Origin of the sequence: Veillonella sp. 27098_8_77, from assembly GCF_041431535.1 — a bacterium.
Lineage (GTDB): Bacteria > Bacillota > Negativicutes > Veillonellales > Veillonellaceae > Veillonella.
Genome location: NZ_JAPVXW010000009.1, coordinates 1 through 57,671 on the forward strand (window position 1 = coordinate 1; position 57,671 = coordinate 57,671).

The window sequence follows — 57,671 nt, forward strand, 5'->3', positions numbered from 1 at the left end:
GAAATGTGCAATAAATATATATAACCTTCTATGTGGTTTTCAGAGTACAAACTCTGACAGATTCAGTGGCGATAGCTACGAGGGTCCACCTGTTCCCATCTCGAACACAGTAGTTAAGCTCGTAAACGCCGAAAGTACTTGGCTGGAGACGGCCTGGGAGGATAGGAAGTCGCTGATTAAGCTAAAAGACACACCTAAGGGTGTGTCTTTTTTTTGTGTGTAACCTCTCATAGGTTATTTATATGAATTTAGAATGACCCATGAGGGGTTTTTCATTGAATCTAAAGAGCGGTTATGTTATCCTCAAATAGTATGAGTTATAATTTTATATTGTAAGAAGGTTCTTAATTATGTTATTAACAATAGGAAAACGCATAGTATGTGCCATCATTATTTGTGTTGCATTACTATTTATAGCGTTAGGAAGTATGTGGTGTTTATCATCACATTATAAGCTTTATGGTGTTCCCGTTTTAAATTATCATCAGGTTAACGATAAGTATCATTCTGCACTGACCCTTGATGTGGCACAGTTTAAGAAACAGATGGAGTACTTACATAACGAAGGGTATCATACGATTAGCCTTGATGATTTATATGCGTATGTGACAGAAGGCAAGGAACTCCCAGATAAACCGATTGTTCTTACCTTCGATGATGGTTATATCGACAACTATGAGGATGTTTTGCCTATTTTAGAGTCCTATGATATGCAAGCAACCATATTTATGATTAGCGATGCTGTTAATACAAAACGTTTTATGTCTATCAATGAATTAAAAACTATGGACGCTCATAAGTTTATTGTAGAAGGTCATACTAATCATCATAGTATTTTAACGCGCATTGATCCTTCTAAACTTGATAATGAAATCAAAGGTGGTAAGGATACATTACAGGCTTTCATGGGAAAACCCATCGATTACTTAGCGTATCCTGGTGGTTTCAATAATGCTGAAATTCAGCGCATTACTAGTGAAAGCGGGTATAAGATGGCTTTCACAGTCACACCAGGAACTGTGAAACCAGGCCAAAATTTATATGCGTTGCCAAGATTGGCTATATTCCAAGGTGATACACCGTATTTATCATTCTGGATGCGTTTGCGCTGCGCGCCATTTATTACTTATACATGGCAATTACGAGATACATTACGGGATAATGGATTTACAAAATTAGCTGGTTTGATACCATTGTTTTAGGAGGATATATGTCTCAAGAAGTTTTACATCGACCTATCAATGTGGCTGTCTTAACAGTTTCTGATACACGGACTATGGAAACTGATAAGGGCGGAAACAAGGTTCAAGAATTATTAGAAGCTGCTAATCATAATGTAGTAGCTCGAAAGATTGTCATCGATGATTACGATGAAATCCGTAATGCCATTATTCCTTGGTGTAATGATGCATCAATAGATGTGGTCATTTCTACAGGTGGCACCGGTATTGCCATGCGTGATGTAACTATTGAAGCCGTGGATTCTATTATTGAAAAGGCTATACCTGGATTTGGTGAAATTTTTAGATATCTTTCCTTTACGGAGGATATTGGTACCAAAGCTATTGCATCTCGTGCTGAGGCAGGTGTAAATTCGAATACATTAATTTTTTCCATTCCTGGTTCGGTGGGAGCCGTTACTCTTGGCATGAGTAAATTAATTATTCCAGAAATGCCTCATTTGGTGCGAGAAATCAATAAATAGATAGGCACGCACTGATTTACTATGCTATAATTGTATTGTAATTATAGAAGCTAACAGTACTGTATCAGGAGGATCTCCATGGCTTTTAAATTAAAAGGAAAAGAAGAAAAGTTTTTTAGTATTTTAGAAAATCATGCTGAACTTACCTATGAAAGTGCGGAAATGATGGAACGCGTTTTCAAAGGCGAAGTTTCTAAAGAAGAAGCATTCTTGGAAATTGATACAAAGGAAAAAGCTGCGGATGAATTAGTTAATGAAACAGTTGATCGCTTGCGTAAAACATTCATTACACCGATGGACCGTGAAGATATCCAATTGTTGATTGATCAATTAGATACAACACTTGATAATATCAAAGAAATCATGGATAAAATGGTTATGTATCATGTAGGTAAACCTAGTGATGGTGCCATTCGCATGAGTGAAATCGTCGTAAAATGTGTTAAACATATCAATAAATCTATCGGTTACATGGGCAGCCTTAAAAAGGACCATGTAAAGGTAGAAGGTCGTGTACATCAAGTGTTGAAACTTGAATCTGAAGCAGATAATATTTACCATGAAGAAATGGCGAAATTATTTACAGAATGTACAGATCCAATTGAAATTATCAAATGGAAGGAAATCTTAAGCTCCATGGAGGATGTAATCGATGGTTGCGAAGATTTGGTTGGTACATTCCGCCGGGTAGTATTGAAGTATGCTTGAGTCACATTACTTAGTTTGGCTGGTTGTATTTCTAGCCCTAGCATTCGACTATATCAATGGCTTCCACGATACGGCTAATGCGATTGCCACATCTGTTTCAACCCGTGCTATTGAACCTAAAAAAGCAATCATGATGACTGCAGCACTTAATTTTTTGGGTGCTATGGTGAGTACAGGGGTTGCAAAGACAATCGGTGGTGATATTGTTATGTCTCCATCGCTTATCAATAGTGGTATCATTTCAGCAGCCCTTATCGGGGCCATCGTATGGAATTTACTGACTTGGTACTGGGGGATTCCTAGTTCATCATCCCATGCACTAATTGGTGGTATCATTGGTGCCGTAGGCTGGTCAGTAGGTTTTGATGCTTTAAATGAATCAGGGATTTTAAAGATTTTCTTTTCTCTCATCTTATCACCATTAGTAGCAATGGTTGGTGGCTATATTATCATGAAATTGTTGCTACTCATCTTTGGTAGATTTTCGCCTATTGTTTTAAATGATAGATTTAGATCCATGCAAATCGTATCGGCCGTTATGATGGCTTTTTCACATGGTTCTAATGACGCACAAAAGGCGATGGGGATTATTACATTGACCTTACTTAGCGGTGGTTATATTGATACCTTAGATGTTCCATTGTGGGTTAAGTTGTGCTGTGCGACCGCGATGGCTTGTGGTACGGCTGTTGGTGGTTGGAAAATTATTTCCACCATGGGTACAAAAATCTTCAAATTAGAAACCATTAATGGTTTTGCAGCCGATTTAAACTCTGCTATTACTATTTTTACTGCTACATTCTTGCATTTACCTGTAAGTACCACACATGTTGTGAGTGGTTCTTTGTTGGGGGTAGGTGCTTCTAAGCGTATTAAAGCAGTAAACTGGGGCGTAGCGCGTTCTATGGTCATGGCGTGGTTTGTAACAATTCCACTATCGGGTATAGTAGCTGCCATTGCTTATGAAGTAGGACATCTTCTATTTGGCTAATTCTTTTAGAACTACATATAATAAATGAGAAGGACTATTAGTATCTTACTAATAGTCCTTTTTTGTGATATTAATTACAGTTTTATAAAACAATACCATTGCAGTATTGTTTTATATCGTTTATACTAAATGTAGTAATACGTAGACGTTGTTATTGGAAAAGGAGTGCTTATGAAATTAAATCAAGCCACGGACTATGCGTTTCGCATGATTTTGCACATGGCGATGTTACCATCTGGTCAGAAGGTAACAGGAGGTGTATTGGCTGAGCAAGAAATGATTCCAGAACGTTTTTTGCTTAAGATAATGCGCAGCCTTATTGCAGCAGGAATCATGAAATCCTTCCGCGGGGTGGATGGTGGATTTGCATTAAATCGTGAGCCCAAAGATATTTCCATGCTCGATGTGATTAGAGCCGTTGAGGGGGATACGTATTTACAGCGTTGTTTGTATGATGTCGGTTCTTGCTCAAAAGCATGTATGGGCCAATGTGCAGTTAATGAAGCTATGTCTGTTGTACAAGCTGAACTTGTAAGACAGATGGAAAGTGTGACTTTCGATAAATTAGCTGTGCGCGAAAAAGAGATTTTAGAGACCATGAATCCTTGTGTATCTCATGCGTAACGATGTAAGACATTCATCAAGTGTGTATTTTTGAGTCAATTCTAAGGAGGAAAAGACATGTTTGAAGCACTGGATTTAGCACGTTTACAGTTCGCGCTAACATCTATCTATCACTGGCTATTTGTACCGTTCACATTGGGAATGACGGTTATCGTAGCCATTTTAGAATGGACCTTTGTAAGCACCGCTAAAGAAGTTTACCAAAAAATGGCAAAATTCTGGGGTAAATTATTCTTAATTAACTTTGCCATGGGTGTTGTAACAGGTATCGTTCAAGAGTTCCATTTCGGTATGAACTGGGCTGAATATTCTCGTTTTATGGGTGATATTTTTGGTGCCCCACTTGCCCTTGAAGCATTAATGGCATTTTTCTTGGAATCTACATTTATGGGCGTTTGGATCTTTGGTTGGGGTCGCTTATCTAATAAAGCGCATGCTGCTGTGGCAACATTAGTTGCATTAGGTACCAATTTATCCGCATTCTGGATCCTTGTAGCAAACTCTTTTATGCAACATCCTGTAGGCTATGTAATTCGCAATGGTCGTGCGGAAATGGAAAACTTCGCAACCATCGTATCTAATGGTTATGTACCTGGCCAATTTGCTCATATTGTATTAAATGGTTCCATGACAGCAGGTGTCATCATTATGGCTATCAGCGCATGGCACTTGATTCGTAAGAGCCATGTTGATTTCTATAAAACCTCTGTAAAATGGGGTATGGTAATTACCTTAATTGCTGGTACATTAGGTGCTTTTGCAGGTCATCATCAAGGCCAATATATTACTAAAGAACAGCCTATGAAAATGGCAGCTATGGAAGCTCTTTGGGAAACTCAAGATCCAGCTCCATTCTCTTTGGTAGCCAATATCGATACAAAAGCACAACAAAATACAGGTGCCATTGAAATCCCTGGCGGCTTATCCTTCTTAACACAAAACTCCTTTACATCTGGTAAGGTAGAAGGTATTAAAGATTTACAAGCTAAATCTGAAGCTCAATATGGCCCTGGTAATTACATTCCAGATGTGCCTGGTATTTTCTGGACATTCCGCATCATGGTAGCTGCTGGCTCCATTATGTTGTTAGTTGCTTTCATCGGCTTGGTATTAAATGCTAAAGGTAAACTCGTAGAGAATAAAACATTCTTGAAAATCATTTTCTGGATGTTACCATTACCTTACATCGCTCAATCCACTGGTTGGTTTGTTGCAGAAGCAGGTCGTCAACCATGGCTTGTATATGGCCTTCAATTGACTGCGAATGGTGCTTCTAAATCCGTTACAGCTCCTGAAATCATGACTACTATCATTGGTTTTACAGTGATTTACATCTTGGCTGCTATTGCTGCATTGTATTTAGCTGTAGAGCACATTAAAAAAGGTCCTGATGGACAAACAATTTACCATGTAGAAGAAAAAGAGGAGGCAAGATTATGGAACTAATTATGAATAACCTTAATGTGATCTGGTTCATCTTGCTTTGTGTATTGTTTGCAGGTTTCTTCTTCTTAGAAGGCTTCGACTATGGCACAGGTATTCTTCTACCAGTCATTGGTAAAACTGACGTTGAACGTCGTCAAATGATTAATGCATTAGGTCCTATTTGGGATGGTAATGAAGTATGGATGATCACTGCTGGTGGCGCATTATTCGCATCCTTCCCTCATGTATATGCTACATTGTTTAGTGGTTTCTACATGGCATTGTTCTTAATGCTTGCTGTACTCATCATGCGTGGCGTTGCTTTTGAATTCCGTTCTAAAAGTCCAAATCGCACATGGCGTAAAGTGTTTGACTATTGTATTTTCATCGGTTCTATCGTTCCTGCATTATTGTGGGGCGTAACAGTAGGTAACTTAATCCAAGGTACACCTATTGATGAAACGATGACATATGTTGGTACATTCTGGGATTTACTTAGCCCTTACACTGTATTATGTGGTGTTGCTTTCGTTTTAGTGTTTACATACCATGGTGGTTTGTTTACATCTATTAAAACAGCAGGTCCTATCTCTGAACGTGCACGTGCAGCATCTCTCGTTACAGGTGTACCTACTGCAATCGGTGTAATCGCGTTGATTATTGCATCCTATGTATGCACTGATTTGTACAGCTCTATCTTAGCTACTATTTTCTGTGCCTTAGCTGTTGTTTGCTTCCTTATTTCTTGGGCTGCAGCACGTACGCGCAATACAAAATGGGGCTTTGTATTTAGCTCCCTTTCCGTTATTTTGATTACGGCTACATATTTTGCAGGTCTATTCCCTCGTATTATGGTATCTTCTTTGAACCCAGCGTGGAGCTTGACCATTACAAATGCATCTTCCTCTGAATATACCTTGGCATTGATGACTGCTGTTGCAGTGGTATTTGTACCAATCGTATTAGCATATCAAATTTGGGTATATTGGACATTCCGTCATCGTGTAACAGAAAAAGATTTACATTATTAATATAGGATCTTTTACTAATTGTGAAAGTTTGAGCCCTTTTGTGAGGCGTGCTGTAGCGGCACGCCTCATTTTTATGGTAAGATGAATGTAATATTGATAAAATTAGATTTAAAGGGGGTTAGATATGATACAGAAAACGGCACTTCGCGTTATTAAAAGTAAAAAGCTCATATTATTAGCACTGATTGTTTCTAGTATCTTACAAAGCCTTGCCATAGTAGGACAAGCCTGGTTTTTTGCCATATTAATTAACAATTTGATCTTTTTAGAACATACCTTAGTCGATGAAATGAATACCGTTGTATGGTTATCGGTATTTGTAAATTTACGGCTATTATTTTCCTATGTGCAGGAAGTGTTAGCGTCGAATCTAGGACATACGGTAAAATCGGCGTTACGTAAGGAGGCTCTTGCCCATGTGTTCAAGTTAGGCGTGCAGCGTGGTGAATCACAGGGCGATACAATTCATCTCATTACAGATGGATTAGAACAAGTGGATGCCTATGTATCCAAGTATATACCGCAGATGATATATGCTATTGTCATTCCTCTCGTTATGGGCATTGCTATTATTGATACTATGCCCATCATCGGTGCCATATTGATTGGTACGGTTCCATTGATTCCTCTGTTCATGATCCTAATTGGTAAACAAGCGGAAAAGATGAATCAAGAACAATGGGAACGGATGAGTTTATTATCAGGCCACTTTTTAGATGTATTGCGTGGTATTACAACATTAAAGGTATTTGGTCGCGCAAAAGAGCAGATACAAGTTATTAGTCGTTTATCAAATGAATTTAAGGATTCCACATTACGCGTGCTACGCGTGGCATTCTTATCTGCTCTAGTGTTGGAGTTGGTCAGTACCATCAGCACTGCTATTATCGCTGTATATTTAGGTCTCACTCTGTTAGAGGGCAGTTTGGAGTTTCTATATGCCTTCTTTATTTTGTTGTTAGCGCCAGAATTTTATACTCCATTTAGACAATTAGGCGCTGCGTTTCACACTGGTATGTCTGGTAAAACAGCACTGGCTAAATTTGATGCCTTTATGAACATGCCTATTGCATTACCGCAAGGTGGTTCATATATATTACAAGATTCTATTGAGTCTATACAGCTAGAGAATTTAACCTATACATATCCTGAAACAAGCAATGGCATTCGTAATATTAGTTTACAGGTATATCGCAATGAGCCTATTATGCTCGTTGGTGAAAGCGGAGCCGGTAAATCGACGATTGCACGAATCATAGGCGCATTTTTAGAAGCGCCACCTCAGAGTGTGTATGTCAATGATGTGGATCTTTCTACATGCTCTATGGAATGGTGGCGTACGCAAGTAACCTATGTGTCTCAAAAACCGCATGTTATAAATGGCACATTGAGAGATAATATTGCTTTTGGAAAAACTGTAAGTGATGATGAGATTCTAGAGGCCGCAAAACAGGCAGAATTACAAGATGTAATCGATGATAAGGGATTGGATTTTCTTATCGGTGAATCTGGTATGGGTCTTAGTGGCGGCGAGTTACAACGTATTGCGTTGGCACGTGCGTTTTTATATGGCGGACAAGTTCTAGTATTAGACGAAGTGACGGCCCATTTAGATGTGAATACAGAGGCTAAAATTAGCTGTGCATTGCAGCGTTTGATGAAGGATAAATTAGTTATTCTTGTAGGACATCGCATTCAAACTATGCAATGGGCTTCTAGATTGTATGTATTGCGCCAAGGTGAAATTGTAGAGAGTGGAACCTATGAATCTTTATTGGCACACAATGGATATTTTAAAGCCCTTGTGGATGCAGGCACAGGTTCATTTGTCATGAATGACGATATAGATGAATCTGATGTGTTACATCTTACGAAATCAACACCAGAAAAACAACGTGAGTATAAGATGCATCAGCCACAATGTGAATCCAACCTCGCAAGATATAGTGATTTTGAGGGATGGAAGCTATTATTCTCTGTATTGAAGCCCGCTCGATGGTCATTGGTTCTTGCCTTGATATTTACCTTTTTGACGGTATTTATGAATGTAGGGCTATTAGGTGTATCCTCTTGGTTACTCGCATCTGCCGCATTACAACCTGGGATTACTTATTTGAGCCTCGCTATCGTAGGAGTGCGATTCTTTGGGATTAGTCGCGCTGTATGCCGCTATTTTGAACGGTATACATCACATAGAATGGCGTTTCAAGGGCTGTATGGATTACGTGTTTGGTTTTATACCTATTTAGAGCCATTAGCACCGGCCATATTTAAACGATGGGGGGCTGGAGATATGCTGGGCCGGATTATGGCAGACATAGAGGTGCTTCAGTTCTTCTATTTGCGCACCTTAATTCCACCCTTGGCAGCTATTATACTGACATTGTTGGTCTCCTATGGGGTAGGAACCGTAGATGGTAGACTATCGGTACTTGTATGGTCTGCCGCATTAATAACTGGTGTAGTTGTGCCTTATATGGTATATCGGTATCATCGGATATCATTAGAGACGATTAGTGAGGTACAAAGCCGTTTTAAATCTACCTTAAGTGATACATTGGAAAGCATCGAAGATATCATTAGCTATCATAACGAAACCTTGGTTATGGACCGCATGATGCGGGCCGTAGATGATGTAGAATATCATAAGAATCGTATTTCTAAGGGGATGAACTTAGGAAACATCATATTCATTGGTATTGTACAAATTGCGGTTATTCTATCGGCTATTTTAGCAAGTAGTGTGTTAACAGGGCCTTGGGCGAGCGTCATGGTCGTAGTATGTGCCATCGGTATTCAAGCATGGTTTGAAGCATTACAACCTTTGATTGTATCCTTTCATCATGGATATGAGAGTTTAGTTGCCATTCGTCGGTTATTACAAATTAAGCATGCTCCATTACCTGTTGACGATAAAGGTCATATAGTGCTGACATCTATGGACACCATATCGTTAAAACATGTAAATTTTGCTTATGAAAGTGCGCCCCCTATATATGAAGACCTATCCGTACAGATAGAGAAAGGTCAAAATATTGCTATAGTTGGTGCTAGTGGTTCTGGTAAGACTACATTATTTTCATTACTAGAACGTTTATATGACTATGATGGATACATTATGGTCGGTGGTAATGAGTTAAAGTCGATTGATACTGCATCATGGCGGAATATGTTAGGGTCAATTACCCAAGATACCTATATTTTCCATGCTACGCTAGAGGATAATATTCGTCTTGCGAATCCACAAGCCGGAGCGAATGAGGTGAACGCTGCTGTAGAGCATGCTATGTTGTCAGATGTGGTTCAGAGGTTGCCTAAGGGGTTACGAACCATTGTGGGCAGTGGCGGTGTGGGCCTTAGTGGCGGTGAACGTCAGCGCGTTGCTTTAGCACGGTTATTTTTAAAAAATCCTGAACTTATATTGCTCGATGAACCTTTGGAAGGACTCGATCAGGTAACACGGCGAAAACTGCATGAAGATATTCTTGCTTTCACAAGAGAAAAGACCGTTTTGTATATTACACACCAATTAGAAGGTTTAGAGCTAATGGATCGGATTCTTTTTATGGAAAAAGGCCATATTGTAGAGGATGGAACATTTAGTGAGTTAATTGCGAAGAAAGGCCGTTTCTATGCATACTGCCGACTTACAATGGCTAGTGTGTAGCTGCTATGAATATAACATATGGTCTGTTATCTACGCGTAAATCTCGAAAAAACACGTGAATTATGATATAATTACACTGTTTGAGATATATAAATATTGTGAGTGTGCATATATTGGAGCGACTATGACAAAAATCTTCACCAAGTTACGCGCTATGGTGGATGACGCATTAAATGAACGTTCTCCTATTATTGAACAGGATACGACACTTATGACTGCACCTGTGGAACGAGAACTTTTTGATCATAGAATTCTCTATATTGAAGAGGACATGGTCAATCGGATGCTCCGCGCTGCATTTCGAAACCATTGGTTAATTTACTCTGTAACCTTTGAGTTTGAACCAAACAATCAAGTGTTTCTCTCCATTATCACTAAATGGGGGAATGTGATTAATGTGGAATTTACCATCGAGGATGTATGGTTTGATGACTATTCATCTTCCTTTGCTATTAAGTTAGATACAGCTAATATAGATACGGGTGGATTTATATTAAATTCGATTCTCCATCTGTTAGGCAATTGGTGCCTTAGTTTGTTTGGCATATTCTTTAATCCTATTGCCATCGGACACTTAGGGTCGACGGTGCGATTTGAGAAAAAAGGGATTATTCAATTTGACTTGGTTCCCAATTCTAGAATTAAGAAATTTATCCCCTTACCTGAACGTCATGTAGGTAGTACAGGACCTGTTTTGCTGGGGAATCCAAAGACTGGTCAGTCTGTATTGCAGTTAGACTATTATGCATTCCATGATCCGGTAGATACGTTTACAGTTCCTGATGTGCCAACGCGAACCAGTTGGGTTAGATCTATTGATATTGCAGCTGTATTATTATTGCCAATCGGTGTATGGATTACATTTATAATTCTTCATCACTATTTGCCAACTGAAACATTAGAGTTTTCGTTTTCTACATATTTCTTAATTTCTTTAGGGATTTTTATTATATCCTTCTTGGTAATGAATATCCCAAGATATGTATATATGTATGTAGATTCTAGAAAACAATGGCAAAGCGCCTTTGTCCATAATAATATTAAAATTCAGTTGCGTAAGTTACATCGTCGAATTTTCATGCAACAAGCTTCGCTGTCTTCAGATTGCGATGAATGTGTAGCCTGTCAAAGTCAAGAGCGTATAAAACAATTGTTGTTACAAATTCGTGATAAACGATTCCTTGCTAATCGTTTAAAAATTGCTGATGATGATCGTGCTAGAAAACAAAAGGTTAAGTTTATCATCGCCTATATTGGTTGTACATTAATAGAATTAATGTTGTTGATGAACTAGCTAGAGATTGAAAAAGGCTGAGCCTCGTGGCTCAGCCTTTTGTATTATCGTTTTTTACGTCGTTTCCGCACTTTTTTTCGAACTTCTTGTTCGTCTTGTCTAGACGGTACTGTTATTGGTTGTGTCTTTGCAGGTTCTTGACTCATAAATGGAGGATAGCCATATTTATTGGGTTCCGGTTGCCCTGGTAATACCCAAAATAGAAAGCCAATAATCCATACAAATAAATCTAATAAATAATTTAGAGGCGTTACTGCGGAATAGGTATTGATAAAGATAATAATAGCGGCCCATAGAATGCCGGCCCAACCATTAAATCCAATATCGTGTATACGCCGTGTAAATAATGCACAGGCAAGTGGAAATAACATAGCTTGTAATGCACCTACAAAGATGCGCGTAGCCCAATATGCAGGTAATGTAACGATGTAGTCTATTAATCGTTCTTCGATGATATCTACTGCGTAGAAGAGTATCATCAATGCTATGAACAATATGAAAAATTGCAGCCTATTAAAACGCCCAGAAAGGTTAAATATGGTATAGCCCTTTCGTCGTCCCTGATATGCTATACCAAAACCTACCAAGCAGATTAGTACAGTTCGTAGAACCGGATATAATAAATCCATGAAATCCCCTTTATAAAAATAAACATAACGTATATTTTCTATGTGTTTAAGTATATCATGAACGGGCTAATTGGACAATTTCAACGCATTATTTGGATAGAATAGTTAATTCCGGTAATACGAGTTCAAAAGCAATGCCATATTTCATGGATTTTACATTATCGACCGTTGCTTGGATTGATTTTGTTGTAAAGTTCATGGCTAGTTGGGCTGCTTCGTGGGCTGTATAGCCGCGCATGATAGCCCCAGATAATACAGATGTAAAAATATCCCCAGTGCCTGTTGCTTTCACAGGAATGAGTGGTGTTGAATAGGTCGCTAAGGTATCGGTTGTGCCCTCGTATACAGCAATGGTTGCATGTGTATCAGAAGGAACGCTAGTCATAATGACGAGCTCAGGGCCTAACTGATGAAGCTTTTGGCACATATCGTGTAATTCATTATCTGAAATAGGGTTTGTAGAGAATGGTTTATCTAATAAAAAACAGGCTTCTGTAAAATTAGGTTTGACGATATGCGCTCTAGAAATAAGATGTCGCATAGCTTTTACCATATCTGATGTATATATAGAATAGAGGCGTCCATCATCCGCCATGGCAGGGTCGACAATGACCATTTTATTTTTACCGAAGCGATTAATTGCTTCCTCTACGAGATGGATTTGCTCTGGTGATGCCAAGAATCCACTGACGATGGCATTAAAATCAATTTCATTCTTTTCCCAACAATCCATAAATGCCGTTAAATGATCAGATAAATCAACGATTTCAAAATAGGGATATTCTAAATGGTTACTCAATACGGCTGTTGCTAATGGCACTGCCTGGCACCCAAGGGCACTGATAATTGGTAGCATAACCGTTAGAGAGCAACGTCCGATGGAACTCATATCTTGTATAGTTAGTATTCTTGGTACTGTAGTCATAGAGACCTCCTCAATATAGTATACTTGTATTGTACTGTATTCGTTAAAACCTGTAAAACGATTGGAATAATAGAAAGCCCATGTAATGCATGATATAATATGAAGAATAGATGAGTTTTTAATAGATGTAATTTAAAAGAAATAAATAAAAAATAAAATATTTATTACAATATTAAATCTATACCTTTAAATTTATAGTCATAATATAGTATAATAATATAGAAATTTTATTGTATGGAGGAGATTAGAATGGCAAGGTATGTTTTACGGCGCATAGGTAGCGCACTTGTTATACTATGGGTAATTATTAGTATTACCTTCGTTTTAATGCATGCTATACCTGGTGGACCTTTTACGAGTGAGAAAAAATTACCGCCTCAGGTTAAAGCGAGTATAGAAGCAAAATATCATTTAGATGATCCATTGTGGAAACAATATACTGATTATATAGGTGGTGTTGTTACAGGAGATTTGGGGCCTTCTTACAAATATGAAGGTCGCTCCGTTAATGATATCATCGGCGAATCATTCCCTATATCAGCCCAATTAGGACTTTTAGCTCTTTGCGTTGCCATCGTTGGCGGCATTGCAGCAGGATCTATTAGCGCAATGCGACCTAACGGTATTGTGGATTATGCAATTACATTTGTGTCCACATTAGGCATTTCGGTTCCTACATTTATTATTGGTGCTGTTCTTGTCTATGTGGTCGGTTTTGAATTAGGTTGGTTGCCAGTCGCATTATGGCGTGGACCATCATATATGATCTTACCTGTACTCACATTGGCGGCACAGCCTATGGCATTTATTGCGCGTTTAACGCGTAGTGGATTGCTTGATGTATACCAACAGGAATATATTCGTACCGCACGTGCGAAAGGTCTTGGGGCGTGGACTATTTTATTTCGACATGCCTTAGGAAATGCGATTTTACCTGTTATTACGTATATTGGCCCATTGGCGGCTAGCCTCCTAACAGGTAGTTTTATCGTAGAAACAATCTTTGCCATCCCTGGTTTAGGTCAGTATTTTGTAACCTCCATTTATAATCGTGATTATACGGTTATTCTTGGTGTAACTGTATTTTATAGTACATTAATTGTAGTCTTGAATATTATTGTTGATATGATTTATCCGATTATTGATCCTCGGGTAACAACAGAGAAGGAGCGTGCGTAATGGATAGAAATGATTTTTTACCTATTGAACGCGATACGAATATTCGAGAATCAACATTTATCGTGCGTCCAAATTGGTGGCAACGATTTAAGGTAAATCGATTGGCCGTAGTTGGCGCTGGAATTATAGCGGTTATGATTGTACTCGCAATCTTTGGCCCTTTGATTTCGCCGTATACCTATGCGGATCAATCCTTGATCGATGCGAACCAAAGCCCTAGTTTAGCCCATTGGTTCGGTACCGATACATTGGGACGTGATATCTACACTCGCGTTATGTATGGGGCCCGTATTTCCTTGACGATTGGTATCGTGGCCGCTTTATTAAATCTTGTAATCGGTGTTATTTACGGCGGTATTGCAGGTTACTTTGGTGGTAAAACAGATAGAATTATGATGGCTGTTGTCGATGTATTATACGGCATTCCATTATTGTTATATGTTATTTTATTGATGGTTGTCATTGGACCAGGTCTTACATCAATCTTTATTGCATTAGGTATTGCTTATTGGCTTAATATGGCCCGTATTGTGCGCAGTCAAATTGTGAAAGTTCGAGAAGAGGAATATATTATCGCTGCCGAAACAATGGGGATTCCTAAATGGCGTATTTTATGGCGTCATATTTTACCAAACTGTGTAGGCCCTATTATTATTACCTTAACATTAGCGATTCCAGATGCTATCTTTACGGAAGCTTTTTTGAGCTTTATTGGCCTTGGCGTTAATGCACCGATGGCAAGTTGGGGCGTATTAGCCTCTGATGGGATTAGTAGTATGAGATCTTATCCATTTCAGTTAATTTTTCCTGCATTGGCCATCAGCATTACCATGCTTGGATTTGTATTCTTAGGCGATGGATTGCGCAATGTATTTGATCCAAAGGAAGGGGATAGATGATGAGTGATATGTTAGTCGATGTACGAAACCTATCCATTACCATTGATACCTTTAGAGGACCGTTGCGCATCATACGCAATCAAGACATTACGCTTCGTCGTGGTGAAATCCTTGGCATAGTAGGTGAGTCCGGCTGTGGTAAATCGGTTATGGTTAATTCTCTTATGGGATTATTGCCAGAAGGTCGTACTAAAATAAAATCTGAAAAATTTGAAATTGATGGCGAAGATTGTCAAGACTATGTAGAAGAAGATTGGAATGAATTGCGTGGCACAACAGTAGCCATGGTATTTCAAGATCCTATGACTGCTTTGAATCCTATCTTGACGATTGGAGAACAAATTTATGAGGTCATCCATCGTAGCAATGCTTATGGTGATGATTATGATGAAAAGGCGATAGCTCTAGATCTATTGAAGAAGATGGGCCTATCTACACCAGAAAAGCGTTTGACTCAATATCCGCATGAGTTGAGTGGCGGTATGCGTCAACGGGTATGCATTGCCATGGCTGTTGCAGGACGTCCTAAAATTTTGATCTGTGATGAACCGACGACCGCATTAGATACAACAACAGAGGCTCAAATTTTACGCCTCATGCAAACCTTGGCCGTAGAAGCAGGGATAGGGATTATATTTATTTCTCACAATTTGCGCGTCATTGCCCAATTATGTGATCGTGTAATGGTTATGTATGCCGGTAAATGCGTAGAATCTGCAATGGTAGAGGACTTATTTAACGATCCACGTCATCCTTATACAATCGGCTTATTGATGTCATTACCTCAAGGGAAATGGCATGGTGAGTTGAAAGCTATTGAAGGACAACCGCCTGATTTATATGAATTGCCACGTGGTTGTTCGTTTAATCCTCGTTGTAAATGGGCGATGCGCATATGTGGTAAACGTATACCTATGGTATCGAATATCGGTAATAATCATGAATATACATGTTGGTTAGCAAAGTTGGAGGGACTTTAATGGGATATATTTGGGAAACACGCAATCTCGTTAAAAACTTTACCCTTTCTGGCGGATTGTTTAGACCAAAACAAACGGTACATGCTTTACAAGGTGTGAGTCTCCATCAAGAGGAAGGCGAAACATTAGGTATTGTTGGTGAGTCAGGATGTGGTAAATCTACATTTGGTTATACCTTGATGGGCATACATCAGGCCACGTCAGGTTCTATTTATATGAATAACATTGAAATCAATCCGTATATTCATAAAGATATAACACGGGATATGATGCAAATGGTATTTCAAAATCCCTATGCATCACTGAATCCGAGATTGAAGATAAACAGAATTTTAGAAGAGCCATTAGAGTTAAATCCTAATTATACGCCACGCGATCGGGTTATTCGGGTTAAAGAGGTACTAGAACAAGTGGGACTCGACATGGCCTATGGCGAGCGTTATGCTCATGAATTATCCGGTGGACAACGCCAAAGAATTGGCATTGCAAGGGCTCTTATTATGCAGCCTAAATGCATTATTCTTGATGAACCTATTTCTGCATTAGATGTGTCTATACAAGTTCAAATCATGACATTATTAGAACGATTGCAGGCCTTATATGGTATTTCATATCTCTTTATTTCTCATGATTTACCGATGGTGCGCTATATTAGTCATCGCATGGTAGTCATGTATTTAGGGGCCGTTATGGAAGAAGGGCCGGCGCTTGATATTTATGAGTTTCCTCAACATCCATATACGAAGGCGCTTACGACCATGATTGGTCCAGTTGTTCCGCGGGCACCAATCGGTGCGCCATTGCACGGTGAACCAGCGAGTCCATTACATCCTCCTAAAGGTTGTCTATTTAGTGACCGTTGCCCAGATGTTGAACGTAAATGTTTGGAAGAACGACCACCGCTTCGTGAATGGGCGGACCGTAGAATTGCATGTTGGCATATTTAATGGGGTAAATTATGGAACAGTTAATCGTAGGGAAATCCTTAGAAATGCAATTGGCAACAGTATTAAATACATTGCCACCAGCTGCGACCGTATCCTATATGGTAACGCGTCTTAATGAAGGGGAGGAAGCTACCATAGTGGCTTCTTCTAAGGAAACGATTGTCCATATTGGAGCCAGTATGGTGAAAACGCTGATTTTGGAGTATGTATTTCACTTAGCAGCACAAGAGCAGCTTGATATTAATGATACCATTGCATTGCACCGCAGCCCGCGCGTTGAAGGTGCAGGAGCCTTGATGGAATTGGCGGGCAATCATAGCTTTAGTTATTTAGAGCTCTGTCGTTTGATGATGGTACTCAGTGATAATTGGGCTACTAACTTATTGATGCAAGCATTGGGCATGGAAAATATCAATGCTCGGGCTGAACAATTGGGCCTTGAACATTTTGAAATCAATCGGATGATGATGGATTTTAAAGGAGCACAAGAAAATCGAGAGAATTATATTACTGCCTTAGATATGACTAAGTTGTTACATCATATATATGAGTTGCGTCATACTATATATGGCCATGAAATGTGGAATATTCTCGGACGTCAACAGTTTAGAGATATTTTGCCATTTCACTGGGGGGAGGACGTTATGTTCCACCATAAAACAGGGTCATTAGATTGTATTGAACATGATGCGGGGATTATAGAAACGATGAATGGAGATTTTTGCTTCGTTCTGTTGATGAGTCATTTACAAAATGACAAAGCAAAACAATTAGGAGCTCAAATGGGGCTCATTATGAAAGAATTTGTAGAGGATGCATTACCATGATGGATAAACGTAAATTGCTTAAGCTCGTGGTACTAGCCTTTGGTGTAAGTATATTGTTGCTTGTTTTTGGATATACTAGTGGTCCTAAGATTGTTGATGAGCATACGATACGATATGTATTGGAACAAGAACCGACAACATTAGATCCGGCTAAATCTAGTACGTCACCGGAAGCGACTGTACAATTACAATTATTTGATGGATTGGTTCGCTTAGATGATAAAGGAGAACCAGAGGCTGCACTAGCGAAACGTTGGACCGTGTCGGATGATGGCACGACATATACATTCCATTTGCGACCTGATTTGAAATGGTCCAATGGAGAACCTTTAACGGCTCATGATTTTGAGTACGCTTGGAAGAGAACACTGGATCCAGATACAGGTGCTGATAACGCCTATATGTTATATGTGCTAAAAAATGGGGAAGCTTTCAATAATGGTAAGGCTGACAGAGATGATGTTGGCGTAGAAGCTGTTGATGATGATACATTAGTTGTTACATTAGAACATCCAACGGCATATTTCTTAAAATTATTGGCCTCCCATGGCTATTACCCAGTATATAAAAAAGCTGTTGAAAGCAATGAAAATTGGGGCAATAATGCGGAAACAATCGTTTCCAATGGCCCTTATAAATTGTTGAGCTGGCAGCACAATGGCGAACTTAATTTCGTGAAAAATGAAAATTACTGGGATGCTGATGAAGTAGTTACCAAAACGATGAATTGGCCTATTAGTGAATCGCAAAGTACACGCCTTACTCTTGTTGAAGGGGGCGAAGCGGACATGATGGTTGAGCCTCCTGTAGCCGATCAACAACGACTCGAGGAAGCTGGACTATTACATATAGGCCCAATGCTCGGTAACTATTATTACTTGTTTAATGTGAAAGCAGAACCTTTCACAAATCCTGATGTACGGAAGGCATTTTCTATGGTTATCAACCGTAAGGAAATTGTAAAGAACATCGTCAAAGGCGGTAAGGAAGAAGCGTATGCCTTTGTCCCTTATGGCATGCTTGAAAGCAATGGTACTGATGATTTCCGTGAATCGGGAAGTTATCTCGTATATGAGGATGTAGAGCAAGCTAAAGAGCTTATAAAAGAGGCTGGTTATGATGAGAAACATCCATTGCCTCCAATTACGATTTTGTACAATACTAGTGAAATGCATAAGGCAATTGCAGAAGCTATTCAAGCTACATGGCATGAAGCCTTTGGCGCTGATGTGAGATTGCAAAATCAAGAAACCAAGGTATTCCTCGCTAATCGTGAGGCTGGTAAATACCAAGTGGCTCGTGCATCATGGGTTGCTGACTATGGGGATCCACAAAACTTCTTAGAAGTATTTTCTGCTGAAGATAATGATAGCCAGTACCATAATGAAGATTATAATGAGCTTATTGCACGAATCCGTAGCACACCTGATAGTGCAGAACGGGATGCGTTGATGCATAAAGCAGAACGCATGATATTTGATGAATCCTTAGTGATGCCGTTGTACTTTACAACGCAACCATATGTGACTAATGGAACAATTCAAAACTATTTCTGGACCGTACTTGGTCAAGTAGACTTTAAAAAAGCATATAAATAAGATACACTAAAGACGTACGAATTGTACGTCTTTTTTGTATATTTCTCTTTATCTATGTACTTGGTACAAATTATTATATAGATAAATAATGCATATATGTGAGGAATTATGGAGTGGAAATTTCCAACGTGTTTGCAGAAGGGGATGACCATTGGTTGTATAGCCCCTGCTAGCAGCAGTGATGAATCCCTGGATACAATACAACAGATATGCCAGCAACATGGCTATCAGATTATATTTGGTGAATCCTGCTATCGTAAAGGTTTGTATGGTGGCACCCTTGAAGAGCAGGTTGATGAATTTCAATGGATGATGACAGAGGCCCCTTTTGATGCGGTGCTGGCATTGCGGGGCGGATATGGCACGATGCGGTATATAGATTGCATTGATTACAAAGCTATTCGTGAACATGGGAAGCCATTTATTGGATATAGTGATTGTACGGCTTTACATATGGCTATCAATCGTTATAGTCGTCTAGTAACCTATCATGGCCCAATGGGGGTTGATTTTACAGAAGCACGTAATGAAGATATACATCATTTATTTGAAACATTGGAAGGGCGACTTAGAGTCATTGAACCGCTACCGGAACCACCGCGAGGGGCCATCGGTACAGAACTAGGAGATGGCATATTGCGCGGTGGAAATATGACCATGCTATCTATGCTGTGTGGAACACCCTATTTTTTAGAGGATGAAAGTATAGAGGATACAATTCTATTTATAGAAGATATTGGCGAGGCGCCATATAAGCTAGACCGTATGCTACAACAATGGAGGTTATCTGGTTTATTAAGCCGTATAAAGGGCATGATGATTGGTACCTTTACAGATTGTGAAGGTGATGATGACGAATCCGATTATGATATAGGGTATGAGGCTCTCCGTTATATGGAGGAACATCGCCAGTCAAACTTACCAGAACCATTCGTATGCTATGTGCCAACAGGGCATGGTGCGCCACATCAAACATTACCGTTAGGTGCACATGTATATTTTCGATATATCTCTAATACGATTGTATTGTCGACTTATACGAATCAACATAGATCATAAAGAATTTTAGAGGAACCATAGATGAATTTAAAGGAACGGGAATCGAGAGCTTGTGCCATAATTGATGGTATACAAGATGAGTTAAAAAGGATTTCGTTATTTTTACATGATAATCCAGAACTGGGGCAGCATGAAGATCGTGCTGTAGAAACAATTAGTCGCTATATGGCACAGCATGGGTTTGATACGGCCGTAGGCCTCACAAAACGATCAGAGTTACGCACGGCTATGAGAGCCGACATAGGGTTAGAACGATTACATAAACTGGCATTTTTAGGAGAGTATGATGCACTGCCAGAATTAGGTCATGGGTGTGGTCATAATTTGATTGCCATTATGAGTATGGGCGCAGCCATTGCATTTAGCCAAACGTGCCGAGATACGTGGGGGACTACGTTTTTTGGATGTCCTGCAGAGGAGACCATCGGTGGTAAGGTATATATGGCTGAAGAAGGACTCTTTAAAGGCTATGATGGGGCTCTTATCATTCATCCAGGCGGTGAAAATGAGGTGGGCGGTACCTCCCTAGCTACCCATCCTTTAGAGGTGATCTTTCACGGTAGGTCTTGTCATATTGCGTCACTTACAGACTCTGGCGTCAATGCCTTAGATTGTGCGGTAGATTTATACCAATCCATTAAGACCATGAAAATCGATACATTTCCGAAAGGTGCTATCGTAGGTGCCATATTTACACAGGCTGGTACGGCCCCAAATGTGGTAACAGATACGGCCACATTACGCATGACCGTACGCGGTGCTACGGTAGCTGATTTGGAAAATATTATTTTGCCAGCCATTAAATCTAAAGCGCAGAGGATTGCTATGGACTATGGCGCAACTGTAGAAATGCACCATTATGAACCTTTGTTTAAGGATATGAGGCAGGATGAACGTTTACTATCTTTATTTGATGAGGTAATGACTGACTTTGGTGAAAGCCCACGAAAATTACCACCCAATGAGGCGGATGGTAGTACCGATGTAGGTAATGTATCCTATGAGGTACCCACTGCACAGCCAACATTGAATATAGGTGATCATCTGGAGGCTCATACACCTGAGTTTGCTTGTGCAGCGGGTTCGGAGTATGGATTGAGTCAAGCTATTAAAGGCGCTAAGATTATGGCCATTGTTGCCTTGCGGTATGCAGAACTAGTAAATGCCTAAATTTTGACATATCTAGGGCATCAAGGTACAATGAATATATTAATTAGTGTGAACTAAGCCGTCTTATGCAAGACGGCTTTTATTCCGATGGAGATAGATAATGAGTGTATTAACGGTATCCCATGTAACTCATGGCTTTGGGGCTCGACAAATATTAGATGATGCATCGTTCCGACTGTTAAAGGGGGAACATGTAGGTTTAATAGGTGCTAATGGAGAAGGGAAATCTACCTTCTTAAATATTATTACCGGCAAATTGCCACCTGATGAAGGCAAAATTGAATGGTCTAACCAAGTAACGGTGGGGTATTTAGATCAGCATGCAGTACTTGAAAAGGGCATGACCATTCGCGATGTATTGCAACGCGCCTTTGATGATTTGTATGTGATGGAATCTAAGATCAATGATGCATACAATATAATGGGTGATGTATCAGAAGATGAAATGAATCGCCTATTAGAGCAAGTTGGTGAGTGGCAAGAAATCTTAGAGCAACGTGGATTTTATGAGATTGATGCGGTCATTGAACGAACAGCACAAGGGTTAGGCCTCATGGATATTGGGTTAGATCGGGATGTGTCGGAGTTGAGTGGTGGACAACGTACAAAGGTATTATTGACAAAGCTATTGCTTGAGAAACCGACCATATTGTTATTGGACGAACCGACAAACTACTTGGATGTTGAGCATATTCATTGGCTACAAAATTATTTACAGAATTACGAAAATGCCTTTATTTTGATCTCTCATGATATGGAGTTCTTAAATTCTGTCGTTAATGTAATTTACCATATTGAACAAGCCGTTCTTACACGCTATACAGGTGATTATCATCAATTCCAAGCTGCCTATGAAGTGCAAAAGGCACAAGCTCGCAAAGCTTATGAACGACAACAACAAGAAATCGAGCGCATGGAGGATTTTATCCAACGCAATAAGGCGCGCGTTGCTACGCGTGGCATGGCGAATTCTAGAGCTAAGCGTTTAGAGAAAATGGAAATTCTTGAAAAACCGAAGGAATATATCAAACCGTCCTTTGGCTTTAAAGAAGGTCGTACGCCTAGTCGTTTTATCGTGGAAGCCTTTGGTCTTGAAATTGGGTATGATGAGCCACTTACAAGACCGGTGGACTTTCAAATAGAGCGGAATAAAAAAATTGCCATTCGCGGTGTCAATGGTTTAGGTAAGACTACATTGCTAAAGACCATTTTAGGTTTATTGAAACCTGTAAGCGGCGAATTGGTGAAAGGTGATTTCCTCGAAGTCGGCTATTTTGCGCAAGAGGATACACCATCTAATTCAGAAACTGCGTTAGATTATATTTGGAATGAATATCCGGCCATGACAAATGCTGAAGTTCGTGCAGCGCTTGCGCGATGTGGATTGACAAATGAGCATATTACTTCTCAAATGCGCGTTCTATCTGGCGGTGAAAATGCGAAGGTACGTCTCTGTAAATTGATGCAGAAGAAATATAATGTTCTTGTTCTTGACGAACCGACAAATCACCTTGATATATATGCTAAGGAAGAATTGGCCCGGGCTTTGCGTGATTTTAAGGGAACTATTGTCCTCGTTAGTCATGAACCAGAATTTTATGAAAGTTGGGTTACCGATATTTGGAATATAGAGGATTGGACAACGAAAATCGTTTAGGAGGGCCTATGAATCAACTTGCAAAAGAAGGGATAGAGCAATTTTTGCGTGCCCTATCCGTTGATACAAAGGCGCCAGAGTTAGAAAAAACACCGACCCGTGTAGTGGAATTGTATGAAGAGTTGTTTTCTGGTGTCGGAAAAAATACAAAAGAACTCTGGGGGGAATTGTTTTCTACGGACTACAATGGTTTAGTAGCCGTTACAGACATTCCATTTTATTCGATGTGTGAGCATCATTTACTGCCATTTTTTGGTACAGTAGATGTAATATATCAACCACATAGTGGTTGTGTAGCTGGCTTAAGTAAGTTTAATGATGTAATTACGGTATTAAGTAGAAAGCCACAATTACAAGAACGCTTGACGAGAGAAATCGCCGATGCAATCGAGCATGATTTATCCGCTGAAGGTGTTTTTGTACGTCTTAAAGCAACACAATTATGTATGTTGATGAAGGGGACTTTGCAACAAGGCTCGCAAGTGGTTACCATAGAGAGTAGAGGCCTATTAAGGGAGGCAAGCTCTTTGCGAGATGAAGCATTGGCTATGTTAGGAGGCACAGATGTATAAACGTAGACAATATACTTGGAGTGATGGCAAATCATTACGTTTATTTGACCGCACATTAATTATGGGCATTTTAAATGGCACACCAGATTCTTTTTCCGATGGAGGCCAACATAATACACCAGAAACTGCAGCAGAATGGACTCGCCAAATGATTCAAGATGGGGCGGATGTAATTGACTTAGGCGTAGAATCTACGCGACCTGGATGCACTCCATTGAGCACTGAAGAGGAAATTGAACGACTCAGTCTGTTGCTTGATTCTGTTTTGGATGCATCTACTGTTCCTGTATCCATCGATACATACCATGCTAAAACAGCAGATTATGCATTTTCTAAAGGCGCTCATATTCTAAATGATGTATGGGGATTGCACTATGATCCTGACATGGCCGCTGTAGCAGCAAAATATAAGGTGCCTGTCATTATCATGCATAATAGCAATGATACAAATTACGATGATATCATTGAAGATATGAAGGCTTATTTCTTCTCCGCCGTTGATAAAGCTTTGAAAGAAGGCGTGCAACCACAAAATATCTGGCTTGATCCAGGCATTGGATTTGGGAAAACAGAGGAGCAAAATATTGAGGTATTGCAACGGTTAGGTGAAATTACGGCCTATGAATACCCTGTGTTATTGGCGCCAAGTAGAAAACGCTTCATCGGCACGATGCTTGGTGGACTTCCTCCAGAAGAACGCGATGAAGGCACAGTTGCAGCGTGTATTACCGGTGTTTTCCAAGGCGTTGACATGGTGCGTGTACATAATGTATTAATGCATAAACGTGCACTTGCTGTAGCAGACGGATTGTTGCGAGGCTAATAAGGAGTTTACTATGGATAAGATCATATTAAAGAATATGGCTTTTTACGGATATCATGGTAATTTAGAGTCTGAAAAATCACAAGGTCAACGCTTTTTTGTAGATGTGGAAATTAAAACTGATTTAACTAAACCAGGCCAAACAGATATGTTAGAGGATTCTATCAACTATGTTGAGGTGTATGATATGGTGGCAGCTATTATGACTGGTGAAAGTTGTAATTTGTTGGAACATATTGGTGCATTGATTGCAGATACATTGTATCAACACTATCAAGGCATAGTTGGCTTAAGCGTGACTGTTCGTAAGCCATCTGTACCGATTGCAGGTATATTGGATTATGTAGAAGTTGTAACGACGCGAGGTCAAATCTAATGTATACGTACTATATTAGTGTAGGTTCTAATATAGGAAATCGACGCCAGTACATTGAATCAGCTTATCAGGCTCTTTCCATATATCCAGAGGTGTATCGTATTACTGCCTCATCCATTCTAGAAACAGAGCCGTGGGGCTATACAGATCAAGATGTATTTTTAAATGCTGTTTGGCACGTTACCTGTGAATGGAAACCTCATGAGTTGCTCGATATATTACAAGAACTAGAACGTGAGGCTCAACGAAAACGGGATATTCACTGGGGACCGAGAACACTTGATTTGGACATTGTATATGCTCTGGATAAAACCGGTGCTTGTATGAATATCAATGATGCGCGTTTAGTAATTCCTCATCCATATTTTTGGGATAGGTTGTTTGTTTTGGAACCGTTGATGGAGCTAGACAAAAATTTCACATATAATGGTGAGTCCATACGCAGTAGAATTCATTCACTACAGACATAATATAAGGATGTATTCATAAGGGGTTAACATGAATGCAAAACGATTGGGCTTTATCATTGTTGCCATCCTTTTAATGGGATTGTCTTATTGGGCGATGTCGATGGTTAATGATGATGTAAAGTCCGTAAAAGTAGATCCAGAACAACATACATTGGTGGTTACATCGAATGATGCAATTATATCTAAACGATTGTTGGCCATGAAACAAGTGGGGGATAATGTCTATTTTTTAGGTTATGAAGGATATGGCATTTATAATGTAAAGGATAATACGATTCGACTTAATACAGTTCAATTTAAAGGAACTCATATTGAGCCTGGACAACTAAAAAATTATCAAAAAGGCGTGCGTCATGTAGAGAATGTTGGAACTTTTCATGATTTTACAGCTGAAGAGCAACAGAACTTTACAGATATGCTAAATGCAACGGATAAGGGGGCCCACTATATACCGCCTTATTATCAGTCTGGCTATGAATCGTCGTTCATTGATTTAGATACATCATTTTTTATTACCAATAATGTAAAGTCTCTTAAGCAAGGACAGTCAAAAATTTATATTTTAGATGGTTCGGGATTTATCATCATTAATAGGGGCAATAAAGAGATTCAGGGATATTTTAATACGCGTATTTTAGGCGAGGGGACGAAGGGGGTTCCAGATAGCTTGAAAGGTTATTATGGTTCCCAATTCATACGAATCTATGCATTAAGTAAAATGGATCCAGAAGATGTATCTATTTTATGGAATATGCGCAAACAATATTTAGCTAAGAATAAAATTGATGTACAAGAACAAAATTTATTTCCTATAGAATTAGTCGATGTACATCAGTAGGAGGCACATATGCTTTGGTCTATTATCGTAGGTGGGTTTATCGGTTTTGTAGCAGGACGTATTACTAAGAAAGCACAAAGTATGGGGATTATTCTCCGTGTTATTGCAGGTTTAGTTGGTGCTATCGTTGGGCGGGCTTTACTTGGTACATGGGGGCCAAGCCTTGCTGGTATGGCCTTAATACCATCCATTGCTGGTGCCGTTATCGTTATTGCTGTAGTTAGTTTTTTTGCAGGAAAAGACTAACAAAATATTAAAAATAGGACTATTATAGTAAGTAGCTATAATAGTCCTTTTAATATTTATAAACAAATTGTCTTAAGGAGGCTCTTATGAAATTACGTAAAGTAGGTATAATCGGTACTGGACATGTAGGTTCTCATGTGGCTTTTTCTCTAGCTTTGCAAGGTGAAGTCGATGAGTTATATATGATGGATATTGATGAGAAGAAAGCAAAAGCCCAAGCGATGGATATCAATGATGCGGTTAGCTATATTCCGCATCGTGTAACGGCTACATCTGGGCCAATTGAAGGTTGTGGGGATTGCGATATTCTCGTTTTCTGTGCTGGCCCATTACCTAATTTATACCAAGATAGACTTGAAAGCCTTGGTGATACAGTAGCCGTACTAAAGGACGTCATTCCTCGTATTAAAGAATCTGGATTTAATGGTTTCATTATATCCATTTCTAATCCAGCTGATGTAGTGGCCACGTACTTATGCAAACATTTAGGTTGGAATCCTAAGCATATCATTTCATCGGGAACTGCACTCGACTCTGCAAGACTACAAAAAGAACTAGCTCATCTATTTAATATTAGTAATCGAACAATTACAGCCTATTGTTTAGGCGAACATGGCGCTAGTGCTATGGTACCTTGGTCACATGTATATGTACAAGGTAAGCCATTAACTCAACTACAAAAAGAATTGCCTCATAGATTCCCCGAACTAGATCATAAACAAGTTTTGGATGATGTTAAAATTGGTGGATATCATGTTTTGGCAGGAAAAGGTTCTACAGAATTTGGTATTGCTAGTGCAACAACCGAATTGATTCGCGCTGTATTCCACGATGAGAAAAAGGTGCTACCATGTTCTTGCTATCTTGATGGGCAATATGGAGAAACAGGTGTTTTTGCATCTACACCTGCTGTTATTGGTAAAGATGGTATTGAAGATGTGCTTGAATTGCAACTTACGGAAGATGAATTGTCATTATTTAAGAATTCTTGTGCTGTTATTAGAGAATATGCTAAAAAAGCTGAAACCTTGTGATATGTCGATAGTTTCATTCAAAATAAATCGACCACATAAGTTTTTCTATCTATAAATTTTTTGAGGTTCTATGGTATAATTTGTTATTATGTATATAGTTGATAATGTTATTGGGGGCTCTGCATGAAACAATCTGAACATCGTGAAAAACCGGTAAAGCGTAGACGGGTACAACGAAATCGACGCGCTGAAGATCGTAAGATTGTCATCATGTGGGCAAAACGTATTGCTGTTACAGTAATGGTTATGTTATTACTGGGGCAAGCATATCGTCTAGTAGCTATTTATCAAGAAAAACAACATATTGAACAACAATTGCAAGAATTGCAACAAAAGAATGATGAACTAGAGCAGGAAAAAGCAAAGCTACAAGATCCTAAGAATATTGAAAATGTAGCTCGTGAGCAATTAGGCCTCGTAAAACCAGGTGAAGTGCCATATGTAAAATAATCTTGTCATCATTGGTGTAGTTTTAGTTTATAGTTTGAGGTTTTATTAGGAGGTTGCATGGCAATCGAAGTTGGTAGCGTTTTAAACGGTACAGTTTCCGGTATTACAAAATTTGGTGCTTTTATTGATTTAGGAGATAAACAAACTGGTTTAGTTCATATTTCCGAAGTAGCTCATGGCTATGTAGAAGATATAAATGATGTATTAAAGGTACAAGATGCAGTGAAGGTTAAGGTTTTGTCTGTCGATGGTAGCAAAATTGGCCTTTCCATTCGTCAAACTCAGGATAAACCGCACGTTGAAGAACGTCGACCTGAACGCCGTATACAAAGTCGACAAAGCTCAGAATCCTTTGAAGCAAAGATGAAATCATTTTTGCGTGATAGCAATGAACGATTGCATGATTTAAAACGCAATACAGAAGGTAAACGTGGAGGCCGTGGCGGTCGTCGCGATTAGAAATAAAGAGATGGTTTCGGCCATCTCTTTGTGTATATAACTTCACTTATAATACGAAGATACTATAGAGAAAAAACTATGAAAACAGCTATTATTGATGTAGGTTCAAATTCTATACGTCTGTTATTAGGAACCTATAAAAATGGACAATGGTATAATGAGCCTAAACGATTGTGGACTACGCGATTAGGAAAACGAAATGATGATGGTACACTATCTACAGAATCTATGGAGGCCTCCTACAAGGCTTTTTCTGAAATCGATAGTCTCGCCAAAGACTATGGCGTAAATCAATGTTTTGCCTTTGCTACAAGTGCCGTCCGGGAAGCCTCTAATGGTCTGGACTTTATGGAAAAGGCTACTACATATTGTGGAATGACATATCGCATTTTAAGTGGTGAAGAAGAGGCGGCTTACGGATTTAAAGGAGCATTACGAGATCGTTTATCTGATAGTTTGCACTATGCGACCATCGATATTGGCGGTGGAAGTACAGAGTTGGCATTAGGCTCTAAAGACAGTATCTATTGGAGTCGTTCCTATCCCGTTGGTGCGGTACGTTTAAAACCACTTTCCGATGAAGGACCACAACGAGTATGGGAGGAAACTAGATTCCTGTGGGACCCTATGATGATAGAGGGCACATTCGGTGAATTTATTGGCATAGGGGGCACCATTACAACATTGGCTGCTATTGATTTAAAAATGGCAATCTATGATGGCCAGAAAATTCAAGGTCATAAATTAACGAGGGAATGTATAGAAGGCATTATTTTACAATTGCGCTATATGAGTCGTGATGAACGATTGCAAGTGCCCGGTATTCAGCCAGGTCGCGTAGATGTTATTGTGAGCGGTGCGGAAATATTAACGTCGTTTATGGATGCCTATGAAGTTCCTCATATTTTTGTGAGTGAACAAGACGGCATGGAGGCATTACAACAAGAAGTATTTGAAAATTATGATGAAACAGTGCAGTAATATTACGCCTAAGGCAATTAAACAATTACATAGACTTGTTAATGCAACATTGAAATCTGTAGATTTATTTCCTTATGACGCACGTATTTTGGTCGCTTGTTCAGGGGGACCTGATTCTATGGTCGTTTTAGATGTATTGCAATATCTTAAAAATCATAGAAAAGCGGAGTGGACCCTTGGTGTTACTACTGTTGATCACTGTACTCGTAGTGAAAGTGCTGCAGAATTACAAATGGTTGAATCTTATTGCAAAAATAAGAATTTGCCCTTTTGGGGCATTAAAAAGGATATACCTGCTATGGCGCAGGCCCGAAAGGAGTCCTTGGAAACCGTGGGACGCTGGGAACGGTATATGTGGTTTAATGAACTAGCACAACGTGAGGGGTTTGCGTATATAGTGACCGCTCATCATAAGGATGATCAAGCAGAAACCATTTTGGCACATGTATTGCGTGGCGCGGGTCTCAAGGGTCTTACTGGAATGCGTGTCATCAGTCATGATTACACGGTTCCTGTTGTACGCCCCTTATTGGAAATAACAAAATCTGAAATATTGGAATATGCTTATTTACGAAATGTTGCATATTGTACAGATCCTTCCAATAATGATAGGCAATATAACAGGAATCGCATACGCCATGAGGTTATCCCTATGTTACAATCCATTAATCCTAATGTGGTTGATACATTGTGCCGACTTGGCCATATTGTTCAGGTGGATGAGGCGTATCTTGATGGTGAAAGTAAGCGTTTGTTTCTTCAATTAGCAACAAGTGTTGAAAATGGATATACTATATCACGTCGCGGTATGCGCTCATTATCGCTTGCCATGCAGCGGCGGTTGTGGCAATTGATGATGCCTAGTATCTCATTATCACTAGCACATCAAGTCCAATTGGCACATATGGTAAGAACGGGGGAAGAGAAAACTTTCACCATTCAAAAAGTTACAATTACCGCGCAATGTGATACAATACATGTATATTGCAAACATTAGATATAGATCCGGGAGGTCTTATATATGCATCAAGATGTAAAAGAAATTTTATATACGCAAGAACAACTGGCAACTCGTGTCCGCGAATTAGGCGCAGCAATCAGCAAAGATTATGCTAATGATTCTGTTGTATTAGTAGGCGTGTTGAAGGGGGCTATTGTTTTTTATACCGATTTGGTTCGCACCATCGATGATTCCGTAGATGTATCGTTCGATTTTATCTCTTGTTCTAGCTATGGAGACGGTACAACTAGTACCGGTGTGGTCCGTATTTTAAAAGATTTGGATCGCTCCGTAGAAGGTAAACATGTGCTTGTTGTAGAGGATATTGTGGATACGGGCACAACTCTTCATTATCTACTAGATAATTTGAAAGCTCGCGGCGCTAAGAGCGTGCGACTTGTTGCCCTTCTCAATAAACCAGAACGCCGTAAAATGGATGTAGATGTCGATTATGTAGGCTTTACTGTTCCAGATTACTTTGTTGTTGGATACGGCTTAGATTATGCTGAACGATATCGTCAATTACCGTATATTGGTATTTTAAAAGAATCTGTTTACCAATAATGATGTAATATTTTTATAACTAAATAATGGCGAGTATTTGTTCGCCTTTTATGGTATAATATAATAATGCATATCATTATGCACTATTGAATTATACATTATATGTGAAAGGAGTAATTTTTTGAGTCAATTTAGTAAAAAACTCGTCCTTTACTTACTTATCATTGCAATTGCCGTTTTCGCTATAGATTCTCTTGCAGGGCAAAATACTAATAAAGCCGAAATGAGTTATACCGGTTTTGTACAACAAGTACAACAAAAGAATGTTGAATCTGTAACGATTACAAATGACCATGGAATCAAAGGAAAGCTAAAAAATGGTACAGATTTTGTATCCTATGCACCTTCTGATGATACGTTGATCAAAACATTGACTGATAATGGCGTAGAAATTACAGCTGCACCGCCTGAACAACCTTCTTGGTGGGTTAGCTTATTAGGTTCTGCAATTCCTATCATTATCCTTGTAGTTGTATTCTTTTTTATTATGCAACAAACTCAAGGTGGTGGCGGTCGCGTAATGAACTTTGGCAAAAGCCGTGCTAAGATGATGGGTGATGGTAATGTAAAGGTTAAATTTAGCGATGTAGCTGGTGCCGAAGAGGCGAAACAAGAATTGACAGAGGTTGTAGAATTCTTGAAGGATCCAGGTAAATTTACAAGTATTGGTGCAACCATTCCAAAAGGCGTTTTGTTAGCAGGACCTCCAGGTACAGGTAAAACCTTATTAGCAAAAGCTGTAGCTGGTGAAGCAGGGGTTCCATTCTTTACCATTTCCGGTTCCGATTTCGTAGAAATGTTTGTCGGTGTCGGTGCATCACGTGTACGTGATTTGTTTGGTCAAGCGAAGAAAAATGCGCCTTGTATCATTTTCATCGATGAAATTGATGCAGTGGGGCGCCAACGTGGTGCTGGTCTTGGTGGCGGTCATGATGAACGTGAACAAACGTTAAATCAATTACTCGTTGAAATGGATGGTTTTGGTGCTAATGAAGGTATCATTACCCTTGCAGCGACTAACCGTCCAGATATTTTGGACCCTGCATTATTGCGCCCTGGTCGTTTTGATAGACAAGTAGTTGTAGGTCGCCCAGATCTTCATGGCCGTGAAGCAATACTTAAGGTTCATGCACGCAATAAACCGTTGGCTGATGACGTGGATTTAAAAACTATTGCGAAAAAGACACCTGGCTTTACAGGTGCTGATTTAAGCAATTTATTAAACGAAGCTGCATTGTTAGCAGCTCGCTTAAATAAAAAGGTCATTACCATGGCTGAATTGGAAGAAGCCAGTGAAAAGGTTAGCATGGGCCCTGAACGCCGCAGTCACATTGTGAGCGAAAAAGATCGCAAATTGACGGCTTATCATGAATCTGGTCATGCTATTGTGGCGCATTTATTGCCACATGCAAACCCTGTTCATAAGGTAACAATTATCCCACGTGGTTATGCTGGTGGATATACAATGATGTTACCTAAAGAGGAACATGATTATAAGACTAAAGCACAGCTATTAGCTGATATACGCGTTGCATTGGGTGGTCGTATTGCTGAAGCCCTTGTACTTGGCGATATTAGTACGGGTGCATCTGGCGATTTACAAAGTGTAACGAATACGGCACGTTCTATGGTTACACGTTGGGGTATGAGTGATACGTTGGGACCAATTGTATTTGGTGAACAACAAGAGCAAGTATTCCTCGGTAAAAATATTGGCCATGAACGCAATTATAGTGAAGAAGTTGCAAGTAAAATTGATGTTGAAATTCATCATATTGTAGATGAAGCATATCGCGATGTAGAACAACTCTTAACAGATAACATGGATTTCTTACATAATATGGCAAAGGCTTTATTAGAAGAAGAAACCATTGATGCTAAGGCAGTTGAAAACCTTCATAAATATGGTACTACTAAGGCTCCTAATGAAATAGATGAGCCTACAGTAAGTCATATGGATGCAGTAATTTCCATACCACCTAATGCTACTGAAGAATCTAAGACTAGCTCTACAGAATCCGATGTACAATCTTAATACATAACTAAAAGAGGCTACCTTGAGGTAGCCTCTTTTGCTGTATGTGAAATGTTTCTGTTACGATAAACTTTTTTATTGTCCATCACTGGCATGTCTTGTGGCCATTAATTCTTGAGTGCGTTGATTCTTACGTTCTTGAAGGTATCGTTGGGCTAGCACATTTGGCACGGCCACGCCGACAGCGATGCCCACAATAGATAGAATGCCAGTAGTACCGTTTTGTGCCATATACAATAGACCTGATTCGTTTAGTGAGTTTATGTGCAATATATCAAATAGAAATCGATAGAGTAAAATGCCAGGCATCAGTGCGATAGCTGATGGTACGACTAGTACGGGACCAGATGTTCGTAGCCATGAGGAAAGTTTGACAAAGATGACGCTCATTACGGCTGCACCAATGAATGTAGCACCGGGTAAAGCAAATCCATATTCTAAAAGCATTAAGTTACGAATTGCTACGCAAACGACACCACCTAGCCCAATATAGGGTAATAGACGAGCTGGTGAATTAAATAGTACAGCGAATGAGGCGGCGGAAACAAAGGAACCAATAATCTGTGCTATAGAAAAAATATGAGGCTTAATATCTACAAAGTTAAATGCTGGCAATGGACTGAAGTAAAGGGCCATCGCCATGCCGAGTGTCATGCTGCCCACGATAAGTAAGGTTCTGATAGCTCGTGTTATACCGGATAAAATGTGGTTGTTTATAGTATCGATAACCGAATTGATAAGTGGAACACCTGGAATCATGAAGAGTGTACAACAGACGAGTACATATACCAGTGATCCTAACTCGATGAAGGTATAGAAACCATAGGCAATAAACATGGCCGTAAAGGCGCAGATAGCGTTGCCTAAATATTCATTAAACCCAAGGCGCTGAGATACGACCTTCATAAAATAACCACATAATGAACAGATGAATGTTACTACTAATGCAATAATATCCGCACTGTATAAGTAAGCTAAACCCGCAGATCCTAATGCGCAAGCAATACCTTTTGCCCAGACTGGATAGACGGGAATCGTTTGTTGTAGTTTTCCAACTAAACGTTCATAGGTAGTTAACGAATAATGGCGTTCAAAAGCTCGCCAGGTGAGTTTGGATATGGCATTAATCATGGCCATATTTGGTATGTGAATTGGCGTTTTTCGAAAAGCTGTTATAGAGCGCTCTTCATGAAAAATATTAATCATAATCGTTGTATAACTAATGTGGATATTTAAATAATTGTGTGGAATCCCCATAAATGTAGCTGCTTGTTGGATTTCCGATACCATTCGTACCGTGTCTGCGCCACACTCCATAAGGAGTTTGCCGATATTTAATAGTACATCCAATTTTCGATGAATATGGATGAAAGGGGTCTCTAAGACCTCATTTTTTTCTTCTAATGTAAACTGTTTCATTAATACTCCTTTATTTCATCATCTATTATTTATTATACTATGTAATGGTCTGTAATATCATTCATTAATCTATTTGTCTACCTCAGGGGGTATAAAAATCTTGATTTTTTGCATTTTATTGAATGATTATTTATTAAATTGATAAATAACACTTGCTTTTTCAAGGGCCCACTTGTACAATCGAATTGTAAACCGACAGGAGAAAGGGGCCTTATTATGCGAGATGAAGTACTAGAGTTCTTAAGACAGAATCAAGGTGGCTTTGTGTCCGGTCAAGATATGTCAGACGCTTGTCATGTATCACGGACTGCCATTTGGAAGCATATAAAAGCACTAAGACAAAAAGGATATAAAATTGAGTCTTATACAAAGCGTGGCTATCGTTTATTGGAGGAACCAGATTTGTTAAGCCCATTAGCAATGAAACAGATATTGAATACCGATGTATTTGGCAAACGGTATGTATATATGGATACGACTGAATCAACGAATCTAGAAGCGCGTAGATTGGCACAACAAGGCGCTGAGGAAGGCACTGTTGTCGTTACAGAGGAACAAGCGGCTGGTCGTGGTCGTTTGTCTCGTGGATGGTATTCTCCATTCGGGAAAGGTTTGTGGTTTAGCCTTATTCTTAGACCTGATTTTCCTCCTGCAGAGGCCCCAAAATGTACATTGATGGCTGCCGTGGCACTCACGAAGGCATTTCATAAAATGGGACTTACTGATGCAGGGATTAAATGGCCAAATGATATTTTGGTGAATGGTCGTAAGCTTGTCGGTATATTGACGGAGATGTCTGGTTCGATGGAGGAGATTTCCTATATCGTTATGGGCATAGGCGTTAATGTTAAGACGAAACAAGAAGAATTACCGGAAGAAATTAAACAAATCGCTACATCTCTATTGATGGAAGGCGTTGATATTGAACGGACAGAAGCTTTCAAAATTATCTTAGAAGAATTAGAGCATCAATATTATGATGTACTAGATAGTGGGTTTGAGGATACCTTAAACGAATGGCGCAAATTAAGCGTTACCTTAAATCAAGAAATTGAGGTTAGAGCACCAGGGAATACCTATGAAGGTGTGGCAACTGATATTGATGACGACGGAAATTTATTGGTAAAAACGACTAATGGAGAAATTAAACGAATTGTGGCTGGCGATGTTTCTATACGTCCACGAAAATAGGAGGAATGCATGTTATTAGTAATTGATGTGGGAAACACGAATATTGTTCTCGGTGTTTACGATGGTAAAAATTTAGTTGGGCATTGGAGAATTTCTACAGATCGTGTGCGCACCACAGACGAATATGGCATGTTGATGATGAACTTGTTTTTTCATGATCGCAAGGTCAATGCGAAAGATATTAAGGCTATCATTATTTCTTCTGTTGTACCACCGTTAATGCCTACATTAGAACGTGTATGCTTGCGTTACTTTAATGTGAATCCTATCATTGTAGGTCCGGGTACGAAAACAGGTATTGCCATTAAATATGATAATCCTCGTGAAGTAGGGGCTGACCGCATCGTCAATGCTGTAGCGGCAAATGCTGTATATAAGGGCCCATTGATTATTATCGACTTTGGTACGGCTACAACCTATTGTGCGGTGCTTGGAAATGGTGATTATATTGGCGGTGTTATTACGCCAGGTGTAACAATTTCTGCAGAAGCGCTCTTCCAACGAGCTGCAAAATTGCCACGTATTGAGGTAAAGGATCCAGGTCAGGTTATTAATCGTAATACCGTATCATCTATGCAATCCGGCATGTTCTATGGTTACGTAGGGCAAGTAGAGGGCCTAGTGGCACGCATGAAAGCGGAAATGGGTGGCGATGTAACTGTTGTAGCAACAGGTGGTCTAGCACAGCTCATCAGTAGTGCTACCGATTGTATCGACCATGTAGAGCCAATGCTTACATTGGAAGGTCTCCGCCTCATTTACGAACGAAATAAATAATGGTACTATAATAGAGTTGGTTGTAATTATAGTATGAATGTATAACAACAGGTACGGCTTAGGCTGTACCTGTTTTATTAGGTGAATTATAATGAAAGAAACATGGGCTATTGGGAATGTATCCCTTCATGGCAAGGCTATTTTAGCTCCTATGGCAGGGGTAAGCGATATAGCATATCGACTGTTAGCCAAAGAACATGGCGCATCCATGGTTTGTACCGAAATGGTCAGTGCTATGGGCATCAAATATAAAAATGAGCGCACTCATGAGTTATTGCGTATGGAAGAGGTCGAGCATCCTGTGTCGATGCAAATTTTTGGGTCTGATCCAGAAGCAATCGCATTGGGCGCAAAGGTGGTAGCAGATGCCGGTGCAGATATTGTGGATATCAACATGGGGTGCCCCGTTAAAAAGGTTGTATCTAGTGGCGATGGCTCTGCGCTCATGAAAACACCAGATTTAGCGGCGCGCGTAGCAGAGGCGGCCGTGAAAGCTGTCGATGTGCCGGTGACGGTAAAAATGCGTATTGGTTGGGATGATGATCATATTAATGTAGTCGATTTTGCCAAACGTATTGAAAGTACCGGTGTTGCAGCTGTTGCTGTTCACGGAAGAACGCGGGAACAAATGTATATGGGTCGTGCCGATTGGTCCTATATAAAGGCGGTTAAAGATTCCTTATCCATTCCTGTTATAGGTAATGGTGATGTGTGGTCTCCTGAGGATGCACTTAACATGATACAAGAGACCGGTTGTGATGCGGTTATGATTGGCCGTGGTGCACAAGGCAACCCATGGATTTTTGAGCGTACCAATCACTATCTAACTACAGGTGAATTAATCCCAGAACCTACTTATTTAGAGCGATTAGATATGCTGCTTAAACATTTTGAATTGCTCTGTCAGTATAAAGGGGAATCTTTAGGGGTGAGAGAAATTCGAACACATGCGGGGTGGTATATGAAAGGAATGCCTGAAGCAGCCTATTGGCGCAATCGTGTAAATACAATTCACACGGTTGAAAGTTTTGAAAACGAGCTTTCAATGTATAGAAACGTTTTGGAAAACTGGGACTCACATTGACAAATATAGGTGTTCTTAGTATAATTGATTAAAAATTAAAGATGAAAGATAAGGTGTCATCGTACAGTGACACTTTTTCTATTATTTATATGTAGAAAGATTAGGAGAATCCATGGCAGACGTAAAAGAAACATTACTTACAGCTGAAGGTTTGAAAAAACTTGAGGATGAATTAGCATATTATAAATCTGTGCGCCGTATTGAGGTGTCACAACGTATTAAAACAGCTATTGAATATGGCGATATCAGTGAAAACTCTGAATATGATGATGCTAAAAATGAACAAGCTTTCATTGAAGGTTATATTTCTGAGTTAGAAAATAAGATTAATACAGCTAAAATTATTGATGAATCCACAAAAGGTGATGTTGTATCTGTAGGTAGCAAGGTTACTGTATTAGATACGATGTACAATGATGAATTGGAATATGTTATTGTTGGTTCTTCTGAAGCCGATCCTTTCAATAATCGTATTTCCAACGAATCACCTGTAGGTAAAGCCATTTTAGGTAAACGTAAGGGCGATGAAGTAGAGGTATCCACACCTGATGGTCCTGTTACTTTCAAAGTGTTAGCAATTCAATAATTTTCATTTCAAAAAAGAGGCGATAACATGAGTGAAGAAATTAAAAATGTACAAGAAGAATTAAATGATCAAATGCAAATTCGCCGCGACAAATTGGCTGAATATGAAGCTGATGGCATTTATCCATTCGGACAACGATTTGTTGTTAAAGATCATGCAAAAGATATTAAAGATGACTTCTTGAACTACGAAGACCAACCTACTGTCATTGCAGGCCGTTTAATGACGATGCGTTCCCATGGTAAAACTGCATTTGCCAATATTCGCGATTTAACTGGCGATATCCAAGTATATTTCCGTAAGGATGTATTGGGCGAAGATAATTACAAATATGTAAAAATGCTTGATATTGGCGATATTGTTGGTATTGAAGGTCATGTATTTAGAACTCACAGCGGTGAAGTTACGATTAAAGTCAACAAATTGACATTGTTATCCAAAGCATTGCGTCCGTTACCTGAAAAATGGCATGGCTTAAAGGATACTGAACTTCGCTACCGTCAACGTTATGTAGATTTAATCGTAAATCCAGAAGTGCGCGATACATTTATTAAACGTTCTAAAATCGTTGCGAAGATTCGCGAATACATGATGAACGATGGCTTCATGGAAGTGGAAACACCTATGATGCATCCAATTCCAGGCGGTGCCGCTGCTCGCCCATTCATTACACATCACAATGCGCTTGATATTGATATCTATATGCGTATTGCACCTGAATTATACTTAAAACGCTTAATCGTTGGCGGTATGGAACGCGTATTCGAAATGAACCGTTGTTTCCGTAATGAAGGTATCGATAATCGTCATAATCCAGAATTCACAACTATCGAATCCTACCAAGCATATGGTGATGTAGAAGATGCAATTCGTTTAACAGAAAATCTTGTATCCTATTGTGCTCAAGAAGTTCTAGGTACACAAGAAATTACATACCAAGGTACTGAAATCAATTTAACTCCACCTTGGAACCGCATCACAATGGCAGAAGGTGTAAAAAAATACACTGGCGAAGACTTTGATGCAGTAACTACTGTAGAAGAAGCGCGTGCTATTGCAGATCGTTTGAATGTAGAATACACAGATAATGATGGTATTGGTAAAATCTTGAATGCTTGCTTCGAAGATTATGTAGAAGAAAACTTGATTCAACCAACTATCGTATATGGTCATCCAAAAGAAATTTCTCCACTTGCCAAAGCAAGCCGTGAAAACCCATTGGCTACAGAACGTTTTGAAGCGTTCATCTATGGCCGTGAATTAGCAAATGGCTTCTCAGAGTTAAATGACCCAATTGACCAAAAACAACGTTTCTTGGATCAATTGAAAGAACGTGAAGCTGGTGATGATGAAGCGCACCGTATGGATGAAGACTTCGTCAATGCTCTTGAATACGGTTTACCACCAACAGCAGGTTTGGGGGTTGGTATCGACCGTCTTGTTATGTTCTTGACAGACTCTGCATCCATTCGCGATGTATTGTTGTTCCCATTAATGAAACCTGAAACATCTCAAGTTCAAGAAGAAGAAATAACTGAATAATTTTTAAATTAAAGGCTGTAATAGAATGCGGTGAAACTGTGTTCTATTACAGCCTTTTTTGTGTCAGTAAGTAGATATACATGAAGTGTGGGGTATACATCTTATATTTATGTATATGATTCACATTTATTTAAATTACATTTGTCATTGTAGGAGGATCATATTATGAAACATATGAAGGTCGCATTTTCTCATAAGGCACAATATTACTTTGGCCCTTTAGAAGGTCGTACAAGTGTAGATTTAAGTCAAACTGATTTTACTGATATAGCAGCCATCGTTATTAGTGAAAATGATACAGCTATTTTAGACAATGAAACTGTAAAATCTTTTGGTATCCCTATTTTCTTAGTTGTTTTTGATAATTCTGTTGATATAGATCAATTCATGGGGAAAGTGGAACGTGTAATTGATGGTTCTAGTACAAACTTTGACTTGTATAAACGTCAAATAGAGGCTGCTGCAGATAAATATGAAGAATCTACATTGCCTCCATTCTTTAAAGCATTAGCAGATTATGTAGAAGAAGGCAATTCTCAATTTGATTGCCCAGGTCACCAAGGTGGTCAATTCTACTGTAAACATCCAGCAGGTCGTGCATTCTACGATTTCTACGGCGAAAACGTGTTCCGTTCTGACCTTTGTAATGCGGACATTGCATTAGGCGACTTATTAATCCATGAAGGCCCAGCCTGCGCAGCTCAACAACATGCAGCGCAAGTATATAATGCAGATAAAACGTATTTCGTATTAAATGGTACATCTTCATCCAATAAGGTTGTATTGAATGCTCTATTAACACCTGGCGATATCGTTTTATATGACCGTAATAACCATAAATCTATTTGCCATGGTGCTCTTGTTATGGCTGGTGCAACACCTGTATACCTTGAAACAGCTCGTAACCCATTCGGTTCTATCGGCGGTATTTTGGAACACTGCTTTGACGAAAAATACATTCGTGATTTGATTGCTGAAAAAGACCCAGAAAAAGCAAAAGCTGAACGTCCTATCCGCTTGGCTGTTATCCAATTAGGTACATACGATGGTACTATTTACAATGCTCGTCAAGTTGTTGATAAAATTGGTCACCTTTGCGATTACATCTTCTTTGACTCCGCATGGGTTGGTTATGAACAATTTATCCCTATGATGAAAGATTGCAGTCCATTACTTTTGGAATTAGGTCCTAATGACCCAGGCGTATTGGTAACTCAATCCGTTCATAAACAACAAGCTGGTTTCTCTCAAACATCTCAAATCCATAAAAAAGATAAGCACGTTAAAGGTCAAGATCGTTATGTAAACCATAAACGTCTTAATAATGCATTTATGATACATGCTTCCACATCTCCATTCTATCCATTATTCGCAGCACTTGACGTTAATGCGAAGATGCATGAAGGTGAAGCTGGTAAGAAGTTATGGATTGACTGTGTAGAAACAGTTATTGATGCTCGTAAAACTGTATTGAAACATTGTAAATATCTTCGTCCATTAGTACCTCCTGTTGTACATGGTAAAAAATGGGAAGATGGGGATACAAAAGCAATGGCTCAAGATGTGGAATACTTCGCGTTTGAACCAAATGCTAAATGGCACTCCTTCAAAGGCTACGGTAAAGGCCAATACTTTATCGATCCTTGCAAGTTCCAATTGATTACTCCTGGTATCAATGTAGAAACTGGTGAATACGAAGATTTCGGTATTCCTGCCAATATTCTTGCAAACTACTTACGTGAAAATGGTATCATTCCTGAAAAATGTGATTTGAACACAATTTTATTCTTGATGACACCAGCAGAATCCAAAACTAAGATGGATGATTTAGTTGCACAATTGATTCGCTTTGAAAAATTAATTGAAGCTGATGCACCGATGCAAGATGTTTTACCATCGATTTACTATGCTAATATCGATAAGTATAAAGGCTATCATATCCGTCAATTATGCCAAGAAATGCATGATTTCTACAAAGATAGACAAGTTAGTACATTACAAGAACGCTTGTTCTTACATGACTACTTCCCAGAATATGTATTGAATCCTCAAGATGCAAACTTTGAATTCCAACGTGGTAAAGGCGAACTTGTACCATTAGATGAAGCTGAAGGCCGCATTGCTCTTGAAGGCGCTCTTCCTTATCCTCCTGGAGTATTGTGTGTACAACCTGGTGAACGTTGGTCCAAGACAGCTTGTGATTACTTCTTAGCACTACAAGAAGGCATCAACAAGTTACCTGGCTTTGCTCCTGAAATTCAAGGCGTATACATTACACCACAACCAGATGGAACTAAAAAAGCATATGGCTATGTATTGAAAAAAGAATTTGAAAAATAACACTATTGTGTGCCGTCAGAGTTCCTCTGACGGCGCCACAATCCATAAAAAGGTGGTAAAACTATGAGTACAGGCAAAAATAAGATGTCCGTATTGCAGCTAACAATTTTAACAGCTGTTAATATGATGGGCTCCGGTATTATCATGTTGCCAACAAAGTTGGCACAGGTAGGTGCTCTTTCAATCGTATCTTGGTTGATCACAGCCGTAGGCTCCATGTGTTTGGCATACGCATTTGCTAAATGTGGTATGTATGGTAAAAAAGGCGGTGGCATGGGTGGTTATGCTGAATATTCCTTCGGTAAAGCGGGGAACTTTATGGCAAACTATACCTATGGTGTATCTCTTTTAATTGCTAACATTGCGATTGCAATATCCGCTGTAGGTTATGCAGCAACCTTTGCTGATGCAACATTAACTCCATTAATGACTGGTATTTATACAATTTTCACATTATGGCTTGCAACAGTATTGAACTTTGGTGGTGCTAGTATTACCGGTCGTGTATCTAGCTTTACCGTATGGGGCGTTATCGCACCAGTACTTGTAATCAGTACTGTAGGCTGGGCATATTTCTCTGCAGATATGTATGTGGCAAATTGGAATGTTAACAATATGCCATTTGGCGAAGCTGCTACAAACTCTATCGCCATGACATTGTGGGCTTTCCTTGGTCTAGAATCTGCATGTGCTAACGCTGATGCTGTAGATAATCCAGAAAAGAATGTACCAAAAGCCGTTCTTGGTGGCACATTAGGCGCTGCTGCAATTTACATTATTTCCACTAATATGATGTTTGGTATCGTACCAGCGAGCGAACTTGTTAACAGTAATGCACCATTTGGTTTAGCATTCGCATCCATGTTCAATGGTACAGTTGGTAAAATCGTTATGGGCCTTATGGTTATGTCTTGCTTCGGCTCCTTGCTTGGTTGGCAGTTCACGATTGCGAACGTATTTAAAGGTGCCGCTGATGAAGGTTACTTTCCTAAATTGTTCAGCAAAATTACATCTAAAGATGCTCCAGTAGTTGGTATGGTAACAATTACTATCTTGCAATCTCTTATGAGTTTGATGACAATTAGTCCTTCCTTAAGTGAACAATTCGAAACATTGGTTAATTTGGCCGTTGTAACGAATATTATTCCTTATCTATTATCCATGGGTGCCGTTATCGTATTGATGAAAGCTGCAAAACGTGCTGGTAGTGAACTTAAAGGTACGACATTTATTGCCTTTATCGGTTCCTTATATAGCTTATATGCATTGTATGCATCCGGTTTTGAAGCTATGACATACGGTTCTATTGTAACCTTTGCAGGTTGGACATTATACGGTTTCGTATCCGATCGTTTTGATTTAGAACATAATATTGGTAAATAGTATAATTAAGCTTTTGTTATAACAACTCTTGCGATACTATCTCCTTTGAGTAGCCCTCTGCGATTAGAAGTATAGAATTCTAATAGTAGAGGGCTTTTTCTCTGAAATTTTAAAAATATTCTATATTGGAGTATAATAAGAGAATATAGGTATTTAAGGGGGTAATTATGGATATATTAGCTGCAAGGCGTTCCATAGAACAACGATTACTAAAGCAATCCGTTGCATTAATGTCGTTGGTGGCCGTTAGTGGTACTATTATGGGTGTAATTACTGGTTCTAGTGCCGTATTATTAGATGGTATATTTTCATTCATCGATGTAATCATTAAGATTATGATGCTAATGACGGCCAAATTGGTAGCACGCGAAACAAGTAAACGGTTCCAGTTTGGATATTGGCAATTTGAGCCTCTCGTGCTCGTTGTGGAAGGATTCTTTATCCTATTAATCGTATTATACGCATTGATTAGTGGTATAGGGGATTTACTAAATGGTGGTCGCCATGTTGATTTTGGTATAGCTATTTACTATGCTATTTTCTTTACTATAGCCGATACAGCTTATTATTTTTATGTACATCGCATTAATAAAAGCTTACAATCGAATCTAATCAAGTTTGATAATGTAAGTTGGTCTGTTGACGCGTGGCTCGAGGCAGCCATCCTCATCAGCTTTATAGCCGCTATCCTGTTAGAGAATACATCGTATAATTATTTGGCGGTTTATATTGACCCTATTGTTTTAATTGTATTATCATTGCAAATGATTCCGTCGGTTATTAAGATTCTTGTACCTTCTACAAAACAAATCTTGGGGTGGGCGCCTTCATCCTTGCATGATGAGGTACAAGAAATCATGGATCGTTTTATGGAAAAATATTCATTTAAGGATTATGTGACGAGTGTACAGGCTTATGGTAACTCGCGCATCATAGAGATTGATATTCTTGTGCCTAAGAAGTTTCCTTATCAAACGATAGCTGAACTTGATCGTATACGAAATGAAATCGATGAAGAAATCGGAGGTAACCCGACGGAAAAGTGGGTTACCATTTCCTTTACTGCTACTCGTAAATGGATGGCTAAGGATTATCTTCTCGACGAAGAAGATGATGAATAATACTATATTTTATGGTATACTTAAATGTATTAAAATACTAAATTGTACGACATAATAGAAGAGGCTGATACTATGTTAGATTTGAAATTTGTTCGAGAAAATCTCGAACTAGTAAAACAAAATTTGGATAATCGTCATACAAAGGGTGATCTTGACACCTTTGTTGCTGCGTATGATGAACGAAAACAATTGATTCAAAAGGTTGAAGAATTAAAGGCATTACGTAATTCTGTAACAGAAGAAATCAGCCAATTAAAACGCAATAAAGAAAATGCAGATGATAAAATTGCAGAAATGAAACGCGTTGGCGATGAAATTTCTGGATTAGATGATCGCATTCGCGAAGTAGAAGAATCTTTGCGCAATGCTGCATTGATGTTGCCAAATATGTGTGATGCATCTGTTCCTGTTGGTGCTGATGAAGACGAAAATGTGGAACAACGTAAATGGGGCGAACCACGTCAATTTGATTTTGAACCAAAAGCGCATTGGGATATCGGCGAAGAATTAGATATTCTTGATTTTAACCGTGCTGTAAAAATGTCCGGTGCTCGTTTTACCGTATATAAAGGCTTAGGTGCTCGTTTAGAACGTGCCCTTATTAACTTCATGGTTGATCTTCATGTTGATAAACAAGGCTATACAGAAATGATGACACCGTATATGGTAACCCGTGAAACCTTGACTGGTACAGGTCAATTACCTAAATTTGCAGAAGATATGTACCATGTAGAAGATACAGAATACTTCTTAATTCCTACTGCAGAGGTTACATTGACAAACTATCACAGTGGTGAAATCTTGAGCGAAGATGAATTGCCTAAATATTACACTGCATTTACTGCATGTTTCCGTGCTGAAGCAGGTTCAGCTGGTCGTGATACACGTGGCTTGATTCGTCAACATCAATTTAACAAGGTAGAAATGGTTAAACTTTCAAAACCAGAAGATTCTTGGAATGAATTAGAAAAATTAACAGATAATGCAGAAGAAGTATTACGCCTATTAGAATTACCATTCCGTGTTATCACATTGTGTACTGGTGATATCGGTTTTGGTTCTGCTAAAACATATGACGTAGAAGTATGGATGCCTGCACAAAATAAATATAGAGAGATTTCTTCTTGCTCCAATATGACCGATTTTCAAGCACGTCGTGCAAACATTAAATTCCGTCGTGGCCCTAAAGGCAAACCTGAATTCGTTCATACATTGAATGGTTCTGGCCTTGCAGTAGGTCGTACCGTAGCGGCAATTTTGGAAAATAATCAACAACCAGATGGTTCCGTTGTGATTCCTAAGGTGTTGGTTCCATACATGGGCGGCGTAGAAAAAATTACGCCTGCCAAATAAGGAGGTCCCATGAAATTCTTTATAGATACAGCCGAATTTAGTGAAATTAAAGATGCTTACTCTTATGGCTTTATCGACGGGGTAACGACAAACCCATCCCTAATTGTGAAGGCTAAACGCGACTTAAAACAAGTCATTAAAGAAATCGCGGATCTTGTAGAGGGCCCTGTGAGTGCAGAGGTCATTGCTAGTGATGCACCGGGCATGATTGAAGAAGCGCATGAGCTTGTAAAACTAGGCTCTAATGTGGTTGTTAAAATCCCAATGACTCCAGAAGGCTTAAAAGCCGTTGCAGTGCTTTCAAAAGAAGGCATTAAGACGAATGTAACATTGATTTTCTCTGCTAATCAAGCATTATTGGCGGCACGCGCTGGTGCTACATTTGTGAGCCCTTTTGTAGGACGCATTGACGATATTAGCATGGATGGATTGACATTAATTCAAGACATTGCGGATATCTTTGCTATTCACGGTATTAATACTGAAATTATCGCTGCTAGCGTACGTACACCATTGCATATTTTACAATGTGCGAAAGCTGGTGCCCATATTGCAACAGTGCCATATAAAGTGTTGTTACAAGCTGTGAAACATCCATTGACCGATGCAGGTTTAGAAAAATTCATGGCTGATTGGAAACAAGCTAATCAATAAGTAATATAAACATCTTTTTAAGGAGGCCCTAAAATGGATCGTACTTTATCTTTAGAATTTGCTCGTGTAGTCGAAGCAGCTGCACTTCGTAGTGGTCGTTTGTTAGGTCGTGGTCAAAAAGACGAAGCCGATGGCTTAGCTGTTGATGCAATGCGTCAAGCATTTGACTCTGTCCGTATTTCCGGTACCGTTGTTATTGGTGAAGGTGAAATCGACGAAGCTCCTATGTTATATATTGGTGAACATGTTGGTGCAGGCGGTCCAGAAGTAGATATTGCAGTAGATCCAATCGAAGGCACGAATTTGATTGCCAAAGGCCAAAATGGTGCTATTGCTGTTATGGCGATTGCTGAAAAGGGTGGCTTGTTACATGCACCTGATATGTACATGGAAAAGATTTGTGTAGGTCCTCGTGGCGCTGGCGCTATTGATATTACAAAATCTTTGACGGAAAATATTCAAAACGTAGCTGCAAAGATGGGTCGTAAGGTTGATGAAATCAACTTGGTAATGCTAGACCGTGAACGTCATTATGGATTAATGAAGGAAGCTCGTGATCTAGGAGCTCGTATTATGCTTATTTCTGATGGTGATGTTAACCCTGCTATGGAATGTTGTATCGAAGGTTCTGGCGTACATATGGTTGTCGGTACTGGCGGTGCACCAGAAGGCGTATTAGCAGCAGCAGCACTTAAATGTGCAGGTGGTGATATGCAAGCTCGTTTGAAACCAGGAAATGATGAAGAAGTTCGTCGTTGTCATGAAATGGGCATCAAGGATGTTAACCAAGTATTGACTCTAGATGATTTGGTTCGCACTGACGATGTAATCTTTGCTGCTACAGCGATTACACGTGGTAACCTATTGAATCCTATTCAATACTTTCCAGGTGGTGCTCGTACACATACCATTGTGATGCGCTCTAAAACAGGCACCGTACGCTTCCTTGATACCATTCATAGAGATGAAAAATTGACTACATTGAAAGCACGTTAGTTCTTTTGCTTTCACCATAAAAAATAGTGGGCCCCCTAAGATTAGATTGATAATCTTAGGGGTTTTTACTTGATGAAAAAGCCTAAAAAATAGTATAATTAACGTTAGTATATAACAGTGTGACGAATATGGTTATAAGAGAGCATAGCCATTTGATATAAGAAATGTAGGAGGAATTCTTTTGGAAAAGCTCGTTATTAAAGGCGGTAATCAGCTGAATGGTCGCGTACGCGTTAGTAGTGCGAAAAATGCGGTGTTACCTATTATTGCAGCTACGTTATTAGCATCAACGCCGAGTAAATTGTTGGAAATTCCAAATTTAGAGGATGTTGGTACAATTTCCCAAGTCATTGAGTCCTTGGGCGTTAAGATTACGCGAAACGAAGCTGACGATGAAATTATTTTCGATGCATCTATGTTAACAGCTACGGAAGCCCCTTATGAATTGGTGCGCAAAATGAGAGCATCCTTCCTCGTAATGGGGCCTTTATTGGCACGTAAAGGTGAAGCAAAAATTTCCATGCCTGGTGGCTGTGCTATTGGTGCACGTCCTATCGATCTACATTTGAAGGCTTTTGAAGCATTGGGTGCTAAGATTGAAATTACAGAAGATTATGTATATGCACATGCACCAGAAGGATTGCAAGGCACTCAAATTTACTTGGATTTTCCAAGTGTAGGAGCTACGGAAAACGTTATTATGGCTGCCTCTATGGCAAAGGGGAAAACGGTTATTGAAAATGCTGCAGAAGAACCTGAAATCGTTGATTTGGCAACCTTTTTAAATGCAATGGGGGCCAATATTCGTGGTGCAGGTACGAATGTGATTCGCATCGAAGGTGTAGAATCCTTGCATGGTGCTATTCATACTGTTATTCCTGATCGTATTGAAGCTGGCACATATTTAATTGCCGCTGCTATGGCTGGCGGTGATGTATTCGTAGAAAATGCCTTACCTGAACATTTGAAACCTGTAGTCGCTAAATTGAAAGAAGCAGGCGTTACAGTAGAAGAAGATATTGATGGTATTCGCGTGATTAGTACAGGTAAAGATCTGAAGGCTGTAGATATTAAAACATTGCCATACCCTGGATTCCCTACAGATATGCAAGCTCAATTCATGGCATTCACTACTATTGCAGAAGGCACTAGTACAGTGACAGAAACTGTATTTGAAAACCGTTTTATGCATGTCGCTGAATTGCGTAAGATGGGAGCTCATATAGATATCGATAATCGACAAGCTATCGTTGAGGGGATGCCAACCTTACATGGTGCTGTTGTTAATGCAACCGACTTGCGAGCTGGTGCTGCTTTAGTTTGTGCAGGCTTAGCCGCAGAAGGTACAACAGAGGTAGGTCGTCTACATCATATTGATCGTGGCTATGATGATTTAGTGGGTAAATTGAAAAGGTTAGGTGCCGATATTGTTCGGGTTGACGAATAAGAACAAAAGGCCAAAACAGAATACAAAGAAACGAAGCCGGCGTAAACAAGTGCCGGCTTTGCGTCGCAGTCAAGAGAATGATACAAATACAAAAAAAGAGTCCGTTGTAGAGCGTACTTCTCGTGCGGCCATGGTTAAGGTTACAGAGCTGCGTCGTAAAGAGCGTCGTCAAAAACAGACAAAGCCCATTGCTAAAACAACACCAACGATGACGTTAAAACGTATCGTGTCGCCTCAAAATGTAGGGAATACGGTATCTAAATTTGGACGTTCCCTAACATTTGATTTGGGGATTGATTTAGGCACAGCTAATGTTTTGATCTATGTGAAGGGCAAAGGCCTTGTACTTGATGAGCCAGCTTGTGTGGCTAAAGATACGAGAACTGGAGATGTATTAGCTGTAGGTGAAAGCGCACGACGTATGATCGGTCGAACACCGACTGGCATTGAGGTTATACGTCCTGTTCAAGCAGGTGTTATCGCTGATTATGACATGACGGAATTTATGCTTAAATACTTTATTCGTTCTGTTGTGCCTGCATCTCGCCTTATGAAAACACGAATTGTTGTCTGCGTGCCTTCTGGTATTACACCTGTAGAAAAACGTGCTATTTTAGAAGCCTTGTTGCGCACTGGCGCCAAGAAAACCGTGCTTATTGAAGAGCCTCTTGCTGCGGCGATGGGGACAAATTTAAATGAAGCTGAAAAGGTCGGTGCTATGGTTGTAGATATTGGTGGTGGTACTACTGATATCGCCGTACTGTGTGATACGGGGGTCGTGGTGAGTGAATCGTTGCGTATTGGAGGGGACTCCTTTAATGAAGCCATCATTCAATATGTGCGCCGCAAGAAAAAACTAGTTATAGGTCCATTGACGGCTGAGGAAATAAAAATATCCGTAGGAACTGTAGATCGTCGTTCAGAAGAGCGCGAGATTGAAATCAGAGGGCGTGATGTCATTACGGGCCTGCCTAAAATGGTGACGCTCCATTCTTTGGAAATTCAACGAGCACTAGAATCGCAAGTTATGAGTATTCTTGAGGCAATTAAGTCTATTCTAGAAAAAACGCCGCCTGAATTAGTGGCTGCTATAGGAGATCACGGTATCATTTTGACTGGTGGAGGGGCCTTAATTAGTGGTTTAGATCGCGTTATTTCACGCTCTGTCGGCATAGCGGCTTATCTAGTCGATTTACCACGATATGCTGTTATTAAAGGCGTGGCCAAAACATTAGATGAAATGTCATCATTACGTGATACATTAGAAGATTTACAATAGAGCTGAAAGCTGAGGTGTGATGACCTCAGCTTTTTTGTATTCTAAGTGAAAATAGTGTATACTACAAGTAAATAGATTGTATAAAATCAATACTAAAATACAGCCTATTATAGTTAGATATAAAATAGTATAAGAATTATAATTACAACATATTTTAAAGGAGTTCTCTTATGATACGCCTTAAAACGGCCGCTATGGTGGCATCTATTTTAATAACTAGTTCTGGTATTGCTCATGCAGGGGATTTGACAGCCGTTCGAGTTTCTGATTACGATGGTGCAAGTCGCATTGTTTTTGATATGACTGAATTGCCCTTATCATGGACTAAGTCATATAATGCAAGCCAAAATACGGTTACATTAAACATGGCCAACACGACTAATAAAATTTCAAACGCTGCAGATCGGACACCTCATAAGGTAGGGGTGTTAAAAGGAATGTCTTTTCAACCTACCGACAATGGATTACAGGTGAGATTATCTGCCAATCAATCGGTCAATTATCATGCTTTCACATTATCTAATCCTAATCGTGTGGTTATTGATTTGTTTTCCGATTATAGTCAAAAGACAACTAAAAATGTAGGTGCATCGATTCAGACTACTAATATAAAAACAACGGTTAACGAAGGGAGTATTCGAGCTTATGCGATGACTGTTAATAGTGATGCGCCTATGGTAGTAGCTAGTGTACCTAGTGGAAAGCCGTTAGGTTCGATTGCTCAGCAGCATATAGCGTCTATTGGGTTAGCCGTCCCAGGGAAGAGCTTTGATAAACCATATTCGGTTAGCACATCCGGTGAGGTGGATTTAAACCGCATTCAATCTGTTGGTGTGCTCAGATATACGCCGAGTCGAGGCTATTTTATTGAAGAGAAGAAACCTCTGTTACAGGCTAAAACACCTAAATCTACGTTGGTGATTACCGCTGTTAATGGGCCTCGTAGAAATAATGCACTTACATTATATACGTCTAGTTATGGTGAAAGTACACAAACGAATGAATATGGCTATGAAGTGACCGTAAGCAATGGAAAGGTTCTTAAGGTAGGAAAAGGTAATTCGGTGTTAGGGGCTAATCAGTTTGTACTATCCGCTCATGGCGAAGCCATAGCTTCATTAAAGCCGCTAAAAGTAGGTACGCCTGTCGTATTGCAACCTCGTCAAGAACTTGCAAAGGTAGAAACTGCTGGCGGTGCTGCAGTTGAAGGGGGAACCCTTGTTTTGCATAATGGGAACTATGTGGGACCTAAAGAATCGACGAATCGAAGTCGTAGCTTTATAGGTACTACAAAGGACGAAAAGCTTGTAGTAGCTGCTATAGACAAACAGAATGCGTCATCTGTAGGGGCTACATTAGAAGAAGGCGCTGATTTACTAACGTCCTTAGGTGCAGTTAATGGTTTTGAATTATCGAATCAGGGAAGCGTAGATATAGAGGTTGATGGACATTATGTTCACAAAGGTAATGAAGTGCCTAGTGCTTATGAAAAGATACTTATAATTAAATGATAAATTGTATACAATTTTGTTTGAAAAAAAGCTAGAGATTTAGTATAATATCTTTATGTATTCTATTGTAAAAGGAGGGATCGTTATGAAAAAGACCTTATTAGCTTTAGTAGCTTTAACTGCATTAGGTATAACTTCTGTAATGGCGGCCCCTGTATCATACCAAAGCGTATTAACAGGTAAAGTGGCTTCTACCGTTTCTGTTGGTACTTCTGTAACGGAAGGACAAACATTGGTGACTGTAGAAACATTGGCAGGTCCTATGGCAGCGGCTAAATCCACGGTGGATGGCACTGTGACTGCAGTTAATGTTACGGTAGGTTCTGATATTTCTCGTGATCAAGTCGTTGTCACTGTAGAAAGCAAATAAAGGAGATAGGAATGAAGTTTTCTCATTCTTGGCGTCGGTATAGAAAAACGATACTGGCGCTTTTCTTCTGTAGTGCTCTATCATCGGCGCAGGCAGTTGATTTTATGCCTGTCCAAGATGTACAGACTGGTATGGAAGGTATAGCAAAAACAGTAATAGTAGGGGATACCATATCGAATTTTAATGTTAAGGTTTTGGGCGTTATGAAGGATAAAGGCCCATCCGGCCATTTGATTCTTGCAAAATTTTCCGGTCCTGTTATGGAACAGACTGGAGGGATTGCTCATGGTATGAGTGGTAGTCCTGTATATATAAATGGGAAACTCGTTGGTGCCGTAGCATATGGTTGGGGCTTTGCTGATGGTACAATCGGTATGATTACACCTATTGAAGATATGGTGAAATTGTGGAACATACCTTATGAAAAGAATTTGACTAATAACTGGTCAGACAAACAATTAATTCCTATGAAAACTCCGTTGATGGCTTATGGGTTTGATAGTGCGTCTATGGAGTATTTTAAATCAAAATTACCACAATACAATTATGAAACATACGACACTGCTAGCTCTAGTAGCGACGATATTGCTAAACCTTTACAGGCTGGCGGCTCTGTTGCAGCATTATTGGTTGATGGTGACTTAAAACTCGGTGCTATTGGTACTGTTACCTATGTTGATGGTCAACAAATGGTGGCCTTTGGACATCCGTTTTTAAAACATGGTTCTGCCAACTACTTCATGCATAATGCAAATATTTTTACGGTTGTTAAAAGTTATGAATCCGCATTTAAATTGGGATCTATGGGCCGTGAAATTGGTACCGTTACTGAGGATCGTGGTGCTGGTATTGCCGGTGTATCGGGCACAATCTCCAGTGGTATTCCCGTACGCTTTCATCTGAAAGATATCGACATGGGTCGTGATAAACATTCCAATGTAAAGGTTATTGACGATAAGGATATGACTCCTACATTGGCGGCTACAGCACTATATAATATGTTGAATAAAACATTGGATCGCAGCGGTGCAGGTACAGCAAAAATCACATATACCATTACGCCAAGAAATGGTGAACAAAAACCATTAACACGAACTAATATGTTCTACAGTTCTGAATCTATTAGTGAGAAAACAGTTGATGAATTTTATAATGTTATCGATGTATTGATGAACAATCGATTTATTAATTACGAGATTACCGATATCAATGTGGAAACAGAGGTAACGCAGGATAAAAGAACGGCGAAACTCGTAGATGCATCTGCATCATCGACAGTAGTATCACCAGGGGATACAATTGTAGTAGATGTTACATTGGAACCATATCGCGGGGAAAAAATCAACAAAGAGGTTTTCTTCACGGTACCAAAGGATCAACCATTGGGTAAATATACTCTAGAGGTTCGTGGCGGCGGTGAGATTCCATTGCCATATGTATTGGAAAAACAAAAATACAATTTGACCGATGAAGTATTGCGTCGACTAAAGGTATATAAAGACTTTAATGACTTGTTTGATGAATTACAAAAGACAGATACGAACAATCAAATTGTTGTAGAAATCTTAGAAGATGGTGTTAGCCTCGTAAATGAAGAGGCTTCGACGAGCTCTGTGAAAAAAGCAAAATTGCAAGGGGTAGAAGATAAACCAAGCCCTGGAGACCTTAAAAAGAAAAAAGGTAGCGAAGACATTAGCGATGGCAAAGATGATGAAAAGAAAAATGAAAAAACTGCTGTCGATACAGAGTATATCGTGCAAGGTGATGGTCAATTTACCATTCAGGTTATGAGTACTAAAGACCGTGATAAAGCATTAGCTAAACGGGCAAAAGAACAAGTTAAGATGGAACATAAATTAGAACTAGAAGATCAAAGCAATAAAAAGGCGTCTAAGTCTAATTCTGGTAAAAAGGATGCATCGGCTACTAAGCCATCTAAAGATAATCCTTCAACTAATAAACCTGCAGAGGATAAACCATCTAAAGATAAACCATCTAACGATAAACCATCTAAAGATAAACCATCTAACGATAAACCATCTAACGATAAGCCGACGAATGATAAACCTTCTAATGATAAAATATAATAAGATGTATTGTGTAGGTCGAATAATTAGCAAGGAGGGCTGTTGTGAATTGGCTTGAGATGATAGGTCGCAATGTAATGGCCGGTCTATCGAATGTGGGGACTGCTATGCTACTCGTATGGCAGACCATAAAACAATTAAAAATGCTCAATGCATGGCATGTTTTACAACAGATGGCTCATCTTGGTGTAGATTCACTACCAATTATTAGCTTGACACTATTATTTGCGGGTGGTGTAATGACACTGCAAATAACAGATGTATTGGTTACCTATGGTGCACAAGGCACAGTAGGCGGACTCATGGCGGTTGCTATGGGGCGTGAGTTAGGCCCAATACTAGTTGGAGTTGTATTGGCTGGTCGTGTAGGTGCTGCTATTACTGCTGAAATTGGTACGATGAAGGTAACAGAACAAATCGATGCATTACGCGTTATGGCTGTAAATCCGATTGGGTATCTCGTTGTACCTCGTGTTGTAGCTTGTATGATTATGGTACCAATCCTTGCATTTTATGGCGTTGTTATTGGTATAGTAGGTGGTTATTTTGTAGCTACCGCTATAAAGGGGCTAGCACCAGCTACCTATTTAGATTCGATACAAATGTTTTCAACTATTTCTGATTTTACATTGGGGTTAATTAAATCTAGTGTTTTTGGTGCTGTCATCGCTCTTGTAGGGTGCTATAAGGGGATGCATACAAAGATGGGGGCCGAAGCTGTTGGTTTCTCCACTACTAGTTCTGTAGTAACAAGTATTATCTTAGTATTTGTATTGAATTATTTTTTATCGACTCTACTCTTTTAATCGATTATCTCGAACGAGGGTTTTATGATTGAATTACGTGATGTAGTTGTAGCCTATGACACGCGTGTAATATTAGATTCTGTTAATCTAACCATTGCAGATGGAGAAACGCTTGTCATTTTGGGTGGTAGTGGTAGTGGTAAAAGTACTCTATTGCGCTTAATTATAGGTTTACAACGTCCCACATCGGGCCAAATTATTGTAGATGGTGTAGATATTACTACATTATCTGAAGAAGAATTTAATAAGGTACGACAAAAGATGGGCATGGTATTTCAATACTCCGCATTATTTGACTCTATGTCAGTGGGGGAAAATGTCGCCTTCGGTCTAAGAGAACATACTAATATGAGTGATGATGAGATTAAGCATATTGTTGCTGAACGACTTGGCTGGGTTGGTTTGAGTGGTTATGAATCTTACATGCCGAATGAATTATCTGGGGGGATGAAAAAAAGGGTGAGTCTTGCTCGGGCTATTGCGCTTGATCCGACGCTCATCTTGTACGATGAACCTTCGTCTGGTCTAGATCCTATTACATCGGGGACAATTAGCATGCTCATTCGAGGAATGCAAGAACGGTTGGGTTGTACATCTATCGTAGTAACTCATGATATGCAATCTGCTTTTTATGTGGCTGATCGGATTGCATTACTTGATAAGGGAAAATTTATAGAAGTATCTAAAACAGAGGATTTTAAAAACTCACCTAATCCTAAAGTACAACAATTTATTCATGGTGAGGCGGAGGCTATCGATATCGGAACAAGGAGAGACAGATAATGAAGTGGACGACGGAAGCTAAAGTAGGGGCTTTCACAATTGTAGGTGTTGTGTTGTTCGTGCTGGGCATCATATTTGTGGGGCGTATAGACGTATTTGCAAAACCTCAGATGACGATTACCGGTGATTTTGCTCAAGTTAATGGGTTGAAAAATGGTAATCAGGTTAAATTTTCTGGTGTCGCAATTGGTACGGTTTCTGATATTGAAATTACACCATCTGGGGTTGTGGTGAAGATGAAAATCGATGATAAAACACAAATACCAAGCGATTCAACATTTACCTTAGGATCAGATGGATTCTTAGGAGATAAATTTATTCAAATTTCACCTGGCAAATCAACCGTATATTTACATGATGGTGATTCTGTTAAGGGTGAAGGGGCTGATGCGATGGATAAAGCCATGCAAAGTGCTCAAAAATTAATGGCTGGTACAGAACAAATGTTGCAATCCATTAATAATATTATTGGCGACCCTAAAACACAAGACGCATTAAAACATTCGTTGCAATCTACGGCTGTCATGGCTGATAATGCGGTAGCGGTTACACAAAATATGGCAGATGTGACGGCTCAGCTAAATCAAGCGGCTCAACAATTTAATGCCGATGGTAATGCAGGTAATGACATGCGTGCCATTTTGACGAATATTAAACAAACTACGGATCGTGTTGATCATATGGCGCGATCCATGGAAGGAACCGTAACGGATCCAAAAGCACAAGAAAATATTAAAGCAACATTGCATAATACGGAGCAAATTTCTGCTCGTGTCAATAAATTGTTAGGTGGCAAACCATATGCATCTGAAACCGTTAATGGTTCTTCGAAGGCTAATGGTTCTGAAAAAAAGTCATCTATTAAAGTAGAACCTTCTGTGGATTTACTTTATAATACAAATCAAGAAGAGGTCCGTATCAATGGTCGTGCTCGCGTTTACACAGATAAAGGCATGGGTGAATTTGGACTTTCTAATATTGGTGATGATACCGATTTTGATTTGAATGGCGGTAAATTTATTGCCAATAAATGGTTAGTACGCGGTGGTATTTTTGAAAGCAAGCTCGGATTTGGCATTGACTATAATCCACGTGGGTCTTTTGGCGTTTCTGCAGCTATGTATGATTTAAATCATCCTAAATATCGACTACGTTCTGATATACGCTTACATAATAATACGTACGGTGTTGTGCAAATGACACGCCCATTTGGTTCTTCAAATGGAGGCACCTACTTTGGTATTAAACAAGTCTTTTAAAACACATATCGTGTGGAGGTATACGTATGAATAAGAAGGCCTTTTCTTTAGCCATAATATTATCGATGGCTACAACAGGTGCATTCGCAAGTGACGTTGTTTCTACATCTGTCAATAATGGTGATAAACTCACAAAACTTCAAAAAGAAGCGATTCAATTAACGCAACAACAATTAGCTCAAAAAGCTTCTCAAGATGCACAACAATATGAAGTCGCATTGAACCTAAATGAAGATAGCACAGTTTCTCTTGCACTGGCTAATAACCGCACTGCAAAACAATCCTTGTGGGATTATGAAGCGGCAAAAGCTACAGTAAGTGCTACAGCAGCAGGAAAAAATCCTAATGTATCCTATGCATGGCAAGGCACGCGTAATCACGGTGCCAATGCTATGACGGGTAGAACTGTTACTAGTAAAACAGGTCAACATAGCTTCACTATTAAGGCCCCTGTGTTTAGTCCTTCACTAGATGCTAATATTGATAAGTCCCGCTTTGCTCGTGAAGGCAGTGGTGCTGC

General features: G+C 39.4%; 54 protein-coding genes and 1 rRNA gene (1 of these 55 running past the window's edge). 52 read left to right on the forward strand and 3 right to left on the reverse strand.

Going from position 1 to position 57,671, the window contains the following annotated elements; translation table 11 throughout:
* Positions 1-61 precede the first annotated feature (61 nt).
* The 10 genes from rrf to O3617_RS06415 all read left to right on the forward strand — a co-directional run bounded on the left by rrf (position 62) and on the right by O3617_RS06415 (position 11,445).
* Positions 62-178, forward strand: a 5S ribosomal RNA gene (rrf, locus tag O3617_RS06370).
* A gap of 172 nt (positions 179-350) precedes the next feature.
* Entirely contained in the window at positions 351-1,202 is an 852-nt protein-coding gene (locus O3617_RS06375; protein ID WP_371449202.1) for a polysaccharide deacetylase family protein, read from the forward strand.
* 8 nt (positions 1,203-1,210) lie between these two features.
* Positions 1,211-1,705 carry a molybdenum cofactor biosynthesis protein B gene (locus tag O3617_RS06380; RefSeq protein WP_371449203.1) on the forward strand — a complete coding sequence of 165 codons (495 nt, stop codon included), beginning with the start codon at positions 1,211-1,213 and terminating at the stop codon, positions 1,703-1,705.
* 78 nt (positions 1,706-1,783) lie between these two features.
* Positions 1,784-2,413 carry a DUF47 domain-containing protein gene (locus O3617_RS06385; RefSeq protein WP_005375274.1) on the forward strand — a complete coding sequence of 210 codons (630 nt, stop codon included), beginning with the start codon at positions 1,784-1,786 and terminating at the stop codon, positions 2,411-2,413.
* On the forward strand, positions 2,406-3,404 hold the full coding sequence (locus O3617_RS06390) for an inorganic phosphate transporter (RefSeq protein WP_205096729.1): 999 nt from the start codon (positions 2,406-2,408) through the stop codon (positions 3,402-3,404). Before O3617_RS06385 ends, O3617_RS06390 begins: the two co-directional genes overlap by 8 nt.
* Positions 3,405-3,575: 171 nt before the next feature.
* Positions 3,576-4,028, forward strand: coding sequence for an Rrf2 family transcriptional regulator (locus O3617_RS06395; RefSeq protein ID WP_005375284.1), 453 nt, complete (start codon positions 3,576-3,578; stop codon positions 4,026-4,028).
* A 57-nt stretch (positions 4,029-4,085) separates the two neighbouring features.
* Complete coding sequence (locus tag O3617_RS06400) at positions 4,086-5,474, forward strand: cytochrome ubiquinol oxidase subunit I (RefSeq protein WP_371449204.1); 1,389 nt, start codon at positions 4,086-4,088, stop codon at positions 5,472-5,474.
* Positions 5,465-6,484 (forward strand): cytochrome d ubiquinol oxidase subunit II, encoded by a 1,020-nt coding sequence (gene cydB, locus O3617_RS06405; RefSeq protein WP_316065339.1) that lies wholly within the window; start codon positions 5,465-5,467, stop codon positions 6,482-6,484. Before O3617_RS06400 ends, cydB begins: the two co-directional genes overlap by 10 nt.
* A 124-nt stretch (positions 6,485-6,608) precedes the next feature.
* The gene (cydD, locus tag O3617_RS06410; RefSeq protein WP_371449205.1) at positions 6,609-10,151 is read left to right on the forward strand and encodes a thiol reductant ABC exporter subunit CydD; all 3,543 of its coding nucleotides are present in this window, start codon (positions 6,609-6,611) and stop codon (positions 10,149-10,151) included.
* Between the two features lie 124 nt (positions 10,152-10,275).
* Positions 10,276-11,445, forward strand: coding sequence for a hypothetical protein (locus O3617_RS06415; protein WP_371449206.1), 1,170 nt, complete (start codon positions 10,276-10,278; stop codon positions 11,443-11,445).
* 44 nt (positions 11,446-11,489) lie between these two features.
* Here O3617_RS06415 and O3617_RS06420 read toward each other — a convergent pair whose 3' ends face one another.
* Positions 11,490-12,074, reverse strand: coding sequence for a DUF805 domain-containing protein (locus tag O3617_RS06420; protein WP_371449207.1), 585 nt, complete (start codon positions 12,072-12,074; stop codon positions 11,490-11,492).
* A gap of 88 nt (positions 12,075-12,162) precedes the next feature.
* Entirely contained in the window at positions 12,163-12,999 is an 837-nt protein-coding gene (locus O3617_RS06425) for a pyridoxamine kinase (protein WP_371449208.1), read from the reverse strand.
* Between the two features lie 249 nt (positions 13,000-13,248).
* Between O3617_RS06425 and O3617_RS06430 the strand changes: the two genes are divergently transcribed.
* The 22 genes from O3617_RS06430 (at position 13,249) to ftsH (ending at position 33,163) form a co-directional block, all read left to right on the forward strand.
* The gene (locus O3617_RS06430; protein WP_371449209.1) at positions 13,249-14,178 is read left to right on the forward strand and encodes an ABC transporter permease; all 930 of its coding nucleotides are present in this window, start codon (positions 13,249-13,251) and stop codon (positions 14,176-14,178) included.
* A complete protein-coding gene (locus O3617_RS06435) occupies positions 14,178-15,077 on the forward strand; it encodes an ABC transporter permease (RefSeq protein WP_371449210.1) in 900 nt (299 codons plus the stop codon). Before O3617_RS06430 ends, O3617_RS06435 begins: the two co-directional genes overlap by 1 nt.
* Positions 15,074-16,057 (forward strand): ABC transporter ATP-binding protein, encoded by a 984-nt coding sequence (locus O3617_RS06440; RefSeq protein ID WP_371449211.1) that lies wholly within the window; start codon positions 15,074-15,076, stop codon positions 16,055-16,057. Before O3617_RS06435 ends, O3617_RS06440 begins: the two co-directional genes overlap by 4 nt.
* Complete coding sequence (locus O3617_RS06445; RefSeq protein ID WP_371449212.1) at positions 16,057-17,004, forward strand: ABC transporter ATP-binding protein; 948 nt, start codon at positions 16,057-16,059, stop codon at positions 17,002-17,004. Before O3617_RS06440 ends, O3617_RS06445 begins: the two co-directional genes overlap by 1 nt.
* A gap of 11 nt (positions 17,005-17,015) precedes the next feature.
* Positions 17,016-17,831 carry a serine hydrolase gene (locus tag O3617_RS06450; RefSeq protein WP_371449213.1) on the forward strand — a complete coding sequence of 272 codons (816 nt, stop codon included), beginning with the start codon at positions 17,016-17,018 and terminating at the stop codon, positions 17,829-17,831.
* Complete coding sequence (locus O3617_RS06455; RefSeq protein ID WP_371449214.1) at positions 17,828-19,429, forward strand: peptide ABC transporter substrate-binding protein; 1,602 nt, start codon at positions 17,828-17,830, stop codon at positions 19,427-19,429. Before O3617_RS06450 ends, O3617_RS06455 begins: the two co-directional genes overlap by 4 nt.
* A gap of 108 nt (positions 19,430-19,537) precedes the next feature.
* Positions 19,538-20,488, forward strand: coding sequence for an LD-carboxypeptidase (locus tag O3617_RS06460; RefSeq protein ID WP_371449215.1), 951 nt, complete (start codon positions 19,538-19,540; stop codon positions 20,486-20,488).
* Between the two features lie 21 nt (positions 20,489-20,509).
* Positions 20,510-21,658: an amidohydrolase gene (locus O3617_RS06465; protein WP_371449216.1), complete on the forward strand. Its 1,149-nt coding sequence runs from the start codon at positions 20,510-20,512 to the stop codon at positions 21,656-21,658.
* A gap of 100 nt (positions 21,659-21,758) precedes the next feature.
* Positions 21,759-23,315 (forward strand): ABC-F family ATP-binding cassette domain-containing protein, encoded by a 1,557-nt coding sequence (locus tag O3617_RS06470; protein ID WP_371449217.1) that lies wholly within the window; start codon positions 21,759-21,761, stop codon positions 23,313-23,315.
* A gap of 8 nt (positions 23,316-23,323) precedes the next feature.
* Positions 23,324-23,887 carry a GTP cyclohydrolase I gene (gene folE, locus O3617_RS06475; protein ID WP_371449218.1) on the forward strand — a complete coding sequence of 188 codons (564 nt, stop codon included), beginning with the start codon at positions 23,324-23,326 and terminating at the stop codon, positions 23,885-23,887.
* Positions 23,880-24,710, forward strand: a complete 831-nt coding sequence (folP, locus tag O3617_RS06480) for a dihydropteroate synthase (RefSeq protein ID WP_371449219.1) — start codon at positions 23,880-23,882, stop codon at positions 24,708-24,710. Before folE ends, folP begins: the two co-directional genes overlap by 8 nt.
* Positions 24,711-24,723: 13 nt before the next feature.
* On the forward strand, positions 24,724-25,086 hold the full coding sequence (gene folB, locus O3617_RS06485) for a dihydroneopterin aldolase (protein ID WP_371449220.1): 363 nt from the start codon (positions 24,724-24,726) through the stop codon (positions 25,084-25,086).
* Entirely contained in the window at positions 25,086-25,556 is a 471-nt protein-coding gene (folK, locus tag O3617_RS06490; RefSeq protein ID WP_371449221.1) for a 2-amino-4-hydroxy-6-hydroxymethyldihydropteridine diphosphokinase, read from the forward strand. The genes folB and folK overlap by 1 nt, the downstream gene beginning before the upstream one ends.
* Before the next feature lie 28 nt (positions 25,557-25,584).
* On the forward strand, positions 25,585-26,394 hold the full coding sequence (locus O3617_RS06495) for a hypothetical protein (protein ID WP_371449222.1): 810 nt from the start codon (positions 25,585-25,587) through the stop codon (positions 26,392-26,394).
* 9 nt (positions 26,395-26,403) lie between these two features.
* Positions 26,404-26,640 (forward strand): GlsB/YeaQ/YmgE family stress response membrane protein, encoded by a 237-nt coding sequence (locus O3617_RS06500; protein WP_371449223.1) that lies wholly within the window; start codon positions 26,404-26,406, stop codon positions 26,638-26,640.
* 86 nt (positions 26,641-26,726) lie between these two features.
* A complete protein-coding gene (locus tag O3617_RS06505; protein ID WP_371449224.1) occupies positions 26,727-27,674 on the forward strand; it encodes an L-lactate dehydrogenase in 948 nt (315 codons plus the stop codon).
* A gap of 123 nt (positions 27,675-27,797) precedes the next feature.
* Positions 27,798-28,124: a septum formation initiator family protein gene (locus tag O3617_RS06510; protein WP_371449225.1), complete on the forward strand. Its 327-nt coding sequence runs from the start codon at positions 27,798-27,800 to the stop codon at positions 28,122-28,124.
* A gap of 57 nt (positions 28,125-28,181) precedes the next feature.
* Positions 28,182-28,583 (forward strand): S1 domain-containing RNA-binding protein, encoded by a 402-nt coding sequence (locus O3617_RS06515; protein WP_371449226.1) that lies wholly within the window; start codon positions 28,182-28,184, stop codon positions 28,581-28,583.
* Between the two features lie 78 nt (positions 28,584-28,661).
* The gene (locus O3617_RS06520; protein ID WP_371449227.1) at positions 28,662-29,564 is read left to right on the forward strand and encodes a phosphatase; all 903 of its coding nucleotides are present in this window, start codon (positions 28,662-28,664) and stop codon (positions 29,562-29,564) included.
* Positions 29,545-30,561, forward strand: a complete 1,017-nt coding sequence (gene tilS / locus O3617_RS06525; RefSeq protein WP_371449228.1) for a tRNA lysidine(34) synthetase TilS — start codon at positions 29,545-29,547, stop codon at positions 30,559-30,561. Before O3617_RS06520 ends, tilS begins: the two co-directional genes overlap by 20 nt.
* 24 nt (positions 30,562-30,585) lie before the next feature.
* Entirely contained in the window at positions 30,586-31,128 is a 543-nt protein-coding gene (gene hpt, locus O3617_RS06530) for a hypoxanthine phosphoribosyltransferase (protein WP_371449229.1), read from the forward strand.
* A 121-nt stretch (positions 31,129-31,249) separates the two neighbouring features.
* On the forward strand, positions 31,250-33,163 hold the full coding sequence (gene ftsH, locus O3617_RS06535; RefSeq protein WP_371449230.1) for an ATP-dependent zinc metalloprotease FtsH: 1,914 nt from the start codon (positions 31,250-31,252) through the stop codon (positions 33,161-33,163).
* A 75-nt stretch (positions 33,164-33,238) separates the two neighbouring features.
* Here ftsH and O3617_RS06540 read toward each other — a convergent pair whose 3' ends face one another.
* Positions 33,239-34,582 carry a threonine/serine exporter ThrE family protein gene (locus O3617_RS06540; protein ID WP_371449231.1) on the reverse strand — a complete coding sequence of 448 codons (1,344 nt, stop codon included), beginning with the start codon at positions 34,580-34,582 and terminating at the stop codon, positions 33,239-33,241.
* Between the two features lie 216 nt (positions 34,583-34,798).
* Between O3617_RS06540 and O3617_RS06545 the strand changes: the two genes are divergently transcribed.
* The 20 genes from O3617_RS06545 to O3617_RS06640 form a co-directional block, all read left to right on the forward strand.
* On the forward strand, positions 34,799-35,773 hold the full coding sequence (locus O3617_RS06545; protein ID WP_371449232.1) for a biotin--[acetyl-CoA-carboxylase] ligase: 975 nt from the start codon (positions 34,799-34,801) through the stop codon (positions 35,771-35,773).
* Positions 35,774-35,782: 9 nt separating this feature from the next.
* Positions 35,783-36,550, forward strand: a complete 768-nt coding sequence (locus O3617_RS06550) for a type III pantothenate kinase (RefSeq protein ID WP_371449233.1) — start codon at positions 35,783-35,785, stop codon at positions 36,548-36,550.
* Positions 36,551-36,641: 91 nt separating this feature from the next.
* A complete protein-coding gene (gene dusB, locus O3617_RS06555) occupies positions 36,642-37,634 on the forward strand; it encodes a tRNA dihydrouridine synthase DusB (RefSeq protein WP_371449234.1) in 993 nt (330 codons plus the stop codon).
* A 112-nt stretch (positions 37,635-37,746) separates the two neighbouring features.
* Positions 37,747-38,220 (forward strand): transcription elongation factor GreA, encoded by a 474-nt coding sequence (gene greA, locus O3617_RS06560; RefSeq protein WP_005376612.1) that lies wholly within the window; start codon positions 37,747-37,749, stop codon positions 38,218-38,220.
* A 27-nt stretch (positions 38,221-38,247) separates the two neighbouring features.
* On the forward strand, positions 38,248-39,762 hold the full coding sequence (gene lysS, locus O3617_RS06565; RefSeq protein ID WP_371449235.1) for a lysine--tRNA ligase: 1,515 nt from the start codon (positions 38,248-38,250) through the stop codon (positions 39,760-39,762).
* A 165-nt stretch (positions 39,763-39,927) separates the two neighbouring features.
* On the forward strand, positions 39,928-42,102 hold the full coding sequence (gene speF, locus O3617_RS06570; protein WP_371449236.1) for an ornithine decarboxylase SpeF: 2,175 nt from the start codon (positions 39,928-39,930) through the stop codon (positions 42,100-42,102).
* A gap of 63 nt (positions 42,103-42,165) precedes the next feature.
* Positions 42,166-43,485 carry a putrescine-ornithine antiporter gene (potE, locus tag O3617_RS06575; RefSeq protein ID WP_371449237.1) on the forward strand — a complete coding sequence of 440 codons (1,320 nt, stop codon included), beginning with the start codon at positions 42,166-42,168 and terminating at the stop codon, positions 43,483-43,485.
* 167 nt (positions 43,486-43,652) lie between these two features.
* Positions 43,653-44,606, forward strand: coding sequence for a cation diffusion facilitator family transporter (locus O3617_RS06580; protein WP_301833896.1), 954 nt, complete (start codon positions 43,653-43,655; stop codon positions 44,604-44,606).
* A gap of 72 nt (positions 44,607-44,678) precedes the next feature.
* A complete protein-coding gene (serS, locus tag O3617_RS06585) occupies positions 44,679-45,959 on the forward strand; it encodes a serine--tRNA ligase (RefSeq protein WP_371449238.1) in 1,281 nt (426 codons plus the stop codon).
* A 9-nt stretch (positions 45,960-45,968) separates the two neighbouring features.
* Entirely contained in the window at positions 45,969-46,613 is a 645-nt protein-coding gene (fsa, locus tag O3617_RS06590) for a fructose-6-phosphate aldolase (RefSeq protein ID WP_371449239.1), read from the forward strand.
* A gap of 33 nt (positions 46,614-46,646) precedes the next feature.
* The gene (gene glpX, locus O3617_RS06595) at positions 46,647-47,609 is read left to right on the forward strand and encodes a class II fructose-bisphosphatase (RefSeq protein ID WP_371449240.1); all 963 of its coding nucleotides are present in this window, start codon (positions 46,647-46,649) and stop codon (positions 47,607-47,609) included.
* Positions 47,610-47,790: 181 nt separating this feature from the next.
* Positions 47,791-49,056, forward strand: coding sequence for a UDP-N-acetylglucosamine 1-carboxyvinyltransferase (gene murA / locus O3617_RS06600; RefSeq protein WP_371449241.1), 1,266 nt, complete (start codon positions 47,791-47,793; stop codon positions 49,054-49,056).
* Positions 49,057-49,105: 49 nt separating this feature from the next.
* Positions 49,106-50,335 (forward strand): rod shape-determining protein, encoded by a 1,230-nt coding sequence (locus tag O3617_RS06605; RefSeq protein WP_371449273.1) that lies wholly within the window; start codon positions 49,106-49,108, stop codon positions 50,333-50,335.
* A 170-nt stretch (positions 50,336-50,505) separates the two neighbouring features.
* Positions 50,506-51,846: a phosphodiester glycosidase family protein gene (locus O3617_RS06610; protein WP_371449242.1), complete on the forward strand. Its 1,341-nt coding sequence runs from the start codon at positions 50,506-50,508 to the stop codon at positions 51,844-51,846.
* Positions 51,847-51,931: 85 nt separating this feature from the next.
* On the forward strand, positions 51,932-52,216 hold the full coding sequence (locus tag O3617_RS06615; protein WP_371449243.1) for a biotin/lipoyl-containing protein: 285 nt from the start codon (positions 51,932-51,934) through the stop codon (positions 52,214-52,216).
* An 11-nt stretch (positions 52,217-52,227) separates the two neighbouring features.
* The gene (locus tag O3617_RS06620; protein WP_371449244.1) at positions 52,228-54,303 is read left to right on the forward strand and encodes a SpoIVB peptidase S55 domain-containing protein; all 2,076 of its coding nucleotides are present in this window, start codon (positions 52,228-52,230) and stop codon (positions 54,301-54,303) included.
* A 44-nt stretch (positions 54,304-54,347) separates the two neighbouring features.
* Positions 54,348-55,109, forward strand: coding sequence for an MlaE family ABC transporter permease (locus tag O3617_RS06625; RefSeq protein ID WP_371449245.1), 762 nt, complete (start codon positions 54,348-54,350; stop codon positions 55,107-55,109).
* Positions 55,110-55,133: 24 nt separating this feature from the next.
* Positions 55,134-55,892 (forward strand): ABC transporter ATP-binding protein, encoded by a 759-nt coding sequence (locus tag O3617_RS06630; protein WP_275249339.1) that lies wholly within the window; start codon positions 55,134-55,136, stop codon positions 55,890-55,892.
* Positions 55,892-57,151, forward strand: coding sequence for an MlaD family protein (locus O3617_RS06635; RefSeq protein ID WP_371449246.1), 1,260 nt, complete (start codon positions 55,892-55,894; stop codon positions 57,149-57,151). Before O3617_RS06630 ends, O3617_RS06635 begins: the two co-directional genes overlap by 1 nt.
* A 26-nt stretch (positions 57,152-57,177) precedes the next feature.
* A protein-coding gene (locus O3617_RS06640; RefSeq protein ID WP_371449247.1) for a TolC family protein crosses the window boundary here: on the forward strand, positions 57,178-57,671 show its beginning. 997 nt of this gene lie beyond the right edge of the window; 494 of the gene's 1,491 nt are visible here — the first part of the coding sequence; it begins with the start codon at positions 57,178-57,180; the stop codon falls past the right edge of the window.

Excerpts from the sequence above, each read along its gene's own strand:
- O3617_RS06375 (WP_371449202.1), top strand. The coding sequence starts at position 351 with ATGTTATTAACAATAGGAAAACGCATAGTATGTGCCATCATTATTTGT.
- O3617_RS06380 (WP_371449203.1), top strand. The coding sequence starts at position 1,211 with ATGTCTCAAGAAGTTTTACATCGACCTATCAATGTGGCTGTCTTAACA.
- O3617_RS06385 (WP_005375274.1), top strand. The coding sequence starts at position 1,784 with ATGGCTTTTAAATTAAAAGGAAAAGAAGAAAAGTTTTTTAGTATTTTA.
- O3617_RS06390 (WP_205096729.1), top strand. The coding sequence starts at position 2,406 with ATGCTTGAGTCACATTACTTAGTTTGGCTGGTTGTATTTCTAGCCCTA.
- O3617_RS06395 (WP_005375284.1), top strand. The coding sequence starts at position 3,576 with ATGAAATTAAATCAAGCCACGGACTATGCGTTTCGCATGATTTTGCAC.
- O3617_RS06400 (WP_371449204.1), top strand. The coding sequence starts at position 4,086 with ATGTTTGAAGCACTGGATTTAGCACGTTTACAGTTCGCGCTAACATCT.
- cydB (WP_316065339.1), top strand. The coding sequence starts at position 5,465 with ATGGAACTAATTATGAATAACCTTAATGTGATCTGGTTCATCTTGCTT.
- cydD (WP_371449205.1), top strand. The coding sequence starts at position 6,609 with ATGATACAGAAAACGGCACTTCGCGTTATTAAAAGTAAAAAGCTCATA.
- O3617_RS06415 (WP_371449206.1), top strand. The coding sequence starts at position 10,276 with ATGACAAAAATCTTCACCAAGTTACGCGCTATGGTGGATGACGCATTA.
- O3617_RS06420 (WP_371449207.1), bottom strand. The coding sequence starts at position 12,074 with ATGGATTTATTATATCCGGTTCTACGAACTGTACTAATCTGCTTGGTA.
- O3617_RS06425 (WP_371449208.1), bottom strand. The coding sequence starts at position 12,999 with ATGACTACAGTACCAAGAATACTAACTATACAAGATATGAGTTCCATC.
- O3617_RS06430 (WP_371449209.1), top strand. The coding sequence starts at position 13,249 with ATGGCAAGGTATGTTTTACGGCGCATAGGTAGCGCACTTGTTATACTA.
- O3617_RS06435 (WP_371449210.1), top strand. The coding sequence starts at position 14,178 with ATGGATAGAAATGATTTTTTACCTATTGAACGCGATACGAATATTCGA.
- O3617_RS06440 (WP_371449211.1), top strand. The coding sequence starts at position 15,074 with ATGATGAGTGATATGTTAGTCGATGTACGAAACCTATCCATTACCATT.
- O3617_RS06445 (WP_371449212.1), top strand. The coding sequence starts at position 16,057 with ATGGGATATATTTGGGAAACACGCAATCTCGTTAAAAACTTTACCCTT.
- O3617_RS06450 (WP_371449213.1), top strand. The coding sequence starts at position 17,016 with ATGGAACAGTTAATCGTAGGGAAATCCTTAGAAATGCAATTGGCAACA.
- O3617_RS06455 (WP_371449214.1), top strand. The coding sequence starts at position 17,828 with ATGATGGATAAACGTAAATTGCTTAAGCTCGTGGTACTAGCCTTTGGT.
- O3617_RS06460 (WP_371449215.1), top strand. The coding sequence starts at position 19,538 with ATGGAGTGGAAATTTCCAACGTGTTTGCAGAAGGGGATGACCATTGGT.
- O3617_RS06465 (WP_371449216.1), top strand. The coding sequence starts at position 20,510 with ATGAATTTAAAGGAACGGGAATCGAGAGCTTGTGCCATAATTGATGGT.
- O3617_RS06470 (WP_371449217.1), top strand. The coding sequence starts at position 21,759 with ATGAGTGTATTAACGGTATCCCATGTAACTCATGGCTTTGGGGCTCGA.
- folE (WP_371449218.1), top strand. The coding sequence starts at position 23,324 with ATGAATCAACTTGCAAAAGAAGGGATAGAGCAATTTTTGCGTGCCCTA.
- folP (WP_371449219.1), top strand. The coding sequence starts at position 23,880 with ATGTATAAACGTAGACAATATACTTGGAGTGATGGCAAATCATTACGT.
- folB (WP_371449220.1), top strand. The coding sequence starts at position 24,724 with ATGGATAAGATCATATTAAAGAATATGGCTTTTTACGGATATCATGGT.
- folK (WP_371449221.1), top strand. The coding sequence starts at position 25,086 with ATGTATACGTACTATATTAGTGTAGGTTCTAATATAGGAAATCGACGC.
- O3617_RS06495 (WP_371449222.1), top strand. The coding sequence starts at position 25,585 with ATGAATGCAAAACGATTGGGCTTTATCATTGTTGCCATCCTTTTAATG.
- O3617_RS06500 (WP_371449223.1), top strand. The coding sequence starts at position 26,404 with ATGCTTTGGTCTATTATCGTAGGTGGGTTTATCGGTTTTGTAGCAGGA.
- O3617_RS06505 (WP_371449224.1), top strand. The coding sequence starts at position 26,727 with ATGAAATTACGTAAAGTAGGTATAATCGGTACTGGACATGTAGGTTCT.
- O3617_RS06510 (WP_371449225.1), top strand. The coding sequence starts at position 27,798 with ATGAAACAATCTGAACATCGTGAAAAACCGGTAAAGCGTAGACGGGTA.
- O3617_RS06515 (WP_371449226.1), top strand. The coding sequence starts at position 28,182 with ATGGCAATCGAAGTTGGTAGCGTTTTAAACGGTACAGTTTCCGGTATT.
- O3617_RS06520 (WP_371449227.1), top strand. The coding sequence starts at position 28,662 with ATGAAAACAGCTATTATTGATGTAGGTTCAAATTCTATACGTCTGTTA.
- tilS (WP_371449228.1), top strand. The coding sequence starts at position 29,545 with ATGATGAAACAGTGCAGTAATATTACGCCTAAGGCAATTAAACAATTA.
- hpt (WP_371449229.1), top strand. The coding sequence starts at position 30,586 with ATGCATCAAGATGTAAAAGAAATTTTATATACGCAAGAACAACTGGCA.
- O3617_RS06540 (WP_371449231.1), bottom strand. The coding sequence starts at position 34,582 with ATGAAACAGTTTACATTAGAAGAAAAAAATGAGGTCTTAGAGACCCCT.
- O3617_RS06545 (WP_371449232.1), top strand. The coding sequence starts at position 34,799 with ATGCGAGATGAAGTACTAGAGTTCTTAAGACAGAATCAAGGTGGCTTT.
- O3617_RS06550 (WP_371449233.1), top strand. The coding sequence starts at position 35,783 with ATGTTATTAGTAATTGATGTGGGAAACACGAATATTGTTCTCGGTGTT.
- dusB (WP_371449234.1), top strand. The coding sequence starts at position 36,642 with ATGAAAGAAACATGGGCTATTGGGAATGTATCCCTTCATGGCAAGGCT.
- greA (WP_005376612.1), top strand. The coding sequence starts at position 37,747 with ATGGCAGACGTAAAAGAAACATTACTTACAGCTGAAGGTTTGAAAAAA.
- lysS (WP_371449235.1), top strand. The coding sequence starts at position 38,248 with ATGAGTGAAGAAATTAAAAATGTACAAGAAGAATTAAATGATCAAATG.
- speF (WP_371449236.1), top strand. The coding sequence starts at position 39,928 with ATGAAACATATGAAGGTCGCATTTTCTCATAAGGCACAATATTACTTT.
- potE (WP_371449237.1), top strand. The coding sequence starts at position 42,166 with ATGAGTACAGGCAAAAATAAGATGTCCGTATTGCAGCTAACAATTTTA.
- O3617_RS06580 (WP_301833896.1), top strand. The coding sequence starts at position 43,653 with ATGGATATATTAGCTGCAAGGCGTTCCATAGAACAACGATTACTAAAG.
- serS (WP_371449238.1), top strand. The coding sequence starts at position 44,679 with ATGTTAGATTTGAAATTTGTTCGAGAAAATCTCGAACTAGTAAAACAA.
- fsa (WP_371449239.1), top strand. The coding sequence starts at position 45,969 with ATGAAATTCTTTATAGATACAGCCGAATTTAGTGAAATTAAAGATGCT.
- glpX (WP_371449240.1), top strand. The coding sequence starts at position 46,647 with ATGGATCGTACTTTATCTTTAGAATTTGCTCGTGTAGTCGAAGCAGCT.
- O3617_RS06610 (WP_371449242.1), top strand. The coding sequence starts at position 50,506 with ATGATACGCCTTAAAACGGCCGCTATGGTGGCATCTATTTTAATAACT.
- O3617_RS06615 (WP_371449243.1), top strand. The coding sequence starts at position 51,932 with ATGAAAAAGACCTTATTAGCTTTAGTAGCTTTAACTGCATTAGGTATA.
- O3617_RS06620 (WP_371449244.1), top strand. The coding sequence starts at position 52,228 with ATGAAGTTTTCTCATTCTTGGCGTCGGTATAGAAAAACGATACTGGCG.
- O3617_RS06630 (WP_275249339.1), top strand. The coding sequence starts at position 55,134 with ATGATTGAATTACGTGATGTAGTTGTAGCCTATGACACGCGTGTAATA.
- O3617_RS06635 (WP_371449246.1), top strand. The coding sequence starts at position 55,892 with ATGAAGTGGACGACGGAAGCTAAAGTAGGGGCTTTCACAATTGTAGGT.